Annotated in this window: 35 protein-coding genes, 1 tRNA gene and 3 pseudogenes; 11 read left to right on the top strand and 28 right to left on the bottom strand. The window is 40.4% G+C overall.

Features of this window, described 5'->3' with window-relative positions; genetic code table 11:
• The 9 genes from QM406_RS07520 to QM406_RS07480 all read right to left on the bottom strand — a co-directional run.
• A partial coding sequence (locus QM406_RS07520; protein WP_137995624.1) for an IS630 transposase-related protein occupies positions 1-79 on the bottom strand: 79 nt, incomplete at its 3' end.
• A 288-nt stretch (positions 80-367) separates the two neighbouring features.
• The gene (locus tag QM406_RS07515) at positions 368-1,069 is read right to left on the bottom strand and encodes a lysostaphin resistance A-like protein (RefSeq protein ID WP_414273853.1); all 702 of its coding nucleotides are present in this window, start codon (positions 1,067-1,069) and stop codon (positions 368-370) included.
• A gap of 51 nt (positions 1,070-1,120) precedes the next feature.
• Positions 1,121-1,285 carry a hypothetical protein gene (locus QM406_RS07510; RefSeq protein WP_414273852.1) on the bottom strand — a complete coding sequence of 55 codons (165 nt, stop codon included), beginning with the start codon at positions 1,283-1,285 and terminating at the stop codon, positions 1,121-1,123.
• A 606-nt stretch (positions 1,286-1,891) separates the two neighbouring features.
• Positions 1,892-10,597: an SIALI-17 repeat-containing surface protein gene (locus QM406_RS07505; RefSeq protein ID WP_414273851.1), complete on the bottom strand. Its 8,706-nt coding sequence runs from the start codon at positions 10,595-10,597 to the stop codon at positions 1,892-1,894.
• 156 nt (positions 10,598-10,753) lie between these two features.
• The gene (locus QM406_RS07500; RefSeq protein WP_414273850.1) at positions 10,754-17,557 is read right to left on the bottom strand and encodes a SpGH101 family endo-alpha-N-acetylgalactosaminidase; all 6,804 of its coding nucleotides are present in this window, start codon (positions 17,555-17,557) and stop codon (positions 10,754-10,756) included.
• A 330-nt stretch (positions 17,558-17,887) separates the two neighbouring features.
• Positions 17,888-20,218: a DNA translocase FtsK gene (locus tag QM406_RS07495; RefSeq protein WP_414273849.1), complete on the bottom strand. Its 2,331-nt coding sequence runs from the start codon at positions 20,216-20,218 to the stop codon at positions 17,888-17,890.
• An 89-nt stretch (positions 20,219-20,307) separates the two neighbouring features.
• Positions 20,308-22,263 (bottom strand): fructose-specific PTS transporter subunit EIIC, encoded by a 1,956-nt coding sequence (locus tag QM406_RS07490; protein WP_414273848.1) that lies wholly within the window; start codon positions 22,261-22,263, stop codon positions 20,308-20,310.
• The gene (gene pfkB / locus QM406_RS07485) at positions 22,260-23,171 is read right to left on the bottom strand and encodes a 1-phosphofructokinase (protein ID WP_414273847.1); all 912 of its coding nucleotides are present in this window, start codon (positions 23,169-23,171) and stop codon (positions 22,260-22,262) included. Before pfkB ends, QM406_RS07490 begins: the two co-directional genes overlap by 4 nt.
• Positions 23,168-23,908, bottom strand: a complete 741-nt coding sequence (locus tag QM406_RS07480) for a DeoR/GlpR family DNA-binding transcription regulator (protein ID WP_414273846.1) — start codon at positions 23,906-23,908, stop codon at positions 23,168-23,170. Before QM406_RS07480 ends, pfkB begins: the two co-directional genes overlap by 4 nt.
• A gap of 162 nt (positions 23,909-24,070) precedes the next feature.
• Here QM406_RS07480 and QM406_RS07475 point away from each other — a divergent pair.
• Positions 24,071-24,158: transfer RNA gene (locus QM406_RS07475), tRNA-Ser, on the top strand.
• A 130-nt stretch (positions 24,159-24,288) separates the two neighbouring features.
• Here QM406_RS07475 and QM406_RS07470 read toward each other — a convergent pair.
• From QM406_RS07470 to QM406_RS07440, 7 genes are all read right to left on the bottom strand, one after another.
• Positions 24,289-25,623: an Nramp family divalent metal transporter gene (locus QM406_RS07470; RefSeq protein ID WP_004260041.1), complete on the bottom strand. Its 1,335-nt coding sequence runs from the start codon at positions 25,621-25,623 to the stop codon at positions 24,289-24,291.
• Between the two features lie 448 nt (positions 25,624-26,071).
• Positions 26,072-29,248: a carbamoyl-phosphate synthase large subunit gene (gene carB, locus QM406_RS07465; RefSeq protein ID WP_414273845.1), complete on the bottom strand. Its 3,177-nt coding sequence runs from the start codon at positions 29,246-29,248 to the stop codon at positions 26,072-26,074.
• A 243-nt stretch (positions 29,249-29,491) separates the two neighbouring features.
• Positions 29,492-30,574, bottom strand: coding sequence for a carbamoyl phosphate synthase small subunit (locus QM406_RS07460; RefSeq protein WP_414273844.1), 1,083 nt, complete (start codon positions 30,572-30,574; stop codon positions 29,492-29,494).
• Positions 30,575-30,623: 49 nt separating this feature from the next.
• Positions 30,624-31,547, bottom strand: coding sequence for an aspartate carbamoyltransferase catalytic subunit (locus tag QM406_RS07455; RefSeq protein ID WP_414273843.1), 924 nt, complete (start codon positions 31,545-31,547; stop codon positions 30,624-30,626).
• A 19-nt stretch (positions 31,548-31,566) separates the two neighbouring features.
• On the bottom strand, positions 31,567-32,088 hold the full coding sequence (pyrR, locus tag QM406_RS07450) for a bifunctional pyr operon transcriptional regulator/uracil phosphoribosyltransferase PyrR (protein WP_414273842.1): 522 nt from the start codon (positions 32,086-32,088) through the stop codon (positions 31,567-31,569).
• 209 nt (positions 32,089-32,297) lie between these two features.
• Positions 32,298-32,927: an endonuclease III gene (gene nth / locus QM406_RS07445; RefSeq protein WP_414273841.1), complete on the bottom strand. Its 630-nt coding sequence runs from the start codon at positions 32,925-32,927 to the stop codon at positions 32,298-32,300.
• Positions 32,928-33,470, bottom strand: a complete 543-nt coding sequence (locus QM406_RS07440; RefSeq protein WP_414273840.1) for a YceD family protein — start codon at positions 33,468-33,470, stop codon at positions 32,928-32,930.
• Positions 33,471-33,638: 168 nt separating this feature from the next.
• Here QM406_RS07440 and QM406_RS07435 point away from each other — a divergent pair, with 168 nt between their 5' ends.
• Positions 33,639-33,968 carry a helicase BlpT gene (locus QM406_RS07435; protein WP_311518635.1) on the top strand — a complete coding sequence of 110 codons (330 nt, stop codon included), beginning with the start codon at positions 33,639-33,641 and terminating at the stop codon, positions 33,966-33,968.
• Between the two features lie 241 nt (positions 33,969-34,209).
• Positions 34,210-35,769: an ATP-binding cassette domain-containing protein gene (locus tag QM406_RS07430; protein ID WP_083301297.1), complete on the top strand. Its 1,560-nt coding sequence runs from the start codon at positions 34,210-34,212 to the stop codon at positions 35,767-35,769.
• A gap of 329 nt (positions 35,770-36,098) precedes the next feature.
• Here the strand turns inward: QM406_RS07430 and QM406_RS07425 are convergent, their stop codons facing one another.
• The 3 genes from QM406_RS07425 to QM406_RS07415 all read right to left on the bottom strand — a co-directional run bounded on the left by QM406_RS07425 (position 36,099) and on the right by QM406_RS07415 (position 38,266).
• The gene (locus QM406_RS07425) at positions 36,099-36,695 is read right to left on the bottom strand and encodes a CPBP family intramembrane glutamic endopeptidase (RefSeq protein WP_075231843.1); all 597 of its coding nucleotides are present in this window, start codon (positions 36,693-36,695) and stop codon (positions 36,099-36,101) included.
• Positions 36,696-36,804: 109 nt separating this feature from the next.
• Entirely contained in the window at positions 36,805-37,704 is a 900-nt protein-coding gene (htpX, locus tag QM406_RS07420; protein ID WP_414273839.1) for a zinc metalloprotease HtpX, read from the bottom strand.
• A gap of 1 nt (position 37,705) precedes the next feature.
• A complete protein-coding gene (locus QM406_RS07415; protein ID WP_075231841.1) occupies positions 37,706-38,266 on the bottom strand; it encodes a LemA family protein in 561 nt (186 codons plus the stop codon).
• 94 nt (positions 38,267-38,360) lie between these two features.
• Here QM406_RS07415 and rsmG point away from each other — a divergent pair, with 94 nt between their 5' ends.
• A complete protein-coding gene (rsmG, locus tag QM406_RS07410) occupies positions 38,361-39,074 on the top strand; it encodes a 16S rRNA (guanine(527)-N(7))-methyltransferase RsmG (RefSeq protein WP_075231840.1) in 714 nt (237 codons plus the stop codon).
• Between the two features lie 459 nt (positions 39,075-39,533).
• Positions 39,534-40,817 (top strand): uracil-xanthine permease family protein, encoded by a 1,284-nt coding sequence (locus QM406_RS07405; protein WP_075231856.1) that lies wholly within the window; start codon positions 39,534-39,536, stop codon positions 40,815-40,817.
• 109 nt (positions 40,818-40,926) lie between these two features.
• Here QM406_RS07405 and QM406_RS07400 read toward each other — a convergent pair whose 3' ends face one another.
• From QM406_RS07400 to QM406_RS07375, 6 genes are all read right to left on the bottom strand, one after another.
• Positions 40,927-41,628: a type II CAAX prenyl endopeptidase Rce1 family protein gene (locus QM406_RS07400; RefSeq protein ID WP_414273854.1), complete on the bottom strand. Its 702-nt coding sequence runs from the start codon at positions 41,626-41,628 to the stop codon at positions 40,927-40,929.
• 164 nt (positions 41,629-41,792) lie between these two features.
• Positions 41,793-42,704 (bottom strand): DMT family transporter, encoded by a 912-nt coding sequence (locus tag QM406_RS07395; protein ID WP_414273838.1) that lies wholly within the window; start codon positions 42,702-42,704, stop codon positions 41,793-41,795.
• A 9-nt stretch (positions 42,705-42,713) separates the two neighbouring features.
• On the bottom strand, positions 42,714-43,646 hold the full coding sequence (locus tag QM406_RS07390) for a serine hydrolase domain-containing protein (protein ID WP_371608342.1): 933 nt from the start codon (positions 43,644-43,646) through the stop codon (positions 42,714-42,716).
• Entirely contained in the window at positions 43,643-44,368 is a 726-nt protein-coding gene (locus QM406_RS07385) for a CppA N-terminal domain-containing protein (RefSeq protein ID WP_371608343.1), read from the bottom strand. The genes QM406_RS07390 and QM406_RS07385 overlap by 4 nt, the downstream gene beginning before the upstream one ends.
• A gap of 149 nt (positions 44,369-44,517) precedes the next feature.
• A complete protein-coding gene (locus QM406_RS07380) occupies positions 44,518-45,336 on the bottom strand; it encodes an endonuclease/exonuclease/phosphatase family protein (protein ID WP_153225620.1) in 819 nt (272 codons plus the stop codon).
• Positions 45,337-45,387: 51 nt separating this feature from the next.
• Entirely contained in the window at positions 45,388-47,574 is a 2,187-nt protein-coding gene (locus QM406_RS07375) for a PTS transporter subunit IIBC (RefSeq protein ID WP_414273837.1), read from the bottom strand.
• A 201-nt stretch (positions 47,575-47,775) separates the two neighbouring features.
• Between QM406_RS07375 and QM406_RS07370 the strand changes: the two genes are divergently transcribed.
• Genes QM406_RS07370 through QM406_RS07350 form a run of 5 tightly spaced genes read left to right on the top strand, consistent with a single transcriptional unit; the run spans position 47,776 to position 52,478 of the window.
• Positions 47,776-48,723, top strand: a complete 948-nt coding sequence (locus QM406_RS07370; RefSeq protein WP_049504214.1) for a TIGR01212 family radical SAM protein — start codon at positions 47,776-47,778, stop codon at positions 48,721-48,723.
• Positions 48,707-49,264, top strand: a complete 558-nt coding sequence (locus QM406_RS07365) for a class I SAM-dependent methyltransferase (RefSeq protein ID WP_414273836.1) — start codon at positions 48,707-48,709, stop codon at positions 49,262-49,264. The genes QM406_RS07370 and QM406_RS07365 overlap by 17 nt, the downstream gene beginning before the upstream one ends.
• Complete coding sequence (locus QM406_RS07360) at positions 49,257-49,511, top strand: hypothetical protein (RefSeq protein ID WP_075231833.1); 255 nt, start codon at positions 49,257-49,259, stop codon at positions 49,509-49,511. The genes QM406_RS07365 and QM406_RS07360 overlap by 8 nt, the downstream gene beginning before the upstream one ends.
• Positions 49,512-49,522: 11 nt before the next feature.
• The gene (locus QM406_RS07355; RefSeq protein ID WP_414273835.1) at positions 49,523-51,577 is read left to right on the top strand and encodes a cation:proton antiporter; all 2,055 of its coding nucleotides are present in this window, start codon (positions 49,523-49,525) and stop codon (positions 51,575-51,577) included.
• 37 nt (positions 51,578-51,614) lie between these two features.
• Complete coding sequence (locus QM406_RS07350) at positions 51,615-52,478, top strand: YihY/virulence factor BrkB family protein (RefSeq protein WP_075231831.1); 864 nt, start codon at positions 51,615-51,617, stop codon at positions 52,476-52,478.
• 227 nt (positions 52,479-52,705) lie between these two features.
• On the opposite strand, the gene QM406_RS07345 is transcribed toward QM406_RS07350, so the two are convergent.
• The 3 genes and pseudogenes from QM406_RS07345 to QM406_RS07335 all read right to left on the bottom strand — a co-directional run.
• Complete coding sequence (locus tag QM406_RS07345; protein WP_075231830.1) at positions 52,706-53,647, bottom strand: ATP-grasp domain-containing protein; 942 nt, start codon at positions 53,645-53,647, stop codon at positions 52,706-52,708.
• A 14-nt stretch (positions 53,648-53,661) separates the two neighbouring features.
• A pseudogene (locus QM406_RS07340) lies at positions 53,662-53,997 on the bottom strand (cation:dicarboxylate symporter family transporter); the annotation flags it as partial.
• Positions 53,990-55,039: pseudogene (locus QM406_RS07335) on the bottom strand (ISL3 family transposase); the annotation flags it as partial. The pseudogenes QM406_RS07335 and QM406_RS07340, both read right to left, overlap by 8 nt.
• Positions 55,040-55,199: 160 nt before the next feature.
• Between QM406_RS07335 and QM406_RS07330 the strand changes: the two are divergent.
• A pseudogene (locus QM406_RS07330) lies at positions 55,200-55,656 on the top strand (IS630 transposase-related protein); the annotation flags it as partial.

The raw sequence follows: 55,656 nt of genomic DNA, 5'->3' as shown, positions 1-55,656 counted from the left end.
TGTGTGATGCTTCTGTTATACTACCTGTTCGCTCACAATAGGAGAGAACTTTTTTACGAAAATCTATTGAATATGCCATAAGAAGATTATACCACATTATGTACTGTTTTAGGTTCATTTTACTATATTTTGGGTTCAATTGACTATATCAGCAAAAGTTGATCTTTGCAACAGAAAAATGATCAGCCTTTAAACCAATCATTTTTTGAATATATTTTATACTCAATGAAAATCAAAGAGCAAACTAGGAAGCTAGCCACAGGTTGCTCAAAACACTGTTTTGAGGTTGTGGATAGAACTGACGAAGTCAGTAACAAATATACGGCAAGGCGACGCTGACGTGGTTTGAAGAGATTTTCGAAGAGTATTAGCTAAAAACTAAAAATAGATAGTTTAAAATAGATACCAGTACCAGCACTCCGTTATTTAACAAATGAACAGCTATGGAATCAAGGATATTCCCTCTACGAGCATAGGCTAAGTAAAATATCACTCCCAGTAAAAAATAAGTTACAAACTCTATTGGATAAAACATATGCAGATAGCCAAAAATCGCAGAACTTATTAGCAATTTCAACCACTTTTGATCATCTTTAAAAAAATAGTGGCTGAAGAATCCTCTAAATACTAATTCTTCCATGATTGGAGCAAATATACCAATTGCAAAATGAAAAGCGATGAAAAACAGAGGAAAAACTCGAGTGACCTGCTCACTTGTGGCCAGCAAGGCAGCATCGTTAGCGGATGTTGGATTTCCAGTAACTACTTGGATCAGGAGGGTACCTACAATCGCTACTAGTCGAGTAGCCACATAAAATAAAAGGGCTATTCCAAAATCCTTCCAGGTAAATTTAAGAGTCTTCTGCTGGTCTGGAACTTTCTTTTTATACTGTCTCCAAACAGCAACTAGCAAGAAAGTAGCCAGTACCAAATACCCAATACTAGTCGTCCACTTTAAGGATAGAGAACTAGAGTCTTCGAGAGCCAGCATTCTCATGGGAAATGTATTTACATTTATAATCAGTAAGATCATTCCTACAAATTTTAAACTATTTTTCAACTTTTGCAAACCACTACCTCTTCTTTCCTTAACTCCAGCATCTCCACTTACTAACGATGCTCATCTGTGTTTTCTTCCCTCTTTATAGATTTCTACTCCCTTAATCAGGGATAATAACACAAGGATAACCCCAATATCTAAATTGATCAAACTACCTCCATTAGCGAATAAATACAAACCCAAGCAGGCTTGCGCTAAGGGATAGGCATATTTATTAAATTTCATAGATACCCCCAAAGCTTTCTACAAATAAATGAATGAATAGAATAACTTCTTAGTTTTGCTCACAAGAGAACATCAAATTTCAGATGTACTTTTCTCTACTAGCTACCTCTAAAACCAATCTAATAATACTCTTCATGATTAACTTGTAAGATCAGCTCTATTCTTTTAGGGTTGAACCAGACCACCGATCTACTAAATCATGTTTAGGAACAATTATAGTTTAGCATTTATTTCTAGGAAAAGATTGCTCTTTCTTAAATTGTCATCAAAACATCCTAAATGGTAGAAAAATTGACTTGCGACTTAACCCAATCGTAAGTTCTTCGTCCCAAGTTAAAAATATTCTGGTCAAAGAACTTCAGTGACCATCAGCTTCCTCATACTCAATGAAAATCAAAGAGCAAACTAGGAAACTAGCCGTAGGCTGTACTTGAGTACGGCAAGGCGACGTTGACGCGGTTTGAATTTGATTTTCGAAGAGTATCACTTTAAGAAAAAGCGAACAAGACCAGCTTCTGTTTATCAGAAAACTAGTTTTGTCCGCTTTTTATAATCGAGATTAGTCTCTTGATCCAATCTCTATGCCTTAGATGCTTTTACATCATCTTATTCGTCGTCTTTTTTCTTTCCCATAGCAAACATACCAAGAAGTGCTCCTACAACACCAACGGCTGCAAGGCCGGTATTTTCTTTAGTACCTGTCTCTGGGAGCTTGTATGGATGACTTGCAGGTGCTTGGTAGGTCTTATCTTGTGACATAGCAAGAGCTACAAGAGACTGCTCATCTGTGTATTCTGGAATCTCACGGACAGCTCCTTCTGTCCCATTGACACCACCTGTGAATTCTGGGATTACTTCTTGAACAGCTGCTGCTTCACCATTCACACCACCAGTAAATTCTGGGACTTCATGGATAGCTGCTTCTGCTCCATTGACACTGCCTGTGTATTCTGGGCTTACTTCCTGAACAGCTACTTCTTCACCTGCTGTACCAATAGCTCCTGTGTATTCTGGGATTTCCACTACTGGTGCTACTTCATCGCCTGCTGTGCCAATTGCTTCAGTGTATTCTGGAGCTTCATGAACAACTGCTTCGACTGCGTTAACGCCACCCTTGAATTCTGGGACTTCTACTACTGGTGCTGCTTCTTCGCCTGCTGTGCCAATAGCTTCAGTGTACTCTGGAACTTCATGAACAGCTGCTTCGACAGCATTAACCCCACCCTTGAATTCTGGGACTTCTACTACTGGAGCCGCTTCGTCACCTGCTGTACCAATAACTCCTGTGTATTCTGGAATTTCCACTACCAGAGCTGCTTCTTCGCCTGCTGTGCCAATTGCTCCTGTGTATTCTGGAACTTCCACTACCGGAGCTGCTTCTTCGCCTGCTGTGCCAATTGCTCCTGTGTATTCTGGAATTTCCACTACCGGAGCTGCTTCATCGCCTGCTGTGCCAATTGCTCCTGTGAATTCTGGGACTTCTACTACTGGTGCTGCTTCTTCACCTGCTGTGCCAATAGCTTCAGTGTATTCTGGAACTTCATGAACAGCTGCTTCAACACCATTTACGCCACCGGTAAATTCTGGGACTTCTACTACTGGTGCTGGTTCGTCACCCTTACTTGTAGTTAAAGCTGGTTTCTCCGGTTCTTCTGGAAGCTCTTGGTGGAAGGTCGTCATTTCGTAAAATTCAGGTTTACCTCCTTCCCAAACAAGTTTGACATCCAACAATGGCGCTTTTTCTCTCACTGCAAATGTTTGGAAGCTTGAGGTAATTTCACCTAGTTCTGACCAAGCATCTGCTTTATCTTCTTTCAGAGTACGAGCAAGCACACGAGCTTTCACTCCTTGAGGAATACTTGAAACAAGGCGAATATGGTTAGCGTCTGTTGGTTCTGACAAGTGGTAGACAAGCTCACCTTGTTCTTTCTCAGCCTTGTAGCTTGTCAAGACTTTACCATCAACAATATTAGTGTAAAGGTTGCCTTGGCTTTCACCACTGTTTCCTTCTACCGTTGGGTCATTGATTGGTTTCACGAATTCACCATCATTGATCACCAACTCAGTGAAACCTACAAAACGAGCATCATAGTCTGCTGTAAATAGAACACGGAGATAGTTGGCTTTAACTGGGCTTGAAAGTTCACCCTCGATATAGCGATTTCCTGGCATCTTAGAATCATGTGTCCAGCCATCTGTCAATGAGTCATCACGTGTTTCATTAGCAACACCGTCACCAACTGTTACAACATCTGTCCAAGTCTTACCATCTTGACTAACTTGAATCTTACCATCACGGAGATAGTTTTGAGTGCCGTCTTGGATGTAAGCTCTAATCTTCTTAATGTCACGCTCGCTACCAAGTTTCAAGGTAATATGACCATCTTTACGAGCATAATCAGAAAACTCTACAAAGTTATTGTAAACACCATCGAACAACTGATCCAAATTCTTGATTTTGCGAACATCATTTCGACCGTATGTTGGGTGGATTCCCATTGATGTAGAATCAAGTGTCGTTGGTTGAACTTCTTTTGTCTTAACAAGTAGAGATGTTGCTGTCACTGCTTGTTCTTGATCAGTCTTATTAACTAGACGAACATAACGTACCAAGGACTTATCAGTCACTTGATCAGCTGGATACCATTCTTGGGCATTTGGAGAGTATTCCAAGTTGAGGGATGGATTTTCAATACCAAGTGCTTGAATGCTTTCAGCTTGGTGAAGACGATCAAGTTTCATACCCAAGTAGCTATTAGCTGGAAGCTTAGTTCCGCTTGGAATTTGCAAGTCATAACGACCTAGGCTATCATAAACTGGAGTTGACTTCAGGCTTTCAACGTTTGTATCAGTCAATTCGCTATTGCCTGCACGTGTTTCAACTGAGAAGTCAGCGATACGCCACCATAAGTTGATGTTCTTAGTATTGCGAACACGAACGTAGCGAGCTGAAATTGGAGTTTCGATTTCTTTTGTTTGTTCACCAGTCAAGCGATCCAATTCTTGCCATGAGCTACCATCTGCAGAATATTCAAGAACACCTTCTGCCAATTTATCTCCTGATCCTTGAACTAGACGAACCTTGGTCACAGGTTTGACTTCACCCAAGTCAAGTTGTACCCAACCATTGACTGGAGTTGTGTCTGTTCTATCAGCATTTGCAAGCATGGCTTCAGTATTATCACGTCCATCTGTAATCTGACCAACTGTTGTGTTGTACTTGTACATAAGATTTGGACTGATTGTCACAGTAGCTGTCTGTTTGTTACGAACAACTTCTACAGGACGGTTAACAGCAATTTCTCTTACCGCAAACCAAGTGTTTCCACGATCTGAAGTCGCAATCATGCGAACAGCTTTAGCATTGATATTGAGGTTTTCAAATTTAAGAAGAGGCTCATTACCAGTGTAGCTTGGTTCTGAAAGTGTTACCCACTCATCATTTTCATTGAGGTACTCAACCTTAGCATTGTTAAAGGTATCGCGCGGATTTGCTTGAGTTCCCATTGCGAATGTCAAGTTTTGAATTGGAACAGCCTTGTTAAATTTCAAGCCAATGTAATCACCAGTTTGGATGCTATTTGGTGATTTAATTAGGGCATGTGTTCCTAAATCACCATCAGTGACTTCAGCAAGTCCGCCTTCTACACCTGTACGGTTCGTAATAAAAGTGCTAATGACTTGGTCTGGATGCAAGGCTTTTTGAACTTCAGTTGCAAGGATTTCACGAAGGCCAAGCAAGAATGGACGGATATGTTGAACACCTAATTCAGCTTTTTCATCATGATCTACATAATGGAAAGTATAAGTTTGAGACTGTTCATAAAGTTTCAATCCCTTGTAGTAGCTATCCCAAAGTCTAGCAGAATCATTGTTTTCAATAGCTTCTGATCCATCTAGGAAAGCACTCAAAGCATCCATTTGGTCAATAGTGTTATTCAACCAGTAATGGATTTGAGAGCGCATCTTTTCGTCACCAGACGCTTTATAAAGTTGAGCTGCTGCTTTCAGTTTTGCAAATTCTGCACGCAATTCAGCACGCTCTGCGCTAACATCTTGACCTGCTTTTAGCTTAGCCATAAAGGCATCCAATTTCGGTGCAAGTTCAACAGACTCTTCTAACTTGACAACACGACCATCCATGTTTTGGTTAATCATGTGTTTACCAAGTTCACGGAAGGCAACAGATGTTTCACTATCAGTAAATTTACCTGTTTCAACAAAGTTGAAGGCGATATCATTTACTTTCTTAGCTTCGTCTTCAGATTTCCATTGTTTCCATGCGTATTGAGCTGCTGAGAAGAGGGCAATCTTCGAAGGCTCAGATTGTTGCATTGGGTTCAACATGATACCTGAAAGGAGACTTGGATCTACATTTGGATGAAGGAATTTTTCACCGCCACCCAAGATTAAGTGTTGTTTAGAGTTATCTGTACATGGCCAGTTAATCCATAGAGATACTGGACGGTAGGTCTTGCCACCTGCAGTCAGATTGTTCTTAAGGTTAGATAGGAAGTTTTCTGATACTTCACCCCAAATCTTACCACCAGTAAGGGTCATAGAAGTTGAAGTTGGAAGATTTTCATTTAGAGATTTCAACTCATCTTCACGACCATTACCCCAATACTGACCAGGAACGAAGATCATTTCCTTACGAAGGCCAACATAAGTTGCTTGTTTTTCAGTCAACCAGTCTGTCATGTCCTTCATCAAGCGGTTGTAGCTATTGTAGCCACCAACTGGACTTGGAGCATCATCTGCCAAAATACCGAACTCACGAACACCGACATCCATCAATTGAGTGAATTTAGCCTTAATGGTTTCCAAATCTTGTTGGTAATCAGCATCGTTGCCAAAACGGATACGGTTGTTCATGAATGGGTGGATGGTCCAAACATAACGAGTCTTGTTTTGGTTTCCGACACGCGCCAATTCACGGATTTCAGCTAATTTTTCTTCTGGATAAAGTTCACGCCATTTCTTGTTGTGGTATGGATCGTCTTTTGGAGCAAAGAAGTATTGAGTCAACTTCAAGTCACCACCATAGCGCATCAATTCAGCACGATCAGCATTGCTCCATGGATTTCCATAGTAACCTTCGATAAAGCCACGGTTCTTAATTTCAGCGAAATCTTCAACTGTTACATTACGCAAGACTGGAGCTTCACTTTCATTAAGCATGTGTTTGAGAGTTGTCAAACCGTAGAAGACAGCATCTGTATCCTTACCGACGATAGAGATTGTGTTGCCTTTGATTGACAATGAATAGGCATCAATCTTATCAAAGAGTCCTTGAGATAGACTTGGCATTTCTTTTTCAGCCTGTGAATTTTGTCCATGAACGCCAAGGTAGATGTTGGTAGCACCTGCTACAGGTGTTTGACTGCTTGTGTATGAGATTTGATGATCTTGTAGAACACTCTTCAAGCGGTTACGAGTATAGATATCTAACTGATCGCCCATAACAAGATTTACTTGTTTATGGAGTTTCGTAACGCCTTCACCATAAGTTACTTTTTGTGGTGTTGGGAAGACCTTATATTCTTTCTTGAGATAGTCTTGACTTTGTGCTGCTGCGGCCACTGCTTCGTCACTTGTAGGTTTCGTAGCTACAAAGCTATCAGCAAGTTCAGTTGTACCATCGCCCATTTCCTCAACTTTAGGTTTTTCTGGAGTTTCAGGTTTTTCTGGTGTCACAGGTTTCTCTGGACTAACTGGCTCTTCTACCTTGTTAGTAGAAACTGGTTTAAGAAGTTGAATTTCTGCAGCACTACCAAATCCTGCAGCACCAGCTAGAACTTTAAATTCTACCTTATCGGTTTCAATGGCATCAAAGTTAACTGTTTTCTCTTTGGCATTATTTTCCCAAGTTCCTGAAGCAACTTTAACCATCTGACCATCTTTTTGAGCATAAACTTCATAAGATGTTACGACACCATTGCCTCCACCTGGGCGTGGCAGGTAGGTCAGACCATTTACTTTTTCACTTGCTTTCAAGTTCATTGCAACAGTGAATGGAGCTTGATGACCAGACCATTTTGAATGCCAGAAGGTATTTGGATCATTGTCGAAGGCTTTTTCTACTGGACCTTCAGCATCGGTTCCTGGCAATTCCTGACTTGTTGCAGAAACTGTAAATTTATCATTTGGAATCAAACGCGGATTTACGAATGGTTCATTTGACAACTCAGCACTATGCAAGATTCCTTTGAAGCCACCGATTGTTTCAAGAGGTAGAACCAAACTATTATGAGCAAAGCGAGGGTAAGCTGGATTTGCAATACGTTCAACCTTTTCACCGTCCACATAAACTTCTGTTTTTTGTGGTTTCGTAACAACAGAGATTTGATAACGTTTGTTCTTTTCAAGTTTCTTGTTGAATTGAATATGGAATTGTTCAAAAGTATAGGCAAGGTAGCCATCTTTATCTGCAAGATAAAGTTGATTATTGCCACTTGTTGAGAAGATTTGTTGGCCATCACCAGTTACAGTCACATCCAATTTCAAGACATGACTTGGACCGACATCACCAACAAGTCCTTCGATAGTGCTATCTTTTTCGAAATTCAAACCTGCTTCAGTCTTCTGTACTTTCTTAGCAAGATAATCTTTGACAGTCTCAGGATTAATCTTGAACAAGTCTTCTTCAGCTACGGTCTTATCTGGGTTAGACTGTGGTGCATAAACACTTGCTGGTTGAACACGTTCTGCATAGGTCTTGGCTGCACGGTCTGAACCCCAAGTGCGTTCTGCAGTTGATTGCATACTCTTGAAGAAGCGTTTAAAGATATCGTAAGAAGTCAGTCCAGTTTCATGGAGGTCAATATTATCATTCCAAACCGCATGACCACCACCAAGGATATTTGGATTAGAGGCTTCTAGACGTGGTCCTCCACCTGTTGAGAAGTCATTTGGTGTCCAACGATTGTATTGAGTTTCATAGTTGGCATAATCGCCATAACTACCTTGACTGTTACTTCCGCTTGGGACACTATAGGTTGGAATATCTGTGATATTGATAATCTTAGCACCTTGAGCAATAGCATCAGTTGGACGTTGCCATCCGATACTCCAGATATCAACTTCTACATCTTTCCAATCAACTGGCGTTGTACCAGGTTTTGCACTAAGTGAACCCCAAATACGTGGTGTATAGCCTTTGCCTTTGATGTACTGAATCATATCATTGACATAGCGACGATAGCTTTCGCGACTACCGTAGTACTCATCGGTTCCGATATGAACTGTTGAGACACCATGAAGTGGTGCATCCTCTCCATCCAACAATTTATCATAGACTGATTTAACAAAAGCAAGCGTTTCTTCGTACTTGTTGTCCAAGTCCAACATAGCCACACGTTCTACATTGTGTTTACCTCTATAGTCACTAAGACTGCCTTTATACATAAGATCAGGTCTAACCTTAACAAATGAAAGAGCGTGACCTGGTGTGTCAATTTCAGGAACAAGGTTGATATGCAAAGCTTTTGCCAACTTGATAATTTCTTGCATTTCTTCCTTAGTGTAATGCTCGTCAGATGTTAATTTTTCACCATTTTCACCGACAACATCAGTCTCTACACGGAAACCTGTCTTAGCATTTTTAAGAACATAATCCAGTTCCTCTTGAGGAGTAAGATTTTTCCCTGCTAAATGATCTTTTAAGAAGATATAGTTGTCATTCAAGTGCAACTGCAAGTCGTTCATCTTGTAGTAGGCCATGTTAAGCATGATATCCACGAGAGTATCATAAGGAATAAACTTACGACCTGTATCTAGCATAAAGCCACGGTGACTAAAGCTTGGGAAATCACGGATTTCACCGTTCTGTAGGTCTGTTTCTCCCATCTGAAGGAGAGTACGAGTTGCATAGAAGGCTCCTGCGTTGGTTGCAGCTTCTACAGTGATAACACCATCTTTTACAGTGATACCATAGCCTTCTTTACCATAACCTTTATCAACAACTTTCTTAAATTCGATCCGTTTTTGAGCTGTTTGATCACCTGTAGCGATTTCTAGCCCACGACTTTCAAGGTCAGTTTGATAGAATTTAGCTTCTTGACCAAATCCAGAATCTCCGACTGAAATAACAGTATCAGATGAGATAGAAGTTTTACCCTCAGTTCCATACCATTGTTGAACTGCTGGTGCAACTACTGGTTTGGTTCCAACACCTTCGTCTGCATGTAACCCTTTAATAAGGACTTCAAATTCTTTTGTGAAGGTATGAGTATCCTTGATTTGTTGGACCATTACCTTAACAGTTTGATCTGTTAAGGGTTTGTAGATTTTGTTATTAAGATCAACAACTCCCTGTTTGTTGCTACCAATCAAGCTAACTTTTCCTGGCAAGCTCGGTAAAACAAGTGACTTACCGTCTTCGGCAACTGTTAGTTCTGTAACTTGGCGAATGTCTGTCGGTTTGCTGGCATCAGGGATATTTGAATAAGCGCGAATCTCTTGGATACCAACATTTTTCCAGTTCATAGTACCAGCTTGATAGTCTGTGATTTCAAGTTTAAGGTATTTGGCTTGGATAGCTTCTTTCAAGTCAATTTTTTCATCAAGAAGAGGATTCCCTGTTCTTTGATAAGCCAACTTCCATTCTTTAACTCCTGAACCATTCACATCATCCTGACCAGCGTAATAGAGGTTCCATGACTTGATATTTGGATCATTTTGTTCACCACGAAGACGGCGGTCCCAATCAATCTCAACATGCTTAATCACTGTTGTCTTCTCAAGTGTAAATTCGATTGTTGGTTTCTCAACGTTTTGGTCAGTTGCCCAACGAGTATCAGGTTTTCCGTCGATTGCCTTTTCTGCTGTAAATGGTGTGTTGGCTTCATGGTTTGAAGCTGTTGCAGTCGCCTTTTCTAGATGATTGACATCTGGTGTATCTACTACATCTTTAATCGCAGGACTTGCAACTGGTTTCGCCTCAGAAACTGCTTCCTCTTTAGGATTTGTAGCTGGTTTTGAAGCCACTTCTTCCTTAGGAGCAGGAGTTTCAGTTGGTTTTGGAGTAGTTGTTTCAGCTGCAGTTGCTCCAGTTTCTGACGCTGCAGGTTGATCATCTACAGTTCCAGCACTCGCTTCTGCTTTTTCAATAGCTGCTGCTATATCTGCTGGCAGTTTATCCAGAGGCTGAGCCTGTGTTACCGTACCTTCTGTCTCTGAAGGTCCTTCTGTTTCAGCAGCCTGAACCACACTAGCTCCAAAGATACTAGCACCAATCATAACAGAAGCTGCGCCGATTGTAAATTTACGTATACTGTAATGACACCGTTTCTCAAAAAAATGTTTTCCCATTTTTTCCTGTTTCCTTTCATACGCTCACAAGTGGTAAGCGTTCTCATTCCCCTTTAGAAAAAGAGAGGACCTAGAGGGTCCTCTCTGGGTTTTCTTTTTCTCCACGACAATGATTGTGGAGTCTAAGCTCTCTTTTATTGAAAACTTTTTTGTATTTTAATCTTCTTTTCTTTTGACAGCTAAGAGTGCTGCTGAAACTGCCATGCTGACACTAGCGATGAAGAGAGCTGTTTCAGAATTATCTTCACCCGTATTTGGAAGAGCATTTGAATTCACCTCTTTAGATGTATCTTTATTCTCTACTGAAAGTTTTGAATCTTCTCGATACTCTGGTTTTTCCACTACAGGCGCAGGTTGGTTACCTACTGTACCAATTTGGCCTTTGTATTCTGGAATTTCATGGATTGCGCCATCACTTCCATTCACACCTCCGGTAAACTCTGGTACTTCATGAATTGCGGATTCGGTACCATTTACACCACTTGTGAATTCTGGTGCTTGGCTCACAGCTGCTTCTGCTGCGTTAACTCCACCCTTGAATTCTGGAACTTCGTTTACAGCTACTTCTTCTCCTGCCGTTCCAACTACTCCTGTATACTCTGGAAGTTCTACAACTGGCGCTGCTTCATCGCCTGCTGTGCCAAGAACTCCAGTGTATTCTGGAACCTCTACAACTGGGGCTGCTTCATCACCTGCTGTACCGATTGATTCTGTGTACTCTGGAACCTCTACAACTGGCGCTGCTTCATCGCCCGCTGTGCCAAGAACTCCAGTGTATTCTGGAAGCTCTACAACTGGGGCTGCTTCATCGCCTGCTGTGCCAAGAACTCCAGTGTATTCTGGAACCTCTACAACTGGCGCTGCTTCATCACCTGCTGTACCGATTGATTCTGTGTACTCTGGAACTTCATGGATTGCGGCTTCAACACCATTTACACCACCTGTGAATTCTGGAAGGTCAACAACTGGCGCAGCTTCATCTCCCTTGCTTGATGTTGGAGTTTCAGGTTTAGGTTCTGGAGTTGGAGTAGGTGTTTGGTCTTTCAATTGGTCGAGATAATCTGCAAAGAATTCAAGGATTCTATTTGTCAAGAGATGATTATCTGTTGCAAATTTCATGCTGGCAACAACACTTGCTACTTCCTCTTGATTACTCTTATCAGTCAATTTTTGAGCTTTTGCCAAGGCTGCTTCATAAGCTGTAGTATCAAGACCAGTTTCAGCAACTTGTGGACGAGCGAAGATCAATTCTGCAGCAGATTGATATCTATTGCCACCATCTCCGTAAGTTCTTGTTCCTGTTAGGACAATCTTCTTAGCTTTGATAGTCTTGCCAAAGTCGATATCTTTTGGCTTATTGTTATCAGCCCAATTGGTTGCATTGAAGGTATGTTCCTTACCTGTTTCATCCGTTACTACAAGAGTCACATCTCTCAAGTTACCATTTGAACCTGAACCGCGCGGAACATAACGGAAGCCAGTAATTTCAGTTGGTTCCTTCAAGACCATAGTTGCAGGTTTACCAACATCTCCTCCGCTCCATGATGTATGCCATAGACTTGACACGTTGCTATCAAAGGCATTTTCAAGACCTTCACCAGCCTGAGCAGGAGCAGTTAAGCTTGCAAAGTCATCTGCCACAAGAGCTATTTTCTTCATGACCAAAGCGTCTTTCAAAGCATTGACTTTAGCAATTTCTGCTTTAGCTTCTTCTACACTGATATCATCGTCTGCTTGACTAAGGTTGAAGACTGCTTCTTTCAAAGCATCCATAGATTCTTGGGTGTAATTAGTCATGGCTACAGTTGGAAGATAGTTCTTGACTGCATTTTCTGTCATCATCTTACCAGTCAAGACAATCTCTTCGATTTGAAGTCTATCCATCATGAAGTCATTGTAACCACGGAAGTTAGCATTACCACCAGAATCTCCACGAGTATTACTTGCATTTCCTGTAGAGTAGATACCTACCCATGTATCGCCAGTTTCAGCCCCTGTCACAAGGAAGGTTGCTCGTTTCGCTTTCTTAGAATCTGTCCAAGTATTTGGCAATTCATGCACTTCCATATTGCTCGTTTGACCAGATTGGAATTCTCCCTTGCCGACTACAAAGGCATAAGTGTTGTCAGAACCAGCTTCATAGTCAAATGTGATACGGTAGGTCTTTCCTGCTTCAAAGCGGAAGTTTTGTGGAATTGTTTGGTAAACCAAGTTTCGACGACTTACGAGACCATTTGTCTTGAGTGACCAATTTCCTTCGATAACGTCATCAACTTTCTTGCCATTCCAATCACGTTGTGTGTATGGGCCATGTTTTTCAGACAAGTGAGTACGGTTGTCTTCAACACCTTCGATACCACCGATGACAAATGGGAAGATACCTTGGCCGACATTTTCAAAGTCTTGTTTGAAGACACCTGTTGCAGTATCATGACCGTCACCGTACATATTGGATTCATTTTCAAAAGTACGGATTTCATCAAAGTAAGTTGCCTCATCTCCTGCTTCACGACTCAAGGTCAAGGTTACATTTGATACATCTGAACCTGTTGTAAAGAAAGCATACATGTTTTGGAAGTAACTTGTGTTATCAACTGTTGCATTGCTTCGACGAGTATTGTGAGCATAAGCTTTTACATAGTTGAGAGCCAGTGACTTGTTGGTGTAGTTGGTTACTTCTTTTTCACCAGTATTAACAGTAATACTTGCTTTAGCATTACTACGGTTGTCTACACCGACATAGACTGCGTATTTAGTATTTGGCTTCAAGCCAGTCAATTTTTGAGTGAGACTAACTTTTTCTTTATTGCCTTGGATGCGGAGCATTTGGTTTGCACCTTGAGACTTCACGATTTCAGCCTTAGAAGCATCTCCAGAAATCTTCCAATGATCCAAAGATTCACTGTTAAATCCTTGGTCATAGATATGCATTCCTTCACTCCATGACATTTCAGGATTTGTTTGTTTAGAACGATAGAGAACATATGGCTGATTTGCAGTGAGGTCAAGGGTAATCTTACCATCTTTCACGGCAACTTCTTTTTCCTCAGTCTTACCTTGGTCAGTTAGTTTATAAAGATAAACCTTACCATTTGCCCAGTCGCTAGGAAGTGTCCAAGTTGTTGCACCTGCTTCAGTATTGAAGTAGTACATTTTTTCCTTGTCACTTTCAAGCTTATTACCATTTGCATCCCAATTCCAAGGTGTCAAGTAGGCTGAACCATCTTGGATCACACGACCATTAAGCGTAACTGTCCGTTCACGATATTGTGGACTGTTGACATCATTGGATTTACGAGTTACAACAACCTTGTTATTTGCAGCATCGACCAACTCGACTTTCATTTCTGGAGTCCATTTATAGGTACTACCATTGTCAGACATGGTTACTGGTTTGCCATTTTCCCATTTGCTGACTGTGAAGTGTTGGAAGTACTTGGTCATCACATCATGGGCAAACAAGTTAGTTACATAGCCATTATAGTCACTACGTCCTTGCCATCCTTCAAAGTCCTTCATGCTATAACCGCCTAGAAGTGGGTAGTCAGCTGCACCACCATAACTTCTGTAGTCACCAACCCAAGAATCTTTTTGGTGGTTACGGATAAAGCGAGTGATGGCACTGTTAATACCTTTATTTGTATAGCCACCGTAGGTCAAGTCAGCTGCCCAGTGTTGGAAGGTAGAATCATATTCACCACCATGGCCCCACTCAATAGCAAAACGCCAACCCTGTTTGTTAATTTCTTTCGCAATAACGTGAGTTGCCCAGGCACCGTTGTCACCTGATTGACCGTTACCCCATACGTCGACATAGATGAAGTCTAAACCTTCACCCAATTCCTTCTTCAACTCTTCCCAACGAGCTAGACGCCCATGAGCAAGATCATAACCAGCATCAATATTGATACCTTGGTCAAGCCAGTTCCAACCGTAGCTGTAGCTACCATCTGCATTTTTACGAAGAATATTTTCATTAAAATATTTAGACTCAGGATAGGTTTCTGAAGCGTTAACGTGGATACCGAGGTGGGCACCATATTTCTTAGCTTTCGCAATAAGAGTCTTAAAGTCTTCAACACCACCGATACGTTTACCGATATCCGCGTAGTTCAAGTGACCAGAATCATGTCCTTCACTTCCGTATCCCTTAAGAAGTACACCTTGACCAAGACCATCGGTGTGGAGGTTAATCTTCTTGATACCATCTAAGGTCATGAGGAATGGGTTTTGTGCTTGTGAACCAAAGTTCATAGCGATACGGTAAGCTGTAATGTCTTTAACTTTTTCCCAACCTTGAGGGTTGTTCATGATGCTACGGTAAGCGATGGCACCATCTTGCCAGTCAACCTTATGGTCAGCATTGGCATCTTCAGTGATGACAACTTTTGCACTTGGAAGTTCTTGAGTGTATGCTGGGAAGACAACTCCATTGTGGGCTTTTTCCCATTGCCATTCAGAGCTATGAATTTCCACATAGTTGGCATTGCCAATCGTATTCTTGTAAGCTGTCAAACGTGTCCAGTCGTAAGAACCACCACCATAGCTATTTTGCGAGTTGCTCCATACACCTGCTGCAAGCTTATCTGTTGAAACAAATCCGTACATATAGCCTTTGGCTAATTCTTTCATTGGATTTGTTACTTCGATATGGTCATCACCACTGACGTGAGTGTTGTTTGACATGGTTGCCCCATCAAACTTAGCTCCTGCTTGCCCGCTAGAAACAGATACCAAGGCATTTCCTAGGAAGCTGATGGAAGAAAGTAATTTACGTTCGTCATCAATCTTTTGTCCTGGTGTCACTTGGTTATGGTTGATAATCTTAGTCACATCAAAGTGAAGTTGGTTGTCCACCACTTGCAAACGAACAGTCATGTCCGCATTGATGAGATTTTTCTCATCACGGAGTTTCATGTCATACTCGGCAGTCGTTGCGTTGACCTTTTTATAGGTAACTTCAGGAGTCACAGCGTGCTTGTTAATCACCACTTGATTAATTGGTTGCACTTGACCCGGAAGTTTGTTGCCATTAAGGACATATTCTTTAATACGTGGGAAGGCTTGGTCAATGACTGCTTTCAATACTGTAGATTCGATAGTGTCGTATTTAACTTTGCTATCGTCTACTGTATCACCTTTTTCTTTTTCAGCAGCCTCTTGGTCGTTTTTCACACCTTCTTGGTCATCTGTTTTAACATTTACAATGGTTCTCTCACTGCCATAGCTTCCAGCCTTAAGAACAATTTTCTTCTCATCTTTGAGTTTGTCATTTACTGCAGATGGCAAGGTCACTGTGTCAAAGAGTTTGACATCATTGTTTGTTGCGTTAAGTTGTCCATCTGATTTAAGGCTAATCGTCAAGTGGTTGGTTGAGCCATTTACTGGTGCTGCAACACGCCCACCTTGGTACCAAAGTCCACTTCCATTTGACTTGTATTCCCAGAACCATCCGCCTTGGTCATAACCTACAAAAACGTTGTTATCGGTATCTTTAAATTTCATAAAGACACCAAAGCGAGATTTTCCTGTTTCAGATTCTTCTTTGAAGGTCAAATCAACTGTGGCATTCCCATTAGCATCTACTGTCAAACCATCTTTTTCAAATAAGGCTGGTTTTTTACCATTGTCATTTTGAGCAGTTGACGCTAGTTGGTTGTAACGAACTCCATTTTCTTCACGAATCGTTACGGTTCCCTGTTGGTCTTTATTCTCAACCGTTTTCCATTCTGGAGTCACTTCTTTTGATTCAGCCGGTTTAGTTTCAGCTGGCTTGTTTTCAGCAGGTTTATTTTCTGCCGGCTTATTGTCAGCTGGTTTTTCTTCTTGAGGTTTATCCTCTTTTGGTTTTTCTTCCTTGTCTTCAACTTGTTTATCAAGTGCATCTAGACCTGCTGGTTTTGTTGTTTCAATGCCCTTGATATAGTTTTGAATCCATTCAAGTTGCGCTGGTGAGAAGAGAATCCCTCCACTGCGGCTTCCAACAACACCATTTTGGTGGATACCGATCAATTTTCCATTTTCATCGAAAATTCCGCCACCACTTGCACCTGGTTCACTTCCTTGATAGCTGATGCCACGAACACCTTCACCATGATTATTGATATCTTCAACTGTCGTATTGAGGATTGGAGAAAGTTTTCCAGTTGGATAACCAAACACGTGTACCTTATCTCCAACCTTAGTAGTTGCAGGTTTGTCAGTCACTTCAACAGGAGCGTTTGCAAGAGGAGAACGAAGCTTAACGATGGCCAAGTCATTTTTATAACCTTTTAGGAATCCTTCACGATCCCAGTGTTTAACATCATTCTTACTGAATTTAACATCAGGTGCTCCTTCGTAAGAAACTGAATAAACATCGCCATCGCTTTCAATATTATCAGCTACCTTGCGATTGTTTCCGTCTGGAACATCTTTGATAAAGTTATGAGAAACAGATAAAACTAGATTTTCACCGATGACAATACCGCTACCAACACCAGCTGCACTTTGAATTTTTACTGTTGCTCCATAGTTTAGTTCACCATTTTTTGTTTTAGCGACATCTTCTGGAACAAGATTCTTGTCTTCTTTCTCTAATTCCTCTTTTGATACAGTACTGCCATTTTCTTCAGCCTTATCAAGTTTTCCACGTAAGTCTTCTGGAAGAGCATCTGAAGCTACTGCTGCTTTTTCTTTCTCAAGTAATTCTTCTTCTGTTTTTGGTCCTTCAGTTATTTCAGGAGAACCTTGGTCTTCACCAGGTTTTGGCGCCTCAAAATCACGTCCATCATCTTCTTTTGCGTTAGCAAGAGCTGCAGCCAAATCTGCTGACATATTTGCTGTTGAACCTGTTTGCGGAGAATCTGCAAGAACAGTGCTAGTTCCAAAGAAAGCTGCACCAATCATGACAGAAGCAACCCCTAATGAAAATTTCCGAATACTGTATTTGCAACGTTTTTCAAATAATCCTTTATCCATCGGTTTTTTTGTTCCTTTCAGTTTACCAAGTAAGCGTTTGCATTTTGTTTTAAAAAAATATCCTCCTCAATTTTTAAACACTTCTAGATAAACATATAATTTTTTCTATACCAACTTAATATATCAAAAACAGTTTGAAAAATCAATACTTTAATAGGTAAAACTAGTAAAAGTAAAATCCAATTAGTTAGCAAGTCTGAAACGATTTTCAGATGACCTTATTTCTAAAGAAATCGCTATAAAAAAGGAAACTCTATCTAAAAAGTTAGACCAATTTTGACTAGCTTTTTAATAAAGTTTCCATGCATTTTTATACTATTTTTACGTTTTTTATTGTTGTAAAACCTTTCGTGGCTTCGTTCCCTCTGCAGGTCCGATAACGCCAGCCATCTCTAATTCTTCCATCAAGCGAGTTGCTCGGTTAAAACCAACTGATAATCGACGCTGAATCATGGAAGCACTTGCTTTTTGAGTTTCAATGACCAGAGCCTTAGCTTCTTCAAATAGCGGATCTCCCCCTTCATCTCCTGTGCTAGACTCACCATCTGTCTCAGAAACTTCTCCTGGATCAAAGCTTTCATCATAGTCAGCATCTGCTTGAGCTTTGATAAAGCTAACAATACGCTCAACATCATCATCCGAGATAAAAGAACCTTGCAGTCTGACAGGGTGGTTTTCATCGATTGGTTTAAAGAGCATGTCCCCTCGACCAAGCAATTTCTCAGCACCATTTTCATCCAAAATAGTTCGAGAATCCGTTCCAGAAGATACAGCAAAGGCTACACGAGACGGTACATTGGCCTTAATCAAACCAGAGATAACATCAACCGACGGACGCTGCGTCGCAAGAATCATATGAATACCAGCCGCACGCGCCTTCTGTCCAAGACGGATAATAGCATCTTCTACTTCCTTGCTGGCTACCATCATGAGGTCAGCTAATTCATCGACAATCACGACAATCAAAGGAAGAGGTACTTGTTTATACTCAGATTGAGCGTTGAATTCCTCTACCTTAGCATTGAAACCAGCAATATTACGAACGCCAATTTTTGCAAAGAGTTCATAGCGATTTTCCATCTCATCCACGACTTTTTGAAGGGCCTTGCTGGCCTTACGAGGATTGGTCACAACTGGAATCAAAAGGTGTGGAATATCATTATAGACTGACAACTCAACCATCTTCGGATCCACCATCATAAACTTGACTTGGTCTGGACGCGCCTTCATGAGAATACTTGCAATGATACCATTGACTGCAACAGATTTACCAGAACCTGTCGAACCAGCCACTAGCAAGTGAGGCATTTTGGCTAGGTCAAAACTACGAGCTGTTCCGTTAACTGCTTTCCCAAGGGGAATTTCTAGCAGATTTTCAGGTTTAGTTTGCGATTGTTCCCAGAGCTCTCGGAAGGAGACTGTCGCAATCTCTGAGTTAGGCACTTCAATCCCGACTAAGGATTTCCCTGGAATTGGAGCTTCGATACGGACATCTTTAGCAGCCAAGGCCAGAGCCAAGTCGTCTGCTAGATTGGAAATACGATTGACACGAACACCAACTGCTGGCTTGACTTCGTACTTGGTTACTGATGGGCCAATTTCAGCGCGTTCAACCGTTACCTTGATACCAAAACTTGCAAAGGTTTCTTCCAAAATCTTGATATTCTCGCGAACGATTTTCTTTTCCTTGGACTGGTCTTTTGGCTTATCGGGTGCAAAGAGTTGCAAGCTTGGAAGTTTGTATTCCAAAGCTTTTTTAGCAGAAAAATCTACCTCAACATCTTCATCCTCTAAGAACTCATCTTCCTCTGGAAAATCAACTTCACTAGGAAGATCATAGTCTGCTTGAGGGAGAATAATTTCAGGTTCTATCCATTCTTCCTCTGGAAGGGGTGGTAAATCATCAAAGTGAACAGGAGGAGCTTCTAAAATCTCGCCAGTTTCCATATCAACAGGAGGTATATCCAATAAGGCTTGCTCTGCTTGTTCTTTTTCTAGTCTTTCCTGTTCCTCTGCTTCCTTACGAGCTTTTTCTTCTTCTCGTTTGATAAAACGTTCCTGTTTCTTCTGCTCGCGTCGCTCCATCCAAAGGGCAAAACGTGCTCCAAGGAAATCAGCGACATCATAGACAGACCAGGGACTAACTAGAAGAGCACCGATCAAGATTAAGATAGCTCCGATAAAGTAAGTACCAATATTTGAAAAGAGAAAGGCGACTGGAATATAAAGAGCAACACCTAGAAGCCCTCCTCCAGCAAAGCTAGTCACACGAAAACCTGTCAAATCTGTCAAAACTTGGGCTAAAGTTCCCTTTAAGACAGACTGCTCGATGCCATATTTCCATACTAGATAAGCTTCAAAAATCAGCAATAAGCCTGAAAAAATGCAAAGAAAACCTGAGATCAGACCTTCTTGCTTCCGAATCCATTTGAAGAAAAAAAGATAGACTAGAACGACAAAAATGACCAGATAGGCCAGACTTCCTACTAGTAATCGAATAAGGTTATAGAGCGTGAGTCCAACTGCTCCTAATCTCAGAGCAGCGAACATTAAGCAAAAAGCTATGACTAAAGAAATTAACATCCTTTGGATAGCTTGCTTTCTTTCTAATTCAGCTTTTGACGGTCTCCGTCTTGTTTTACTTGTATTCTTGTTTGCCATTCTTCTATTATACCATATTTCAGAAACATCTAGAGAAATCAAAAAATGACTGCCCACTTTCGTGTTCAGTCATTTGAATGTATTTGTAATTATTTTTCTAAAGGTTTACGAAGGTAACCATAAACTACACCACTAACAAGTGCTCCAATCAAGACAGAGACAAGGTAAAGAAGAGCATTTGAAGTAAGGGCGATAACGAAGATTCCTCCGTGTGGAGCCATGAGTTTGATTCCAGTAAGACCAACGAGTCCACCTGCTACTGCTGAACCAAGAATAAAGCTTGGGATAGCACGAGCTGGGTCAGCCGCACCAAATGGAATCGCTCCTTCAGTGATGAATGACAAGCCCATAACGATGTTAGTCAAACCTGAGTTGCGTTCTTCTTTTGTGAATTTATCTTTAAAGAGAAGAGTTGCGACAAAGATTGCAAGTGGTGGAACCATTCCTCCAGCCATAACCGCTGCCATGGCTACTGAACCACCTGTTGACACTGTTGCTGCAAGAGTACCAGTACCAAAGACATAAGCTGCTTTATTGACAGGTCCACCCATATCGACAGCCATCATACCTCCAAGAACGATACCAAGAAGGACAGCTGAACCGCCTCCAAGACCGCCAAGGAAGTCGTTCATAGCAGTGTTGATTGCTGCCATTGGGATGTTAACAGCAAGCATGACAAATCCTGTCAAGACTGTTCCAAGAAGTGGCAAGAGAAGGATTGATTTAGCACCTTCAAGCGAACGTGGAACCTTCACGTATTTCTTAACCAAAAGTACCAAGGCACCAGCGATAAATCCACCAACAAGGGCTCCAAGGAAACCTGATGATACACCTGCAAGGGCTGAAGTTGCTTCACCACCTTGAGCGTAAGGGATTTTACCAAAGGCAAAACCTTCTTTGGCAATAGCTCCAGCTACGAAACCTGCTACCAAACCTGGTTTTTCAGCGATAGAGTAGGCAACATAACCTGCAAAGACTGGAAGCATCAAACCAAAGGCTGCACCACCAATTTTCATGAACATAGAAGCTAGTTCATGGTAAGAACCAAGATTGCCAAGATTTTCATTTGGAACACCCAAAGCACCATCAATCAAGAAGGCAAGGGCAATCATGATACCCCCACCGATAACGAATGGTAACATTTGAGATACACCACTCATCAAGTGTTTGTAGAAGGCACCACCAAGGCTCTGTTTTTCATTGCTTGTAGTTGCAGCTTTTACACCATTAGCAGCACGATAAACTTCTGCATCTCCAGAAAGAGCCAAGTTAATCAACTCTTCTGTTTTACGGATCCCGTCAGCAACTGGACGATTGATCAATGGTTTACCATCGAAACGATCCATTTCAACGGCCTTGTCTGCTGCGATGATAACGGCTTTAGCCTTGCGGATATCTTCTGCAGTCAATTTGTTGCCAACACCGCTAGCACCATTGGTTTCAACCTTGATACCGACACCCATTTCCGCAGCCACTTTTTGAAGAGCTTCTTGAGCCATATAAGTATGGGCAATTCCTGATGTACAAGCAGTTACAGCAACGATAAAGTCATCAGAACCATTTGCAGGTGTTTGAACTGGTTCCTCAGCTTTTTCTGATGCTTGGTCAAAGAGTTCAATGACTTGATCAGCTGATGTCGCTTGACGAAGTTTGTCAGCAAATCCGTCTTTCATCAAGTACTGAGACAATTCTGCCAAGGCAGCCAAGTGAGTATCATTGGCATCTTCTGGAGCAGCAATCATAAAGAAGAGGTCAGTTGGTTGTCCATCTAAACTTTCGTAGTCAACACCCTTGTTTGACTTAGCAAAAAGAACTGTTGCTTCCTTTACAGCAGCATTTTTGCTGTGTGGCATAGCGATACCGTCACCCAAACCTGTAGAAGTCAAAGCTTCACGCGCCAAGATTCCTTCTTTAAAGGTTTCAAAATCTGTCACGTATCCGTGTTCTACCAAGCTATGAATCATTTCTTCGATAGCTGCTGTTTTTTCAGTTGCTTGTAAATCGAGCAACATCACATCTTTTCTCAATAAATCCTGAATTTTCATTTTTTTTCTACCTCAACTTTTTCATAAGTTTCTTTAATAAATGCTGCAGTCGCCAAGTCATCAGAGAAGGTAGTTGCTGTTCCACAAGCCACTCCCCACTTGAAGGCTTCTACTGCATCTTTTGATTTGACAAACTCACCTGTAAATCCAGCAACCATAGAGTCACCAGCACCAACTGAGTTTTTCACGGTTCCCTTTATTGGTTTTGCAAAGTAGGCTCCCTCTGATGTTACCAGAAGGGCACCGTCACCAGCCATAGAGATGATAACGTTTTGAGCACCTTTAGCCAGCAATTCTCGAGCGTATTTTTCAATCTCATCTAAACTTTCGAGCTTGACTCCAAAGATAGCTCCGAGTTCATGATTGTTTGGTTTGACCAAAAGTGGTTGATAATCCAAACTATCAATCAAGGTCTGACCTTCAAAGTCACAGACCACTTGAGCACCCGTTTGACGAGTCAAGGCAATCAAATCCTTATAGATGACATTGCCTAAGTTTTTAGCACTTGAACCAGCAAATACCACTGTATCTTCTGCTGTTAAACTTGAAAGAATAGCTTTTAACTCTTCAAGTTGTTCAGCTTCAACAGTAGGACCAGTCCCATTGATTTCTGTTTCTTGGTCTGCTTTGATCTTGACATTGATACGCGTATCTTCTGCCACTTGGACAAATCGCGTTTCAATTTGCTCTTCAACTAAAGTATCTGTGATAAATTTACCAGTAAAACCTCCGATAAATCCAGTCGCTGTATTTGGAATATCCAAGCGTTTCAAGACACGGCTAACATTGATTCCCTTACCACCAGCAAACTTATCATCACTATCCATACGATTAACACTACCAACTTCCACTTTATCCAGACGAACAATATAGTCAATAGATGGATTTAGCGTGACTGTATAAATCATACTTCGATAACCTCCGTTTTTTCTTTGATAGCTGGCAAGAGTTCGTGACCCTTGCTTGTAATAACAATTGCTCGTTTTATAGGCGCAACCTTAGCGAAACAAGACTGACCAATCTTAGATGAATCCGCCAAAACATAAGTTTGTTTGGCATTTTCTAAGATAGCTCGCTTAACAGCTCCCTCCTCCATATCTGGAGTTGTATAATAACCTTCATCCACACCGTTCATTCCGATAAAGGCACGATCAAAGTGCAATTGGTTAATCTGGTTGAGAGCTACACCCCCAATACTGGCATCCGTTGTCATCTTGACTCCACCACCGATAATCACAGTTGGAATTTGCTTATCCACTAATTGTACTGCATGGTGAATGGAGTTGGTCACAACAGTAATGTCTTTTCGCTCCAATTCCTTAATGAGAAAGGCTGTCGTACTTCCTGCATCCACAAAGATAACATCTTTTTCTTTGATGAGGGAAGCTGCCTTTTGCGCAATCAATTTTTTCTCTTGAAGGTTTTTGACAGATTTTTCTTGAATGGTTTCTTCTTCTTGCAAGGAGTGAGGCAACTCTGCTCCTCCATGAACTCGGCGAAGTTTATTTTCCGATTCCAATTCATCTAAATCTCGTCTAACCGTTGATTCTGACGTGTCTAACAAACCTACTAATTTCTCTAGAGAAACGACTTTATGTTTGCCCAGCTCCTCTAAAATCATTTTTTTTCTCTCGGTTTTTAGCACTTACTCACCTCCTGTTAACGATTACAATAATCATTCTACCACAAAAAAAAATCAAAGTCAAGCACTTTTTATCATTTTCTTTCACTTTCTGTCATTTTGCCAATTGTTTGAATTTTATTTGCAAGATAATTCCCTTTATGATAAACTATTTTAGTAAGTATTGGAAGATTACTCAAGAGGCTTAAGAGGCCGTGTTGGAAACGCGGTAGGCGTGTGAAAGCGTGCGTGGGTTCGAATCCCATGTCTTCCGTTGCTATAGTGTAGCTGCATCTTCATGCAGCTTTTTATAATGGATTTTCGTCTATCAAAGATTTGAATTCCAAAAAATCACCCAAGAGTTAACTCTCGGGTGATTTTTTTCTACTTCATCTCAGATGCTCTTAAAAAATATCAAACAGCAATTTCACATTGAGGATGGTCAAGATAATGGAAACGATATAACCAAGGATGGTATTCCATTTGGCATTGGTAAATTCTCCCATCAGTGATTTTTTTGAAGTAAGATAAATCAAGGGGAAGATTGAAAATGGAAGAGCGATAGAAAGAAAGACCTGTGAATAGACCAATAACTGATCCAAGGTTTTTTCCTGATGACCAAACAAAACTGCTACTATCATGACAGGTAGTAAGGCAAAGAGACGAGTCGCCAAACGAATGAACCACTGAGGCAATCGCATATGTAAGAAACCTTCCATAACGATTTGCCCTGTCAAGGTACCTGTGATAGTCGAATTCTGACCACTTGCTAATAGGGCCAAGGCAAACAAGGTTGATAGGGTTGAGCTGGCTATAGCTCCCGCAATAGTTGAATCCTGCAAGGCATTATACATTTGAGAGAAAGCAGAAATCTCAGATGCATGTCCGAAGAAGAGAGCCGCCCCTAAGATCAAAAGAAGGGAGTTAACCACAAAGGCCAAGGATAACTGGAGATTAGAATCCCAGGTCATAAAGCGCACGGCTTTTCGAACATCATTCTTGTCCTTATGATTGATTTTCCGAGTCTGAGACAAGGAAGAATGTAAATAGAGGTTATGGGGCATCACTGTCGCACCCACAATCCCCAGCGCCAAGGTTAATTGACTTTCATGTCCAGGCAGAGGACTCTCAAACAAGGTTGCATTTGGTAGATAACCCTCAACGATTCCTTGGAAGCTTGGATGTGACAAAGCTACCAGATAAGTAAAGATTGCTAAAATCGTTAAAATCAGTGTTGTCACAATAGCTTCAATCTTCTTAAAGCCAAACTTCATCAGTAGCAATAAGAGAAAGACATCTAGAACCGTCAAAAGGATGGCTATCATAATCGGAATCTTAAAGAGAAGATTGAGAGCAATCGCTGAACCTAGAACTTCTGCCAGATCTGTCGCCATCAAGGCTAATTCTAAAATCACCCATAGACTATAACGAAGCCATTTAGGTGAATGATGAGCCGTTGCTTGAGCCAGGTCCATCTGGGTTACAATCCCAAGCTTTCCTGCCATCTGCTGAAGTTGCATGGCAATGAGAGATGAAATCAAGATAACAAACAAGAGACTATACTTATAGGAAGCACCACCGACTACACTGGTAATCCAGTTTCCTGGATCCATATAACCAACTGCGACAAGAGCACCCGGACCTAAAAAGGCCTTTAAATTTTGCCAGAAATGATTGTTATTTGGAGTATCGATAGATTGATTAATCTCAGAGAGTGACACTTTTTTATGAGAAGACATAGATACTTACCTCTTTCTAAACCTACTTTTTCATTATTTTCTATTAGAGAAAAATAAGATTGACTTTAAACTATTAAAACAATGAAAACTATATGAAAAACATTTAGTTTTTTCATTATTTTTCTTAAGGCACCTTAATATTTTTCTTAAGGCACCTTAATTATAACACAAAAAATGAAAACTATATGAAAAACATTTAGTTTTTTCATTATTTTTCTTAAGGCACCTTAATTATAAAAAATATGATAAAAACTTAAGAAAATTCAACAAAATTTTAGGGAAAGTCAGAATAAGTCTACTCATTAACGATAATGATAAATCTATTGATAAACTTTGACATTTAATAGTGAACTGTAACTATTATTTCTAACTTGATTTCTCTATAAAAGAGGAAAAACCAGCGTCTTTTGACGCTGGATAAAAGCTACTTAGATCATTTAACAAGAAACTAAATTGCTTCTGTAACGAAGCTACGGCTTTCAAGTACCTTAAGCATAGCATCCGCTGTATCCAAAGCTGTAAAGAGAGGAACTCCGTGTTCAATAGCTGAACGGCGGATTTGTTCACCATCTTCATCAGCAGTTCGCTTAGTACCAACTGTGTTGATGATAGCTTGGATTTTCCCTTTACGAACATAGCTTGGGATATCATGTTCATCATCACCAATCTTACCAACAGGTTGGGCTTGCAAGCCATGACTAGCAAAGAAGGCTACTGTCCCTTCTGTCGCAAGGATTCCATATCCAATATTTTGGAAACGACGAGCCAAGTCCAAGGCTTCTTCTTTTGCATCATCAGCAATGGTGAAGACTACATTTCCAAAAGTTGGCAAGTGGAGGTAAGAAGCTTCAAAGGCTTTATAGAGAGCTTTTTCCAAAGTCGTATCAGAACCCATAACTTCCCCTGTTGACTTCATTTCAGGACCAAGTAAGCTGTCTACCTTAGCTAGTTTGGTAAAGGAGAAGACAGGTGCCTTGATATGAACGCGAGTGCTTTCTGGATAAAGGCCATCTTGGTAGCCAAGTTCTGATAAGCTTTGACCAAGAATGAGCTTGGTTGCTACTTGAGCCATAGGAATATTGGTCACCTTAGAAAGGAATGGCACCGTACGGCTGGCACGTGGATTGACCTCAATAACGTAGACTTTTTCATCTTTGATAACAAACTGAATGTTCATCATTCCAAGGCAGTTAAGACCAATTGCTAGGCGTTTTGTGTAGTCTGCAATGGTTTTCTGAACCTTTTGCGACAAGGTTTGTGGTGGGTAAACGGCCATTGAGTCACCTGAGTGGACACCAGCTCGTTCTATGTGCTCCATGATACCAGGGATGAGAACATTTTCTCCGTCTGAAATGGCATCAACTTCACACTCTTGTCCAACGATATAAGAGTCAACAAGAACTGGATGGTCTGGACTAGCCTTAACCGCTGTACGCATGTAAGAACGAAGATCTTCTTCATTTTCTACGATTTCCATGGCACGTCCACCAAGTACATAAGATGGGCGAACAAGAACTGGGAAGCCAATCTTGCGAGCTGCAAGGACTGCTTCTTCTTCATTGGTAGCCGTTTGTCCTGGTGGCTGTGGAATATCCAAGTCTTTGAGAGCTTGCTCAAAGAGGTCACGGTCTTCGGCACGGTCTAGGTCAGCAACCTGCGTACCAAGGATAGTCACACCTGCTTTTGCTAATGGCTCAGCAAGGTTGATAGCTGTTTGACCACCAAACTGAACGATAACACCTTTTGGTTTCTCCAAATCGATAACATTCATGACATCTTCGAATGTTAATGGTTCAAAGTAAAGTTTATCCGATACAGAGAAGTCGGTTGAAACTGTCTCTGGGTTTGAGTTCATAATGATGGCTTCGTAGCCAGCAGCTTGAATTGCCTTAACAGAGTGAACAGTTGCGTAGTCAAATTCAACCCCTTGACCAATACGGATTGGACCAGAACCTAGGACCAGTACAGATTCCTTATCAGACTTGATAGACTCATTTTCCCATCCATATGTTGAGTAGAAGTACGGAGTTTCTGATTCAAACTCTGCCGCACAAGTGTCAACCATCTTGTAAACTGGGACAATCTTGTTTTCCAAACGAAGTTGGCGAACTTGATCAGCTGTAGTATTCCAGAGTTCAGCAATCTTACGGTCTGAAAAACCATTGAGTTTTGCAGTTTTCAAAACTTCAAGATCTTGTGGATGTGAGCCCAATTCTTGCTCAATTTCAAAGATATGCAAAAGTTTATCAAGATAGAAGATATCAATTTTTGTGAGTTCAGCAATTTCCTCTATTGTATAACCACGTCTGATGGCTTCTGATACGTAAAAGAGACGGTCATCTTGAGCCTTAACAACTTTTTCAATCAAGGCATCATCTGAAATCTCTGCCAGTTCTGGAATTTCATTGTGGTGAACACCGATTTCTAGTGAGCGACAGGCCTTGAGAAGGGATTCTTCAATGTTACGACCAATGGCCATAACTTCTCCAGTCGCCTTCATCTGAGTACCAAGACGGCGTTCACCCTTTTCAAACTTGTCAAATGGGAAGCGCGGAATTTTGGCAACCACGTAGTCAAGGGCTGGCTCAAACATGGCATAAGTTGAACCTGTAACTGGGTTAATAACTTCATCTAAGGTCAACCCTACAGCAATCTTAGCCGCCAATTTAGCGATTGGATAACCTGTCGCCTTGGAAGCAAGGGCTGACGAACGAGATACACGAGGATTTACTTCGATAACATAGTACTTAAAACTGTGTGGATCAAGCGCAAGCTGAACGTTACATCCGCCTTCAATCTTGAGAGCGCGGATAATGCTCAAACTAGCATCACGAAGCATTTGGTTTTCATAGTCTGACATAGTCTGCGCTGGGGCAAATACAATAGAGTCCCCTGTGTGAATCCCAACGGGGTCAAAGTTTTCCATGTTACAAACAACAAGGGCATTGTCAGCTGAGTCACGCATGACTTCGTATTCGATTTCCTTAAAACCAGCAATCGAACGCTCAATCAAACACTGGGTAACAGGTGACAACTTCAAACCATTTTCAGCGATTTCACGCAATTCTTCCTCGTTGGCACACATACCACCACCAGTACCACCGAGAGTGAAGGCTGGGCGGACAATAACTGGGTAACCAATAGTTGCTGCAAAGGCAACGGCTTCTTCCACTGTGTTGACAATTTCAGATTCGGGAATTGGTTGCTTAAGTTCTTCCATCAATTGTTTAAAGAGATCGCGGTCCTCAGCTTGGTCGATAGCAGATAATTTAGTCCCGAGAAGTTCTACACCAAGCTCATCCAAGATACCATTCTTAGACAATTCCATAGCCATATTAAGACCTGTTTGACCTCCAAGTGTTGGAAGCAAGGCATCTGGACGTTCCTTACGGAGAATACGAGTCACAAACTCAAGTGTAATCGGTTCGATGTAAACCTTGTCTGCAATCTCTTTATCCGTCATGATGGTTGCAGGGTTTGAGTTTACTAAGACAACCTCATACCCCTCTTCTTTCAAAGATAAGCAGGCCTGGGTTCCAGCATAGTCAAACTCAGCAGCCTGACCAATAATAATCGGACCAGAACCAATCACCATAATTTTTTGAATATCAGTACGTTTAGGCATTTACAAGATATTAAGGGCGTCAAGCGGACAAAGCTAAAATAGGAGTTATGACGAAGAACCGTCAGTTCTAGGAATAACTATCTTTTTAGCACCGTCCGTAGCCCGTATTCAATTCAGCAAATACGGAACACCCTTCTCCTTTCTATTTGGCAACTCTCTGGTTGCCATTAAATAAATTCTCCGACAATTTTTTAGCGAAACGATGCTTTACTATAAAAAATCTCATACGGGAAGTTGTTAGTTTTAACGATTGCTTGCTTTAAAAGCTTCCATCATTTCGATAAACTCGTCAAAAAGGTAGCTTGCATCATGTGGGCCAGGTGCAGCGTCTGGGTGGAATTGTACGGAGAAGGCAGGTTGATATCTATGTCTTACTCCTTCTACGGATTTATCATTGATTTCCTCATGAGTAATCATCAGATGCTCTGGAAAATCTTCTCTGCTCACTGCATAACCGTGATTTTGACTAGTAAAATCCACGCGCCCTGTTGCAATTTCACGTACTGCATGGTTAAAGCCACGGTGACCAAACTTCATCTTATAGGTCTTGGCACCATTGGCCATTGAAAAGAGCTGATGCCCCATACAAATCCCAAAAATCGGAATTTTACCTTGAACTCCACGAATCATCTCTAGTGCCTCTGGTACATCCTCAGGATTTCCTGGACCATTTGACAGCATAACACCGTCTGGATTCAAGTGAAGAATTTCCTCTGCTGTTGTAGTATAAGGAACGACCGTTACATTACAATCTCTCTTAGACAACTCTCTTAAGATTGAATGCTTAAGACCAAAGTCTACAAGTACCACGCTCAAACCTACTCCTGGAGCTGGGTAAGCAGTTTTTGTAGAAACCTGTTTGATATTATCAATTGGTAGAACAGTTGCTTGAAGCTGATCTGTGATGTGATCGATACTATCTCCCACATGTGTCAGAGTCGCTCTCATAGTCCCATGTTTGCGAATGATTTTTGTCAAAGCACGTGTATCAATACCTGAAATACCAGAGATTTTCTTAGACTTCAAAAATTCATCCAGTGTCATCTGGTTGCGCCAGTTGCTGGCTCTACGAGCTTCTTCAAATACTACTACACCTTTACAGGTTGGACTGATAGACTCGTAGTCATCACGGTTAATCCCATAATTCCCAACCAAGGGATAGGTAAAGGTTAGGATTTGTCCATTGTAAGACTGATCTGTAATGGATTCTTGGTAACCAGTCATCCCAGTATTAAAGACAATTTCACCAGTTACATCAATATCAGCCCCAAAGGCTTTTCCTTCAAAAATTGTTCCATCTTCTAAAACTAGAAGTCGTTTAGTCATAAATTCACCTCTCGTGGATGCTCACAGGCATCTTTTAACGTTTTGTGTCTTATTTTGCGTTTCTGTAAGTCAATACAGATTCTAAAATTGCCATTCTGACAAAGACACCATTGGTCATTTGTTGAACAATACGTGATTTTGGTGCTTCGACCAAGTGATCAGCAATTTCAACATCGCGATTTACAGGAGCAGGATGCATCAGAATAGCTTTATCTTTCAAGCGTTCATAACGTTCTTGAGTCAAACCATGCTGGGCATGATAGCCCTCTTTTGAAAAGACTGTTCCACTTGCATGACGCTCATGTTGAACACGGAGAAACATCATCACATCAACTTGGTCAATGATTTCATCAATGCTTACAAACTGTCCATAGTCTGCAAACTCTTGACTTCTCCATTCCTCAGGTCCAGCAAAGTAGAGTTCTGCTCCTAAGCGTTTTAAGATTTGCATATTGGATTTAGCCACACGCGAATGGTCAAGGTCACCAGCAATAGCTACCTTGAGTCCTTCGAAGTGTCCAAATTCTTCATAAATGGTCATCAAATCAAGCAAGCTTTGGCTTGGGTGTTGGCCCGAACCATCCCCACCATTGATAATCGAAGTCGTAATCGTCGGACTATCGATCAACTCTCTGTAGTAATCTACCTCTGGATGTCGGATGACGCAGGCATCTACTCCCAAGGCTGACAAGGTCAAAATTGTATCGTAGAGTGTTTCACCCTTGTTGACTGAACTTGTTTTCACATCGAAGTCCAGTAGCTGAAGGCCCAGTTTAATCTCTGCTACTTCAAAAGATTTGTGGGTACGAGTCGAACTCTCAAAGAAGAGATTAGAGACGATGTGTTGGTCTTCATAAGACGCTTTTGCTCCATTTTTAAATTCGATCCCGCGTTTAATCAATTTCATGACTTGTTCTACAGTAAGGTCTTCCATTGAGACTACATGTTGAATGGCTTGTTGATTTTCTGACATGGCTAACTCCTTTGGCTATCTAAGCTTCTTCGGTAATAAGAACACGATCTTGTCCATCTAGTTCAGTCATCTCTACGATGATTTCTTCTGAACGACTGGTTGGGATATTTTTCCCTACATAGTCTGGACGAATCGGTAATTCTCTATGCCCGCGGTCAACTAGAACAGCTAAACTCACACGAGAAGGACGACCATGGCTTACGATGTTGTCAATAGCTGCTCGGATAGTCCGACCTGTGTAAAGCACATCGTCCACCAAGATGACCTCACGTTCTGTCACATCAACAGAAATTAATGAAGTATCTTCACCACTTTTGACATCGTCACGGTAAGGTTTGGTATCTAATTCTACAACGGGAACAGAGATAGATTCCAACTGTTCCAAACGTTCTTGGATACGGTGAGCAATGAAGACACCACGTGTTTTTATCCCAGCCAATACAATCTTGTTTAAATCTTTATTTCGCTCGATAATCTCGTAGGTAATCCGAGTAATCGCTCGCTTGACGGTTAATTCGTCTACAACTTCTTTTGTCTTCATGACAAACCTCCAAAAAGAAAAGTCTCCTTTTTCAAGGAGACTTGAGAATGTATAACTAAGCGAGCCTTACTGTAAACAGTATAGACTTACCCTTCTACTTAATCGAGCTCCTTGCCTGCCTCACGGGACAGGTTTAAAGGAATATTTTATTGTCATTACTATATCACAAAGCCTAGTTCAAAGCAAGTAAAAACATTCAATGCTAAGCCTTATAACGAACTAAAATCGTATAACTGTGGATAGTGATCACATTCTGGATTTTTCGGATGACAAATAGCACGACCAAAGTAAATCATAGCCTGATGGGCTGCTAGCCATTCTTCTGGTGGCAATACATCCATGACACGTTTTTCGACTTCAAGGGGTGTAGCTGATTTTTTAACAATATCGTGGTGTTTACAGATTCGCTCTACGTGAGTATCTACTGCAAAAGCTGGAATACCGAAGCCTACGCTCAAAACTACGTTGGCTGTTTTACGACCAACTCCTGCCAAACTCTCTAATTCTTCTCTAGTCCGAGGGACTTGACCATCAAAATCATCCAATAGTTGCTGGGCACACTTCTTAAGGAACTTAGCTTTATTTCGATAAAGCCCAAGACGAGAAATATACGAGGCAATCTCACTCTCACTTGCTTCTGCCATAGCTTGCGGGGTTGGAAAGGCCGCAAAAAGTCCTGGTGTAGCCTTGTTGACTGCCGCATCTGTCGTCTGAGCTGACAACATCACCGCAACCAAAAGTTCAAAATGGTTGCGAAAATCTAGACTTGGTTTCGCATCTGGAAAAAGAGCGATGATTTCCTCAATGACATGACGGGCACGTTTCTTGGATAAAACCATCTATTCGTCTCCGTCAAACAGTCCTTGTAAACCTGCAAAAGGACTATTTTCTTCTTTCTTGACTGCCTGTTGAGCTTGATACTCGTCCTCAGACATAATTTGCCAGTCATTTCCAGAAACAAATCCTTGACCAGCTTCTTCTTCAGCCGTCAAGACCTTTATAGGAATGTTGAGCAGGATATTGTCTGACACGCTCTCAGCAAGGTCAAGTTCTCCATTTTCGATAGGTAAGACCAAATCATCATCTAAAACTTCTTGATCAAGTTGGTTAGTTGCGCCTTCCATGAAAACTTCCGTTACTGGATAAGATTCTTTCAATTCTACCGGTTCCATGCTACGGCTAGATTCTAAGACGATTGTGTAAGACAACTGATAATCTAGGAAAAACATAAGGTCTTCGTACTGAACTTTTCCAATAGCGACAATATCTTTTACATCTAAAATTTCTTGATTACGGTCACGCAAGTCAGCTGCTAAGTCTAAAGTCTGCTCAAAGTGCAAGCCTTCAGGCTGCTTACGGATTTCTTGAATATTTAATTTCATACTTCCTCCATAAAGATTTACTCACTTGATTATACCATGAAAGAACCGCAAGCAAGGCAACTAAACTTTCAAAAAATCATTCTCTATTTTTTGATATATTTATTATGACAATTTTATTTTTTGTGCTATACTATAGACATCAATACATGGGCAAAGGAGGACGCTCATATGGAAGATAAAGAACTAATCTTAGAAGCTTATCAACTCATTTCCGAGTTAAACAAAGCTTACCAGACTTGCAAACAAGGATTGCCTGATGATCTGCGCTTGCAGCAAAATATCGACGAGCTACTCAATCAACTTAAAAAGACAGAGAAACTCGATAACTCTATCTTAATTGATCTTGAGAAATTTTACCAACATACCAGTCTCTTGATTGGACTTGGCACCCTTAAACTCAATGAAGAAGCTCGCACAGCTTGGAGAAACTATGACAAATTCCACTACGATCAAGTCAAACACGTACTGACTCTCTATGGACCTGTTTTTGGTTTCTAGAAAGACTTGAATTTTTCATTTCTTTTGACAAAGTGTTCCAAAAGGTATAAAATAAACATAGTAATTTTCGGAGGTAAGGGAGACATGAACAACTAAGTCTATCAAATAAAGAACCTTTATTTAGTAGATCTTGTTCTTGTCTCTTTTTGTGTGCTCTTTTTTCTGCTGGAATTTTCAGCCCTTTTAAAAGAGTTTTTGACATAGACGATTGGCTCTACTAGGTAAAGTAGAGCTTTTTGTTATGCAATGTGGACATTCTAGAAAGGGCAATAATATGATAAAAATCAATCATCTGACCATCACACAAAACAAAGATTTACGAGACCTTATTTCCAATTTAAACATTACCATCCAAGACGGGGAAAAGGTTGCCATTATTGGTGAAGAAGGAAATGGCAAATCAACCTTGCTACGGGCTTTAATGGGGGAAGCATTGCCTGATTTCACTATCAGGGGCGACATTCAGTCTGACTATCAGTCACTGGCTTACATTCCCCAACATCTCCCTGAAACACTGAAGAAAAAATCTCTACAGGACTACTTCTTTTTAGAGTCTGCTAATTTGGACTACAGTATTCTCTATCGTTTAGCTGAGGAATTGCACTTTGATAGCAGTCGTTTTGCTAGTGACCAAGAGATTGGTAGCCTCTCGGGTGGCGAAGCTTTGAAAATTCAGCTCATCCATGAATTATCTAAACCCTTTGACATTCTATTTTTAGATGAACCTTCAAATGACCTAGATCTTGAGACGATTGATTGGCTAAAAAGTCAGATTCAGAAGATGAGGCAAACCGTTATTTTCATTTCTCATGATGAAGACTTCCTCTCTCAAACTGCAGACACCATTATCCACTTGCGACTGGTCAAGCATCGAAAGGAGGCTGAAACTCTAGTTGAACATTTAGACTATGATCGCTATAGTGAACAGAGAAAGGCTATTTTTGCCAGACAAAGCCAGCAAGCTGCCAATGACCAGAGAGCCTACAATAAAACCATGGAAAAACACCGCAGAGTCAAGCAAAATGTCGAAACTGCCTTGCGAAATACTAAAAATGATGTTGCTGGGCGCCTATTAGCCAAAAAGATGAAAAATGTTCTCTCCCAAGAAAAACGTTATGAAAAAGCAGCTCAATCGCTGACCCAAAAGCCACTTGAAGAGGAACAAATCCAACTTTTCTTTTCAGATATAGAGCCATTAGCAGCTTCTAAAGTCTTACTTCGACTGGAAAATGAGACTTTGTCCATTGGTGAGCGTGTTTTGGCTCAGGAGTTACAACTAACTGTCCGTGGCCAAGAAAAAATTGGTATCATAGGCCCAAATGGTATTGGGAAATCAACTCTGTTAGCCAAGTTACATCAACTACTAAGCGCCAAAAGAGAGATTTCGCTTGGTTATATGCCACAAGATTACCACAAAAAACTGCAATTAGAGCTATCCCCAATAGCCTATCTTAGCCAAACTGGACAAAAAGAAGAACTACAGAAAATCCAATCCCACCTAGCCAGTCTCAATTTTAGTTATCCAGAGATGCAGCATCATATTCGCTCTTTATCTGGCGGGCAACAGGGTAAACTCCTGCTTTTGGATTTAGTCCTGTGCAAACCAAACTTTCTCCTCTTAGATGAGCCTACACGAAACTTTTCTCCCACTTCTCAACCCGAAATCAGAAAACTCTTTGCCACTTATCCAGGCGGTCTCGTCACTGTTTCGCATGACAGGCGTTTCTTAAAAGAAGTCTGTAGGAGTATCTATCGTTTGACAAAAAATGGGTTAGAAATAGTTGATTTACAAGATTTATAAATGTAGAAAATAGCAAGAGGTTGGGCAAAAACTAAATTTCAGCAGAAAATGAAATAAATCTTCCCACAATAAAACGCATAGTATCAAGTTTTTCAACACCTGATATGATGCGTTTTTTGATTTTAAAGACTTTTTGCCCAGACTCGTTGGATGTGCTTGATTTGTTCTGAGTTTAAGGGTTTAGTATAGAAGAGTTTTTGAGGAGCTTTGCTATAGAAGATTCTGCTACATACTCTACAAGCCACCTCATGACTGGCTATTATTTAGGTTATATAAGATAAAAATACTTTTTAGTTCTGTTTAAAAATCGGAGCATTCTAATTTGTCGATTATATCAAATACATAAAGAAAAATGCAACTAGATTATTGAGGGCATGCAAGAGAATGGAATTCCAAAGATTGTCGGAAGTCTTATACCTTATACCAAATGCAAATCCCATACCTAAATAGGTGATAAAACTAGAAATCGTATAGGGTCCATGTAGATAAGCAAAGAAAACCGATGTGGTAACCAATCCAATATATGTATTCTTAAATACTGTCCCTTGTAACAGTCCTCGCATAAAAATTTCTTCCGAAATGGGTGCTAAAACACATAGATCTAGAAAGAGCACAGGCAATGAAAGTGATAAACTTTGAATTGATTGAGTAGTGTCTGATTGGGTAGGTCCTAAAAAATTGACCAACATATAAAATAAGACAAGCAAGGCGTAGGAGAGAAGCCAATTCAACATATCTTTTAGGCTGATTTTTCGAATGTGAAACAGGTCATACTTTCTTCCTACATAAAAAAATATTGCAATCTCAACAAGTGTAAAAATGATTGATAGAGCTAATGAATTTGTCCGCATGACTTTGTCAGCAATACTCAAATGTATTGGCGTGAAAATCAAAAACAAGAAAAAGGTCATCCAACGCTTATACATGATTCACCTCACTAGCATTAATTACATATATTATACTACTTTTTTATGAGAGGACAAGTCACAAGTGAGGTGATTGATGCAAAAATCCAGAGGAAAACTCTGGATATTTTTACATATGTTGCAAACGCTCAATCCGTTCTGAGATTGACGGATGGGTATAGAAGAGTTTTTGCAAGCCACCTCGTTTTTGAGGATCGTTGATATAGAGAGCACTGCTAGCATCATCCACATGACGACTCATAGGCTGACTATGGTCCAGCTTACGAAGGGCATTGATTATACCTTGAGGATTACGAGTCAATTCCACGCTTGAAGCATCTGCTAAAAATTCTCGCTGACGAGAGATGGCTAGTTGTACCAAGGTTGCTGCTAGGGGAGCCAAAACAATTGCAAGGAGAGAAACGACTAGCATAATAATTTCAAGTCCACCACTATCACGGTCATCACTTCTACGACCACGACCTGCACCTCCCCACCACATCATGCGTCCAGCCATACTTGATAAAAGCGTAATGGCACTGGCAAGGGCAACCGCGATCGTAGAAATACGAATATCATAGTTACGAATGTGACTGACTTCATGACCAATAACCGCCTCTAACTCTTCACGATTCATAATTGCAAGGAGTCCTGACGTTGCTGCTACCGCTGCATTTTGGGGATTTGAACCCGTAGCAAAGGCATTTAAGCTGGCATCATCGATGATGAAGACACGTGGCATAGGGATTTGCGCCACCATAGCCATATCTTCCACGACATGATAGAGGGTTGGTGCAGTCTGCTCATTCACCTCACGCGCACCATTCATACTCATGACTATCTCTGTTGATTGAAAAATCATGGACAAGGCATAGATAAAGCCGATAATCAAAGCGATAACTAAGCCACCAAGACCAGACCGCATAAAGAGGTAACCAACTGCATATCCAACCAAAGCCAAAAGTAAAAAGAATACTAGTAGTAAAATCCAAGTTCTTCGCTTATTACTCGCGATTTGATCATACAACATCCTAGTCACCTAAACCACTAAAATCGACTTTAGGTACTGCCTTTTCCTCTTCAGGAGTTTGAAGGAAGTCAGCCACTTTAAAACCAAAGAGTCCAGCAACTAGGTTACTTGGGAAAGTTTCTAATTTGACATTATAATTGCTAACAACACTATTATAAAGTTGGCGAGAGTATGAGATTTTATTTTCAGTATTAGTCAGTTCCTCTTGCAATTTAGCAAAGTTGCCACTCGCTTTTAGGTCTGGATAATTTTCTGCAACAGCAAAAATTCCTGATACCTGGCGTGAAAGGGCATCACTAGCTCTCATAGCTTCTGCCGGTGATGTTGCAGCGGCTACTTGATTGCGAAGCTCTGCAACTCTTTCAAGTGTTGAACCTTCATACTTTGCATATCCCTTTACAGTCTCAATCAAGTTTGGCAAGAGATCGTTACGACGTTTCAACTGAACATCAATCTGACTCCATGCCTCCTTAGTTTGCATGCGATTTTTAACCAATCCATTATAGGTAAGAATCACAAAGATACCAATAAGAGCAAGAACTCCAAGAATAATCCAATTCATCTGATATCTCCTTTCTGTTTTTAGATTAGTACCAGTATATCAAATTTCTATCTTTTTGTGGTAAAATAAGATGATACTAAAGAAGGAAACTACTATGAAACCAGAAACTTTTTACACATTACTTGCTGAACAAAATATTATTCTTTCTGACCAGCAAAAAGTTCAATTTGAGCGTTATTTTGAACTCTTGGTTGAATGGAATGAAAAAATCAACCTGACTGCTATTACAGAAAAAGAAGAAGTCTATCTCAAACACTTCTATGATTCCATAGCTCCTATTTTACAGGGATTGATTGAAAACCAGCCCATTAAACTCTTAGACATCGGTGCTGGAGCAGGTTTTCCTAGCCTTCCCATGAAAATTCTCTATCCTCAGCTAGAGGTAACCATTATTGATTCTCTCAATAAACGTATCAACTTTCTTAATCTATTAGCCCAAGAACTAGGTTTAGAAAATGTTCACTTCTATCATGGACGTGCTGAAGACTTCGCCCAAGATAAGAACTTCCGTGCTCAGTTTGATATCGTTACAGCTCGTGCAGTTGCCCGTATGCAGGTATTATCTGAGTTGACTATCCCCTACCTGAAAGTCGGTGGAACATTGCTAGCTCTTAAGGCTAGCAACGCACCAGAGGAATTAACTGAAGCTAAAAATGCCCTCAATCTTCTCTTTAGTAAGGTTGAAGAAAATCTCAGTTACACACTTCCTAATGGAGACCCTCGCTTTATCACTATTGTTGAAAAGAAAAAGGAAACTCCAAATAAATACCCAAGAAAGGCTGGCATGCCTAACAAACGTCCGCTTTAGAAAGATTAAAAATCTGCAAATTCACACCTCACTTTCTTATTTCAAGACTCGGGAAAAAATGATTTACAAAATCATACCTCGCTTTCTTATTTCAAAGCTTGGGAAAAAATGATTTACAAAATCATGCCTCGCTCTCTCATTTCAAGGCTCGGGAAAAAATGATTTACAAAATCATACCTCGCTTTCTTATTTCAAGGCTCGGGAAAAAATGATTTACAAAATCATACCTCGCTTTCTTATTTCAAGGCTCGGGAAAAAATGATTTACAAAATCATTTTTTTCTGCTATACTATCCTAAGCAAAGGTTTTTAATGTCATCCCGTGAGGTGACGAAGGCGCAGATCTATATAAAACTCTTTAAAACTTGATGAAGGATTCTTGTTTTAGAGAGGTCTTACTCTGGGAGCCTATTGCTATAAAATAATGGGCTCTTTTTTGATGCCCAAAAGTGAGGTTAATATGAAACAGGAATCAACTGTTGATTTGTTATTAGACGTTGACCAACGTCCTTCAGCTGGAAAGGGAATTCTTCTTAGCTTCCAGCACGTATTTGCCATGTTTGGTGCAACCATCTTGGTACCTTTGATCTTGGGAATGCCTGTATCGGTTGCCCTTTTTGCATCAGGTGTAGGAACACTCATTTACATGATCTCTACTGGCTTTAAAGTTCCAGTTTATCTGGGTTCTTCTTTTGCCTTTATCACAGCTATGTCACTTGCCATGAAAGAAATGGGAGGCGATGTATCTGCTGCTCAGACAGGGGTTATCCTGACTGGTTTTGTTTATGTCCTTGTTGCTGCAAGTGTTCGCTTTGCAGGTACAAAATGGATCGACAAACTCTTACCTCCAATCATTATCGGTCCTATGATCATCGTTATCGGTCTTGGACTTGCAGGTTCAGCTGTTACCAACGCTGGTCTTGTAGCTGACGGAAACTGGAAAAACGCTCTTGTAGCCGTTGTTACTTTCTTGATTGCTGCCTTTATCAATACAAAAGGAAAAGGCTTCCTACGAATCATCCCATTCCTTTTTGCCATTATCGGTGGTTACCTCTTTGCCCTAGCTCTCGGCTTAGTTGATTTCACTCCTGTTCTTGAAGCTAACTGGTTTGAAATCCCTGGTTTCTACCTACCATTCAATACAGGTGGTGCATTCAAACAATACGATCTATACTTCGGTCCTGAAACAATTGCCATCTTACCAATCGCAATCGTAACGATTTCTGAACATATCGGAGACCATACCGTTTTAGGTCAAATCTGTGGACGCCAATTCTTGAAAGAACCTGGTCTACACCGTACTCTTCTTGGTGATGGTATCGCAACTTCAGTTTCTGCCTTCCTCGGTGGACCAGCAAATACAACTTACGGTGAAAATACAGGGGTTATCGGTATGACTCGTATCGCTTCTGTCTCAGTTATCCGTAACGCTGCCTTTATCGCAATTGCCCTCAGCTTCCTTGGTAAATTTACTGCTTTGATTTCAACAATTCCAAACGCTGTACTTGGTGGTATGTCAATCCTTCTTTACGGAGTTATCGCCAGCAACGGTTTGAAAGTCTTGATTAAAGAACGTGTTGATTTCGGTCAAATGCGTAACCTTATCATCGCAAGTGCCATGTTGGTACTTGGACTTGGTGGCGCAATCCTTAAACTCGGTCCAGTGACACTTTCAGGAACTGCTCTTTCAGCTATGACAGGTATCCTCTTAAACCTAATCTTGCCATACGAAAACAAAGACTAATCCATATAGAATCAACAAGAGGTCGGGACCGAAATCCCGACCTCGTTTTTATGAACAAGAAGACTTTGATACAGTGACTCATTTGACTGTTGTCAAAAAGTTTGATTTTTTAATTTCCCCAAGCAATCAAGAGATACAAGAGACTGGATCCAAACATATCTGCAAGAGCATGCATGAGAAAGAATGGCAGTAAATTCTTGACTACATACTTGTACAAAAAATAATAAAAGAGACCATAAACAAGCCCAATAACCAAGGCCCAGAGTAAGCCTTGATAGGTATGGAAAGAAATTCGTACAATTACAGAATATACTAGAACCAGCCACTGATGCTTTTCTTTTACTGAAGTCAGCAATCCCAAGAAGAAAAATTCTTCATAAAAACCATTTATTAGAAGAGCATAGCCAATGACCATTGGCGTCAAAGCCATAAATTTTCGAATGATTTCCATAGGGTCTATAAAAGGAATTAGTTGAGGATTGAAATAATTATACTCACCACTAAGGGTTGTAATGATATCACCGAATATCCCAACTACAGCAAAGATAAGGGGAACCCAAATTAAAACAGACCAGCTCCAACGTATAGGAAGCTGTTTAAAATCATAATTTCGAATCACAAGATAAAGGAAGGTAATCCCTAACATCATCAATTGAAAATTGAAATTGCTAGAATAAGCTGCCCCATCACTTGCTAGATTTTTCGTAGTTTCTGCGACGCTAGTAAGAGTTAAAGGCGATAAACTCCCCATAAATTGTTGGGTAGAACGAATGATAAACTCTCCAAACATTAGAACAGTAACGATTAAGATATCAAACTATTTTAAGTATTTTCAAGGTCTAGCAGGATGAATACTTTGTAGAAACTTCATATTCCCTCCTTATCTTTAATAATATGGATTGATTATAAAAAAATTATATGAACCAACTTGCTGGAAGATTAAAAAACAGCCTTATCAAAGACTGTTTTAATCCATTAAGCGGAATGATGTTTCTTTTCAAGCATTAAATCCTTCAATGAAATAATTGTTACAGCTAATAAAATCATAGCCATTCCAATAAAATCTATCGGATAGAAAATATCTCCCATAATCATGAAGGCGAAAAAAACTGCTGAAATAGGCTCAATCGAAGCCAAAAGGCTAGACTTGACTGGTCCTATCATACTGGCTCCCTTTAGGAAGGCTGTATAGGCAAAGACCGTTCCAATCAGAATGATGCCGGCAAAAGCTAGAATGGTATCAAAAGCTAAGGGGACACTTGCACCGATAATCCCTGTAAAAGGCACTGCTAAAAAACCAGAGATGGTCATTCCAACACCAATAACCAAAATGCTCCCCCATTTTTGAATCAATTTTATGGGTAAAATGATATAAAGAGCATAGGTTAGGGCCGAGAACAAACCCCAAAATAAACCAGCTGGAGTCATCGAGAGTTGATCCAATTGCCCATGGGTTGCAATGAGAAAGGTCCCACCTATAGCTAAAAACATAGAAATGATTTCTGAAAGCGTCGGAGCCACCTTATCCTTGATACAAGTGTAAGCAAGGATTCCAACTGGACAGACATACTGGAGAACTGTCGCTGTCCCAGCATTTGTCTCCTGAATAGCTGATAGATAAGCTAATTGATTTAGAAAAAGACCAAATAAAGAAAATATCAAGAGAGAAAACAGGCTTGATTTATCCTTCAGAAAAGCCATAAATTTATCCCTCGATTTAGTATAAGCCAGAAGAACCAAGAGTAATCCAGCGATTATCAAACGGATATTGGTCAGAACGAGAGCTGAAATCCCGTGAACCATCAAGTACTGACCACTGGTTCCCGACAAGCCCCAGGCAATACCTGCAATGACTGTATAAAGAGTTCCTTTTAAAACTTTTGACATACTTCCTCCCTAGTCTGCCTCTCGAATCAAGTCCATAACCTGATTACGGTCCAATATCCACTGGGCACGCTCATCTTTTTCATAGGTTCTGTTAGATAAAAAGATTACCGCCTCTTGTTTCTTACGATTCCACATGATAAAGGTCCCAGTATAGCCTGTATGGTCCAGCCAATCACCTTCAAGATTCCAGGCCAATGAGCGTTCTTTATCACTCAGATCCGAAAAATTCTGACTTAAGTCTGCAGCAAAATCATACTGCAAATAATGCTCTAGAAAGATTTTTAAATCATGAACTGTCGAAAACAAACCTGCACTACCTGCATGCTTTCCAAGCAAACGAGCCTTGGGATCATGGACCACTCCTGCTTTCTGTCCACGGACCGTTGGAACAGCACAGTTAACTGGACCAAACTGAGTTTCCTTCATTCCCCAAGGATCCAAAACTTGCTCTTGTAAAATCTGATCCAAGTCCTTTTCAAAATAGTTTTCCAAGAGAAAACCTAGCAAGAGAAAGTGCACATCCGAGTAGAGAAAGGCTCTCTTCTCTCGGCGATTCAAATGATACATGGCATTCCTCAACTGGTCTTCTGAAAGCTGATCCCTATTTGGGATAAAAGGATCCAAATCTGTCGCATGCGTTAGGAGTTGACGAACAGTGATGTCTGGATAATCTACTTCTGGAAGATAGTCTCTTATGGAGTTATCAAGCTCAATCTTACCTTCCTTCCACAAGAAGGTTAAGACCGTTCCTACTCCAACAACCTTGCTGACACTTGCCAAATCATAGACCAAGTCCTCACGAGTCTGCTCACCAATTTCTGGATTTGCTTCTCCTAGATACCAGTCAGACCAAACGCCATCCTGATAATATGCAAAAGAGGCACCAGGATAAATCCCCGCCTCAATTTGTTGCTTTATTTTTTGAATGATTTTTTGTTTCATACTGCTTCAAACCACAATTCAATATTGTTGGTATCCTTAGTTAGGAAAAACTTCTCCGATTTTGGAATAAAGTAACCAGCTTCTTCAAAACGCTGACGCAATACAGGCAAATCTAAATTCTCTACTTGAAATTTCAACATGGACAAGTCCCAAGTTACATTATTTTCAACCAGTAAATCGCTCCCTTGAGCTTGATTAAAAGCTAGTCGATTTTCGATTTCTTCTTTTTCAAGCAGGCTTGATGTCTCATCTGGCAAGTTGATTTCCACCGAGATTTCAAAGGCTGTCAAATATCTCAGTTTCTCATCTATTGAAAAAGTGACTTCTTCCTCAACTTTTTTCAAATCTTTGATATTATCTTCAGCATGAATAAGAATACAATCCCCTTCTGGAGAAAGAAGCTCAAAAGCATATCCCTTAGCTCCCTTATAGAGTTGAGGGATTTCTTCCATTCTAGCTAGTAAGGCTTCAATCTCAGATGGCTTCTCTACCTTTACAAGTAATCTAGCTAATTTTTTAATCCCTTCAACCTTACGGCTCCTCATACTTGGTGACTCTTCTAAAACTAACTTTTCAATGCCTGACTGGTCTCCTAGTGATAAGAAGGCTGACTCTTCAAGCAAAGGTTTCATCCCCAAAGTCTCAATATAAAATGATTCATTTAGATTTCTATTATTTACCTTTAGCGTCGGGATCATACGCTTTATTTGATTTACAATCATAAATTCCTCCAACACTTTTTATTTTAAAGGATTTTATCTTTTTTTACAAGTTATTCAATAAAAAACTTTAACTATATTAACTCCTTAAATAAATCAACCCCTTCTGCTAATAGAAGGGGGACTGGTTTGTTTTTACTAAAATACCTTATTTAGTCTTTCCAAGCTAATTCTGCTTGGAGACCATAATGGTCGCTCACCTGTGGGCTGTTTTTACCATCAAAGACCACGTGAAGGTTTTCTACCTGCATATCCTTTGTCGTAAAGATATAATCGATTCGAAGAGGTTCGCTGTTTCCCTTCCAACCATCAATTTCAGGTGGAACGGTGTAGCTACCACTTCTTTCTTTTGCAGCTTCAAATGCATCTTGTAAGTTTAGTGGACTAGCTAAAATAGCTTGGTAGCCCTCTTGACCTGCAGGATTATTAAAATCACCTGCTAGCAAGAGTGGCTTATTCAATTCTTTCAGAACTGCTTCAAAGCGCGCCCATTCCTCTTGAAAGCCTTTATCCCACCAAGAGAGATGGACACTGGCAACTGCAAGTTCTTTACCTTCAACTACTGTCTCTGCTAGAGCAACACGACGAGTGTGGTAATCTGTCGGATCATCGACATCTGAAACCAAAATTTCACGAGCTTCAATTGGTGTTTTAGATAGGATTGCCACACCCTCATGATAGCGATCATAACCGATATGGTTGTAGGCCCAAGTCCAATAATAGTTTTGACCTTGCTCAGCCAACTTCTCTACCAAAAGTCGCACATAGTGGTCTTGATGAATCGGCTCAGCCGATGGTAATGGCTGATAAAGTGCACCAGCTTCTACTTGCGCTGAGGTGATTTCCTGGTTGATTTCCTGAAAACAAATCAAATCATAACTGTTTTTAAGTATATCTTGAAGTAAAAGTTGGAACTTTTGTTCAGGATCTTTTTCCATCCAACTATGGGTATTGAGTGTTAAAAACTTCATGCTTTTCTCCTATAAACAAGAGGTTGGAAACAGCTTCCAACCTCCTAAATATTACAATTCTACTTTTGCAACTGCTGTTTTAGCAGCAAGAGAACCTGTTTGTTCTAATTTAACTGATTTGATCGCATCACCATTTGTGAAGACAACTACTGTTGAAGTTTCGCGTCCTGCTGCACGGATAGCATCCAAGTCAGCTGTGACAAGAAGATCACCTGCCGCAACTTTTTGTCCTTCAGCAACATGAACTGTAAATGGTTTTCCTTCAAGACTTACTGTGTCCAAACCAATGTGAACAAGTACTTCAAGGCCTGCTTCAGTCACAAGACCAAGAGCGTGTTTAGTTGGGAAGATACTTGATACAGTACCTGATACTGGAGATACAATGTTTCCGTTTGCTGGTTCCACCGCAAATCCATCACCCATCATTTTTTGAGCAAATACTGGGTCTTTTACTTGTTCCAAGGCAACCACTTGACCGTCAGCAACTGAGTAAACTTCTTCAGTCACACCTTTGTATACAACAGCATCTTGTTGAGCTGCTGCCATTTGACTTGGAAGAGTTTCAGGAATCACTTCACCTGAGTCAAGAAGGTCTTGAATATCTGATTTCAAAACGTCAGCTTTAGGTCCGTAGATAGCTTGGACACCTTGTCCTTTCATGACAAGTCCCATAGCTCCTTCAGCTTTCCATTGTTCCTCTGTTCCAACTTTTCCAGCGTCTTTTACAGTAACACGAAGGCGAGTCATACATGCGTCCACATCAACGATGTTAGCACGTCCACCAAGAAGGTTAATGATGTTAACAGCTTGAGAAGCTTCTGCAACTTTTGACTCACCAGAAGCAGCAGATTCTGATGATCCTTCAGCAGTTTCGTAGTTTCCGTTACGTCCTGGAGTTGCATAGTTGAATTTTTGAATCATGAAGTTGGCGATGAAGTACATGATTACAGCAAAGAGGACAGTTACCCAGATAAAGTTAATGATATCCATACCAAGACCAGCGTTGATAGCCAGCGGAGTACGAGTCAAGAATTCAATTGAACCGAATGAGTGCACACGAAGGTGAACAATATCAGCCATAGCAAAGGCAGCACCTTGAACAACAGCGTAGACAAGGTAAAGAGGTGTTGCAACGAACATGAACATATATTCAATTGGCTCAGTAACACCTGTCAAGAAAGTTGCAAGAGCTGTCGCAATCATCATACCTTTGTATTGGTGTTTCTTGTCTGCTTCAACATTACGGTAAATAGCAGCAGCCACACCCATCAAAATACCGAATGAACCAATCATTTGTCCAACTTTGAAACGAGCTGGATGAACTGTATCTAGCAATGTTTGGTATTGACTAGCATCAGTACCTTTAAGGTTTACAAGGTCTGTTACCCATGCAAGCCAAAGTGGATCTTGTCCAAATACTTGAGTGCCTTTTGCTGCACCAGTTAAAATATCGTAAGTACCACCAAGAGCTGTATAGTTCATTGGGATAGTCAACATGTGGTGAAGACCAAATGGCAAGAGCAAGCGTTCCAAAGTACCATATAAGAATGGTGCAAGTACTGGTGCTGTTTCTTGTGAATTGGCAATCCAGATACCGAAGTTGTTGATACCTGTCTGAATCAGTGGCCAGAAAGCTGAAAGAAGAATTGCAGCGATTGCTGAGCGAAGAATAACTACAAATGGTACAAAACGTTTCCCATTAAAGAATGAAAGTGCATCAGGAAGTTTACGGAAGTTGTAGTATTTGTTAAAAGCAGTCGCTCCAACAAAACCTGAGATAATCCCTACAAATACCCCCATGTTAAGCGCTGGTGCCTCAAGTACGCTAATGAAGTAATCAGAAACCTTGATAGATCCACCAAAGATTGTTGAAACCATAGCGTTAGGATCCTTCAACATATCCCCTGATACACCGAAGATTGTACCAGTGATACGGTTAATAAGGATAAATGCAAGACCTGCCGCAAAAGCACCACCAGCACGTTCCTTAGCCCAGCTTCCTCCAATAGCAAGGGCAAACAAAATATGAAGGTTACCGATAACCCCCCAACCAATTTGCTCTAGTACGCCACCAGTAATAACTAGGGGAGCAAGGTTTGGGTCAATCATTGCAAGTGACTTACCGATTGAAATCATCAATCCAGCCGCTGGCATAACAGCGATAACCACCATTAGAGCCTTACCGAATTTCTGCCAAAACTCGAAAGACAAGACATTTTTGAATGTATCTTTCATCATTCAAATCTCCTTTATATTTATTCGGCAAACGTTTTACGAAAACGTTTGCGCATGTTTATGTTTTAATTTTACCACTTTTTATTTTTTTGTAAAGGCTTTTATAAAAAAAATTTGACTTTTTCTGTCGTTTCACTTTCTAGGCACGCTCTCTCTTGCTGACCTTTTTTGAGTTTGCGAGTCTTTTTTGATATAATATTAGCTATGAAATCCTATAATACCTTGAATGATTATTATCGAAATTTATTTGGAGAAAAGACTTTTAAAGTCCCTATTGATGCTGGCTTTGATTGTCCCAATCGCGATGGAACTGTAGCACATGGGGGCTGTACTTTTTGTACGGTTTCTGGTTCTGGAGATGCAATCGTTGCTCCTGATGCACCTATCCGCGAGCAATTCTATAAGGAAATTGACTTTATGCACCGTAAGTGGCCAGATGTTAAAAAGTATTTGGTTTACTTCCAAAATTTTACCAATACTCATGAAAAGCTGGAAGTGATTCGCGAGCGCTATGAACAAGCTATCAACGAACCAGGTGTAGTTGGCATCAATATTGGAACTCGACCAGATTGCCTTCCTGATGAGACAATTGAATACTTGGCAGAATTATCAGAGCGAATGCATGTTACCGTAGAGTTAGGCTTACAAACTACTTATGAAGAAACTTCAGAATTGATTAACCGCGCCCACTCCTATGAACTCTACGTGGAGACTGTAAAGCGCTTGAGAAAATATCCTAAAATCGAGATTGTTGCCCATTTGATCAATGGTTTGCCAGGTGAAACTCATGAAATGATGGTAGAAAACGTTCGGCGTTGTGTAAGGGACAATGATATCCAAGGGATTAAACTTCACCTACTTCACCTCATGACCAACACTCGAATGCAACGCGACTATCATGAAGGTCGTTTGCAGCTCATGAGTCAGGATGAATATGTCAAGGTCATCTGTGACCAACTAGAAATTATTCCCAAGCATATTGTCATCCATCGGATTACGGGTGATGCGCCTAGGGATATGTTGATTGGTCCTATGTGGAGTCTCAATAAATGGGAAGTTCTAAATAGCATTGAGGCTGAAATGAGACGACGCGGTAGCGTCCAAGGATGCAAGGCTGTAAAACAGGAGTTTATGAATGAAAAGACCACTTGAAATAGCGCATGATTTTCTTGCCCAAGTCATCACCCAAGAGGATATTGTCGTTGATGCGACCATGGGAAATGGCCATGATACCCTTTTTCTAGCTAAGTTAGCTAAACAAGTCTATGCTTTCGATATACAGGAACAAGCTCTAGAAAAGACTAGTCAACGTCTACAAGAAGCTGGTTTGACCAATGCAGAATTAATCCTACAAGGTCATGAAACCGTGGATCAGTTTGTAACCGAGGTGAAAGCAGCTATCTTTAATCTTGGTTATCTTCCTTCAGCTGATAAAAGCATTATCACCCAACCTCAAACAACTATTAAAGCACTGGAGAAACTTTGCCAAATGCTAGTTAAAGGTGGACGAATAGCCATCATGATTTACTATGGGCATGAAGGCGGTGATATCGAACGGGATGCAGTCATGGATTTTGTCAGTCACTTACCACAACAAGAATATACTGCTACGATCTATCGCACTCTCAACCAAATCAACAATCCACCGTTTTTAGTCATGATTGAAAAATTAGAAAGGTATCGACATGGATAAACAATACCTACGAGATAAAATAGAAGCTCTTCGCCACAACTTTGTAGAATCAACCCAACATGAACGGGCAGTTGGTATGTTAGATGAAGCTCATATGAGCAAGAAGATGCTGAAAATCAAGAAAAAAATGATAACACTTGAAATGGAGCGTTGTCAGAAGAAAATCGAGCACAAGGACTGCTCGAAAATTGATCAAAAAATCCAAGAACAAAAGGAACTTTTTGAAGCTTGTCGAAAACAAAAATAAGGAGGTAGAAGATGGATTTACTTTTTTATCTCTTGATATTTTTGCTTGTTCTCATTGTTTCTAGTACGACCAATAAACTTCTTCCCTTTTTACCCATGCCCCTGATTCAGATTCTTCTGGGAATCGGACTTGGTCTTTGCTTACCCAACAACCAATATCACTTAGATACTGAGTTGTTTCTAGCTTTGGTAATCGGCCCGCTCCTCTTTCGTGAAGCTCAAGAAGCAGATGTAACCTCTATCCTAAAGCACTGGAGAATCGTTCTCTATCTAATTTTCCCTGTCATCTTTATATCTACTCTAAGCATGGGGGGACTTGCCCATGTTCTTTGGGCGAGCTTACCATTAGCTGCCTGCCTAGCCGTAGGGGCTGCACTTGGTCCTACTGACCTGGTTGCCTTTGCTTCCCTTTCTGAACGGTTTACATTTCCAAAACGAATTTCAAATATCTTAAAAGGGGAAGGACTCCTTAATGATGCTTCTGGGCTAATTGCCTTTCGTGTTGCTCTCATCGCATGGACAACGGGAACCTTTTCAATCGCTCAAGCAGGAATTTCCCTAGCTATTTCCATCGTTGGAGGGTTTGCAGTCGGCTTTATAACAGCCTTAATCAATCGTTTCCTCCATACTTTTCTACTCAGTGTTCGAGCTACTGATATAGCCAGTGAACTCTTGCTGGATCTTAGTTTACCACTTCTAACCTTCTTCATAGCTGAAGGAATTCATGTTTCTGGAATTATCGCGGTCGTTGTCGCTGGTATTTTAAAAGCCAGTCGTTTTAAAAAGATAAATCTTCTCGAAGCTCAAGTGGATACAGTGACTGAGACCGTTTGGCACACTGTTACCTTTATGCTCAATGGTTCTGTCTTCGTACTGTTAGGAATGGAACTGGAGATGATTGCTGAGCCGATTCTTAAGAGTGCTTTTTATAACAATGTGCTTCTTCTTGTCACAGTCTTTCTTTTAACCTTCCTACTCTTTGCTATCCGCTTTGTAATGATTTACGGTTTTTACGCGTTTCGGATTAAGAAACTTCAAAAAAGTCTCCACAAGTATGTTAAAGATATGCTTCTCTTGACATTTTCTGGAGTTAAAGGAACAGTGTCTATCGCCACCATCCTCTTGATACCTACTAATCTGGAACAAGAATATCCTCTTCTTCTCTTCCTCGTCGCAGGTGTAACCCTTGTAAGTTTTCTTACTGGATTACTGGTCTTGCCACACCTTTCAGAAGAGCAAGAGCCATCTAAGGATCATCTCATGCACATCGCTATCCTAAATGATGTTGCCATGGAGTTAGAGAGAGATTTGAACCATACTAAAAACAAGGTTCCACTCTATGCTGCGATTGATAACTATCATGGACGGATTGAAAATCTCATCCTCAGCCAAGAAAATAAAGAAATCCAAGAAGACTGGGAAGCTCTTAAACTCTTGATTCTCAGTATCGAGAGCGATGGTTTGGAGCAGGCCTATGAAGAAGGCAAAATCGGCGAAAGAGGATATCGTGTCTACCAACGTTATCTGAAAAGCATGGAGAAAAATATTAAACGAAACTTTGCTTCTCGCCTAACCTACTACTTCCTTGTTTCTATTCGGATTGTACGTTTTCTCCTACACGAGTTGCTCACATTTGGCAAAACCCTCCGTTCCTTGAAGAACAAAGAAACCCAAAGACTTCTGGCCATCGATTATGATCAGATTGCAGAGCTCTATCTAGCCAACACTGAAATCATTATCGAAAGTTTAGAAAACCTCAAAGGGATTTATAAGAGTTCTCTAATTAGCTTTATGCAGGAATCTCGTCTACGTGAAACCAGTCATATTACCAGTGGTGCCTTTGTAGAGCGGGTTATCAATCGTATTAAACCCAACAACATCGATGAAATGTTGAGAGGCTACTATCTAGAACGTAAGTGTATCTTTGAATACGAGAAACAAAAACTCATCTCAGCCCAGTATGCTAAAAAACTACGACAAAATGTAAACAACCTAGAAACTTATTCCCTAAAAGAATCAGCCAACACACTGCCTTATGATATGATGGAATTAGTTCGCAGAAATTAAAGTCTATACAAAACAAGAAAAACTGGAGGTTTGTGAAATGAAAAAGTTGTGGAAACAGCTGAACGATAGACCCTTATTAAAAGCTTTTTTACACTACTATCAAGCCTCTGATAGTGAGTTGACTAGTGTAGCCGTTGCCTACTATTGGTTGATTTCAATCTTCCCTTTACTTATGATAGCCGTCAATATCTTGCCTTATTTTCAAATTCCGATCTCTAATTTTTTACTAACCTTAAAAGAACTTTTACCAGACACGATCTATGATGTAGTAGCAAAGATTGCTCGTGAAGTCCTGACGCAACCGTCTGCTGGACTCTTGAGTTTTGCGGTGATATCAGCCCTCTGGACCTTTTCAAAATCCATGAATTTCCTTCAAAAGGCCTTTAACAAAGCTTATGGAATTGCAAAAAATAGAGGAATTATCTCACACCAACTGATGAGTCTCCTAGTTAGTTTGGGACTTCAAATTCTCTTTGCACTTGCCTTATTTCTAAGTATGTTTGGTCATATGTTATTGGATCTGCTAAAAAACTACTGGAAATCCGAAAGTTCTCTATTTGCATATTTACAGGATCTTACAGGACCGCTGATTTATGTCTTTCTGTTTGCGATCTTGATCATGCTCTATTATTTCCTTCCAAACGTGAAAGTCAGTCGTATTCGTTACGTCCTTCCTGGAAGTCTATTCGTGTTTGTCACTCTCATATCTCTATTAACGATCTTTTCAGCTTATTTCAACAATTATGTTAACTATCTAGTCGACGTTCGATTTTTCAGTTCCATCATCGTTGTTGTCATGATGTTCTGGTTTATTATCATTGCCAAGATATTGATTATCGGTGCAGTGATCAATGCCAGTGTTCAAAGCCTAAAGGATCCAGACTTTAAAGCAAGGCAATAATTTTTTATCGATTAATACTCAATGAAAATCAAAGAGCAAACTAGGAAGCGAGCCGCAGGTTGCTCAAAACACCGTTTTGAGGTTGTGGATAGAACTGACGAAGGCAGCTCAAAATACTATTTTGAGGTTGCAGATGGAAGCTGACGTGGTTTGAAGAGATTTTCGAAGAGTATAAACAAATCAATCCCCCAGTCATTTAATACTGGGGGATTTTTGAATTAGTTACTTTATTGTCCATTCGTTAGGGCTTGCAATTCTGTTTTTAGATATTGAGCCAAATGTTGGTGGGCAAAAATATTGGCATTTTTTTCTGCGGTAGGATTGTAGTTAGTGTTGGTATTTACATCATAGACATAAATGTCTCCACTCTCTGATTGAACCCATTCAATCGCCGCAACTTCAATCTGAGCATTCTTAAGGAAGTTTTCATAAGCTTCTCTTCGGTCATCTGGTAGAGGTTCTGTAATCTGGAATTTCTCAGATGTTTCCAGTTGCTCTGGTCTCTTACCGATTTGGCAACCATCTGCTGGGCACAGTTGGAAACCATCTGAAGAATCGATTGAAACAGTATAAAGGAACTTCTGGTTGATAAACTCTGAACGACGGATACGTCCATCACTTGGTTTGATGTAGGCTTGTAACAAGGTGATTCCGTCCACTGATGGTTCAAAGAGAGGGCTATTGACATAAGCTTCCAATTCTTCTTCATTTTGGAAGAGTTGAACCCCTAATCCCTTACCTGCTCGATTGTGCTTGGTAATCAAAGGATAGATGTTCAATTTTCTTGCTGCTTCAATGATATGTTCTTGGCCCAAAACTGCAACTGTCGCAGGAGTCTCAATGCCCGACTCATTTAACTTCAAATATTGTTTGACTTTACTGATTTCTAGGTTGATAGCACCAGTTCCATTTACAACCTTGCGTCCATGCGCTTCTAACCAAGTAATGACCTGCTCTGTAAATTCTGGTGCATAGCGATGTCCTCTAGTGTGAGAGGATGCAGACATACGATTGTAAAAGATACCCTGTGGCGGTGGGCTTTGTAGATCCAAAATTCCACTAGACAAATCCCACAGTTCATATGGAACTTCTAACTCTTCCAACCATTTGACCAAATGCTGAGTCCATTCAAGATTCTCATGAATTACATAAACTTTTGCTTCACTCATTACTTATCATCTCCTTAAGAAAAGCTGACTGATAGTTGGCTTTCCTTTTCTTCTAAAATATATCCTTCTGTTTTTTCAATAACGCTGACTGTTAAGATTTGACCCAAAACATTGATCATAGTACGGCCAGCATTGACAAAGAAATCAACTGCAAAGATCAAGGCGACTCCTTCAACTGGTAAGCCCAATTGAGGTGCTGCTGCTAATAGAACCACGATAGCACCTGATGGCACAGTTGCTGCAGTTTTTCCAATCAAGGTCAAAAGCAAAACAGTAAACAAGAGACTTGATAAAGAAAATTGAATGCCGTAGGCATGCGCGATAAAGATAGTCGCTACTGAGAAATAAAGTCTGAAAAAGAGGATGGGCCTGTTTTAGATTGTCCTCAATAAGTCCGAAAAATTTGTCAAGTTCTTTATTCTGGAAGTGAAAAAGCAAGAGCTGATAGAGATTATAGTGGTGTTTCAACTCTTCTGAATAGCTCAAAAGCTTGTCTAGAATCTCTTTATTCGTCAAGTGCATGCGAAAAGTAGGGCGATAAAATCGCTTATCGCTGAGTTTTCGACTATCTTGCTGGATGAGCTTCCAGTAGCGTTTGATAGCCTTGTATTCATAAGATTTTCGCTCAAATTGATTCATGATTTGAACACGTACACGATTCATAGCTCGACTTAAGTGTTGGACAATATGGAAACGATCCAGAACTATTTTAGCATTTGGAAAAAGCTGTTTAGCTAAATCATAGTAGGGACTAAACATATCCATAGTAATGACTTTGACGCGACATCGGACAGAACTCTCATATTTAAGAAAGTGATTTCTGATGATAGCTTGTGTTCTTCCTTCAAGAACAGTGATGATATTGAGTTTATCAAAATCTTGTGCAATGAAACTCATCTTTCCCTTAGTGAAGGCATACTCGTCCCAAGACATAATCTCTGGAAGACGAAAAAAATCATGATTAAAGTGAAAGTCATTGAGCTTACGAATGACAGTTGAAGTTGAAATGGATAGCTGATGGGCAATATCAGTCATAGAAGTCTTTTCAATTAACTTTTGCGCAATCTTTTGATTGATGATGCGAGGAATTTGATGATTCTTTTTGACGATAGAAGTCTCAGCGACCATCAATTTAGAGCAATGATAGCACTTGAAACGACGCTTTTTAAGGAGAATTCTAGTAGGCATACCAGTCGTCTCAAGGTAAGGAATCTTAGAAGCCTTTTGAAAATCATATTTCTTCATTTGATTTCCACAATCAGGGCAAGACGGAGCAGAGTAGTCCAGTTTAGCGATGATTTCCTTGTGTGTATTCTTATTGATGATATCTACAATCTTTATATTTGGGTCTTTGATATCAAGTAGTTTTGTGATAAAATGTAATTGTTCCATATGAATCTTTCTAATGAGTTGTTTTGTCGCTTTTCATTATAGATATTATGGGACTTTTTTTCTACACAAAAATAGGCTCCATAATATCCATAGGGGATTTACCCACTACAAATATAGTCGATTGAACCTAAAACAGTACATAATGTGGTATAATCTTTTTATGGCATATTCAATAGATTTTCGTAAAAAAGTTCTCGATTATTGTGAGAGAACAGGTAGTATAACAGAAGCATCACACATTTTCCAAATTTCACGTAATACTATTTATGGCTGGTTAAAGCTAAAAGAGAAAACAGGAGAGCTAAACCATCAAGTAAAAGGAACAAAATCAAGAAAGGTTGATAGAGATAGACTTAAAAACTATCTTACTGACAATCCGGACGCTTATTTGACTGAAATAGCTTCTGAATTTGGCTGTCATCCAACTACTATCCACTATGCTCTCAAAGCTATGGGGTACACTCGAAAAAAAAGAATCACACCTACTATTAACAAGACCCAGAAAAAGTAGCTTTATTTCTTAAAAAATTTAATAGTTTAAAGCACTTAGCACCTGTTTATATTGATGAAACAGGATTCGATACTTATTTTTATCGAGAATATGGTCGCTCATTAAA

The sequence above is a fragment of the Streptococcus infantis genome (assembly GCF_047465035.1).
GTDB classification, from domain to species: domain Bacteria; phylum Bacillota; class Bacilli; order Lactobacillales; family Streptococcaceae; genus Streptococcus; species Streptococcus infantis_T.
This window is presented reverse-complemented; position numbering and strand designations above follow the sequence as displayed.

Coding starts and splice junctions, on each gene's coding strand:
- QM406_RS07510 (WP_414273852.1), bottom strand. CDS start 1,285: ATGAAATTTAATAAATATGCCTATCCCTTAGCGCAAGCCTGCTTGGGT.
- QM406_RS07505 (WP_414273851.1), bottom strand. CDS start 10,597: ATGGGAAAACATTTTTTTGAGAAACGGTGTCATTACAGTATACGTAAA.
- QM406_RS07500 (WP_414273850.1), bottom strand. CDS start 17,557: ATGGATAAAGGATTATTTGAAAAACGTTGCAAATACAGTATTCGGAAA.
- QM406_RS07495 (WP_414273849.1), bottom strand. CDS start 20,218: ATGGCAAACAAGAATACAAGTAAAACAAGACGGAGACCGTCAAAAGCT.
- QM406_RS07490 (WP_414273848.1), bottom strand. CDS start 22,263: ATGAAAATTCAGGATTTATTGAGAAAAGATGTGATGTTGCTCGATTTA.
- pfkB (WP_414273847.1), bottom strand. CDS start 23,171: ATGATTTATACAGTCACGCTAAATCCATCTATTGACTATATTGTTCGT.
- QM406_RS07470 (WP_004260041.1), bottom strand. CDS start 25,623: ATGTCTTCTCATAAAAAAGTGTCACTCTCTGAGATTAATCAATCTATC.
- carB (WP_414273845.1), bottom strand. CDS start 29,248: ATGCCTAAACGTACTGATATTCAAAAAATTATGGTGATTGGTTCTGGT.
- QM406_RS07460 (WP_414273844.1), bottom strand. CDS start 30,574: ATGACTAAACGACTTCTAGTTTTAGAAGATGGAACAATTTTTGAAGGA.
- QM406_RS07455 (WP_414273843.1), bottom strand. CDS start 31,547: ATGTCAGAAAATCAACAAGCCATTCAACATGTAGTCTCAATGGAAGAC.
- pyrR (WP_414273842.1), bottom strand. CDS start 32,088: ATGAAGACAAAAGAAGTTGTAGACGAATTAACCGTCAAGCGAGCGATT.
- nth (WP_414273841.1), bottom strand. CDS start 32,927: ATGGTTTTATCCAAGAAACGTGCCCGTCATGTCATTGAGGAAATCATC.
- QM406_RS07440 (WP_414273840.1), bottom strand. CDS start 33,470: ATGAAATTAAATATTCAAGAAATCCGTAAGCAGCCTGAAGGCTTGCAC.
- QM406_RS07435 (WP_311518635.1), top strand. CDS start 33,639: ATGGAAGATAAAGAACTAATCTTAGAAGCTTATCAACTCATTTCCGAG.
- QM406_RS07430 (WP_083301297.1), top strand. CDS start 34,210: ATGCAATGTGGACATTCTAGAAAGGGCAATAATATGATAAAAATCAAT.
- QM406_RS07425 (WP_075231843.1), bottom strand. CDS start 36,695: ATGTATAAGCGTTGGATGACCTTTTTCTTGTTTTTGATTTTCACGCCA.
- htpX (WP_414273839.1), bottom strand. CDS start 37,704: ATGTTGTATGATCAAATCGCGAGTAATAAGCGAAGAACTTGGATTTTA.
- QM406_RS07415 (WP_075231841.1), bottom strand. CDS start 38,266: ATGAATTGGATTATTCTTGGAGTTCTTGCTCTTATTGGTATCTTTGTG.
- rsmG (WP_075231840.1), top strand. CDS start 38,361: ATGAAACCAGAAACTTTTTACACATTACTTGCTGAACAAAATATTATT.
- QM406_RS07405 (WP_075231856.1), top strand. CDS start 39,534: ATGAAACAGGAATCAACTGTTGATTTGTTATTAGACGTTGACCAACGT.
- QM406_RS07395 (WP_414273838.1), bottom strand. CDS start 42,704: ATGTCAAAAGTTTTAAAAGGAACTCTTTATACAGTCATTGCAGGTATT.
- QM406_RS07390 (WP_371608342.1), bottom strand. CDS start 43,646: ATGAAACAAAAAATCATTCAAAAAATAAAGCAACAAATTGAGGCGGGG.
- QM406_RS07385 (WP_371608343.1), bottom strand. CDS start 44,368: ATGATTGTAAATCAAATAAAGCGTATGATCCCGACGCTAAAGGTAAAT.
- QM406_RS07380 (WP_153225620.1), bottom strand. CDS start 45,336: ATGAAGTTTTTAACACTCAATACCCATAGTTGGATGGAAAAAGATCCT.
- QM406_RS07375 (WP_414273837.1), bottom strand. CDS start 47,574: ATGATGAAAGATACATTCAAAAATGTCTTGTCTTTCGAGTTTTGGCAG.
- QM406_RS07370 (WP_049504214.1), top strand. CDS start 47,776: ATGAAATCCTATAATACCTTGAATGATTATTATCGAAATTTATTTGGA.
- QM406_RS07365 (WP_414273836.1), top strand. CDS start 48,707: ATGAAAAGACCACTTGAAATAGCGCATGATTTTCTTGCCCAAGTCATC.
- QM406_RS07360 (WP_075231833.1), top strand. CDS start 49,257: ATGGATAAACAATACCTACGAGATAAAATAGAAGCTCTTCGCCACAAC.
- QM406_RS07355 (WP_414273835.1), top strand. CDS start 49,523: ATGGATTTACTTTTTTATCTCTTGATATTTTTGCTTGTTCTCATTGTT.
- QM406_RS07350 (WP_075231831.1), top strand. CDS start 51,615: ATGAAAAAGTTGTGGAAACAGCTGAACGATAGACCCTTATTAAAAGCT.
- QM406_RS07345 (WP_075231830.1), bottom strand. CDS start 53,647: ATGAGTGAAGCAAAAGTTTATGTAATTCATGAGAATCTTGAATGGACT.